The organism is Pseudoalteromonas sp. MM1, from assembly GCF_030296835.1.
In the GTDB taxonomy this organism is placed as follows: Bacteria; Pseudomonadota; Gammaproteobacteria; order Enterobacterales; family Alteromonadaceae; genus Pseudoalteromonas.
On sequence record NZ_AP027923.1, the window covers coordinates 230,685 to 288,355 of the forward strand.

Annotated in this window: 54 protein-coding genes (2 of these 54 cut by a window edge); 27 read left to right on the plus strand and 27 right to left on the minus strand. The window is 40.0% G+C overall.

All coding sequences use genetic code 11. From position 1 onward, the window contains the following. The 3 genes in view from QUE46_RS17690 to QUE46_RS17700 are tightly spaced (at most 21 nt apart) and all read right to left on the minus strand, a layout consistent with a single transcriptional unit that may run on beyond the window. Nucleotides 1–464, minus strand: partial view of a DUF547 domain-containing protein gene (locus tag QUE46_RS17690; RefSeq protein WP_286248984.1) — the 5' portion only. It extends 343 nt beyond the left edge of the window; only the first 464 of its 807 coding nucleotides appear in the window; the start codon lies at nt 462–464; the stop codon falls past the left edge of the window. Between the two features lies 1 nt (nt 465). Continuing rightward, nucleotides 466–2,619, minus strand: coding sequence for an FAD-dependent oxidoreductase (locus tag QUE46_RS17695; RefSeq protein WP_286248986.1), 2,154 nt, complete (start codon nt 2,617–2,619; stop codon nt 466–468). 21 nt (nt 2,620–2,640) lie between these two features. Beyond that, a complete protein-coding gene (locus QUE46_RS17700; RefSeq protein ID WP_286248988.1) occupies nt 2,641–4,995 on the minus strand; it encodes a TonB-dependent siderophore receptor in 2,355 nt (784 codons plus the stop codon). Nucleotides 4,996–5,270: 275 nt separating this feature from the next. On the opposite strand from QUE46_RS17700, the gene QUE46_RS17705 reads away from it, so the two are divergent. Then, a complete protein-coding gene (locus QUE46_RS17705; RefSeq protein WP_286248990.1) occupies nt 5,271–5,684 on the plus strand; it encodes a hypothetical protein in 414 nt (137 codons plus the stop codon). An 81-nt stretch (nt 5,685–5,765) separates the two neighbouring features. Here the strand turns inward: QUE46_RS17705 and QUE46_RS17710 are convergent, their stop codons facing one another. Then, nucleotides 5,766–6,191 carry a hemerythrin domain-containing protein gene (locus tag QUE46_RS17710; protein ID WP_286248993.1) on the minus strand — a complete coding sequence of 142 codons (426 nt, stop codon included), beginning with the start codon at nt 6,189–6,191 and terminating at the stop codon, nt 5,766–5,768. A gap of 622 nt (nt 6,192–6,813) precedes the next feature. Between QUE46_RS17710 and QUE46_RS17715 the strand changes: the two genes are divergently transcribed. The 4 genes from QUE46_RS17715 to QUE46_RS17730 all read left to right on the plus strand — a co-directional run bounded on the left by QUE46_RS17715 (nt 6,814) and on the right by QUE46_RS17730 (nt 9,163). Continuing rightward, nucleotides 6,814–7,071 carry a hypothetical protein gene (locus QUE46_RS17715; protein ID WP_286248995.1) on the plus strand — a complete coding sequence of 86 codons (258 nt, stop codon included), beginning with the start codon at nt 6,814–6,816 and terminating at the stop codon, nt 7,069–7,071. A gap of 10 nt (nt 7,072–7,081) precedes the next feature. Beyond that, complete coding sequence (locus QUE46_RS17720; protein WP_286248997.1) at nt 7,082–7,300, plus strand: DUF6500 family protein; 219 nt, start codon at nt 7,082–7,084, stop codon at nt 7,298–7,300. A gap of 286 nt (nt 7,301–7,586) precedes the next feature. Continuing rightward, entirely contained in the window at nt 7,587–8,093 is a 507-nt protein-coding gene (locus QUE46_RS17725; protein ID WP_286248999.1) for a TetR/AcrR family transcriptional regulator, read from the plus strand. Nucleotides 8,094–8,104: 11 nt separating this feature from the next. Further along, nucleotides 8,105–9,163, plus strand: a complete 1,059-nt coding sequence (locus QUE46_RS17730; protein WP_286249001.1) for an alcohol dehydrogenase family protein — start codon at nt 8,105–8,107, stop codon at nt 9,161–9,163. A 56-nt stretch (nt 9,164–9,219) separates the two neighbouring features. Here QUE46_RS17730 and QUE46_RS17735 read toward each other — a convergent pair whose 3' ends face one another. The 3 genes from QUE46_RS17735 to QUE46_RS17745 all read right to left on the minus strand — a co-directional run bounded on the left by QUE46_RS17735 (nt 9,220) and on the right by QUE46_RS17745 (nt 12,760). Beyond that, on the minus strand, nt 9,220–10,446 hold the full coding sequence (locus QUE46_RS17735) for a threonine/serine exporter ThrE family protein (RefSeq protein WP_248450447.1): 1,227 nt from the start codon (nt 10,444–10,446) through the stop codon (nt 9,220–9,222). Nucleotides 10,447–10,553: 107 nt separating this feature from the next. After that, nucleotides 10,554–11,783 carry a glycosyltransferase family 4 protein gene (locus QUE46_RS17740; RefSeq protein WP_286249007.1) on the minus strand — a complete coding sequence of 410 codons (1,230 nt, stop codon included), beginning with the start codon at nt 11,781–11,783 and terminating at the stop codon, nt 10,554–10,556. Continuing rightward, complete coding sequence (locus tag QUE46_RS17745) at nt 11,783–12,760, minus strand: LacI family DNA-binding transcriptional regulator (RefSeq protein WP_286249009.1); 978 nt, start codon at nt 12,758–12,760, stop codon at nt 11,783–11,785. Before QUE46_RS17745 ends, QUE46_RS17740 begins: the two co-directional genes overlap by 1 nt. 165 nt (nt 12,761–12,925) lie before the next feature. Here QUE46_RS17745 and QUE46_RS17750 point away from each other — a divergent pair, with 165 nt between their 5' ends. The 4 genes from QUE46_RS17750 to QUE46_RS17765 all read left to right on the plus strand — a co-directional run bounded on the left by QUE46_RS17750 (nt 12,926) and on the right by QUE46_RS17765 (nt 16,915). Continuing rightward, entirely contained in the window at nt 12,926–15,394 is a 2,469-nt protein-coding gene (locus tag QUE46_RS17750) for a prolyl oligopeptidase family serine peptidase (protein ID WP_286249011.1), read from the plus strand. A gap of 69 nt (nt 15,395–15,463) precedes the next feature. Further along, the gene (locus tag QUE46_RS17755) at nt 15,464–16,081 is read left to right on the plus strand and encodes a LysE family translocator (RefSeq protein WP_286249013.1); all 618 of its coding nucleotides are present in this window, start codon (nt 15,464–15,466) and stop codon (nt 16,079–16,081) included. A 79-nt stretch (nt 16,082–16,160) separates the two neighbouring features. Further along, the gene (locus QUE46_RS17760) at nt 16,161–16,433 is read left to right on the plus strand and encodes a DUF2798 domain-containing protein (RefSeq protein ID WP_286249014.1); all 273 of its coding nucleotides are present in this window, start codon (nt 16,161–16,163) and stop codon (nt 16,431–16,433) included. Nucleotides 16,434–16,738: 305 nt separating this feature from the next. Further along, a complete protein-coding gene (locus QUE46_RS17765; RefSeq protein WP_286249017.1) occupies nt 16,739–16,915 on the plus strand; it encodes a DUF2798 domain-containing protein in 177 nt (58 codons plus the stop codon). Here the strand turns inward: QUE46_RS17765 and QUE46_RS17770 are convergent. Next, on the minus strand, nt 16,912–17,061 hold the full coding sequence (locus QUE46_RS17770) for a hypothetical protein (protein ID WP_286249272.1): 150 nt from the start codon (nt 17,059–17,061) through the stop codon (nt 16,912–16,914). The two genes, QUE46_RS17765 and QUE46_RS17770, sit on opposite strands and share 4 nt — an antisense overlap. Nucleotides 17,062–17,137: 76 nt before the next feature. Here QUE46_RS17770 and QUE46_RS17775 point away from each other — a divergent pair, with 76 nt between their 5' ends. Beyond that, nucleotides 17,138–17,548, plus strand: coding sequence for a hypothetical protein (locus tag QUE46_RS17775; protein WP_286249019.1), 411 nt, complete (start codon nt 17,138–17,140; stop codon nt 17,546–17,548). Between the two features lie 16 nt (nt 17,549–17,564). On the opposite strand, the gene QUE46_RS17780 is transcribed toward QUE46_RS17775, so the two are convergent. Beyond that, nucleotides 17,565–17,687: a hypothetical protein gene (locus tag QUE46_RS17780; protein ID WP_283956919.1), complete on the minus strand. Its 123-nt coding sequence runs from the start codon at nt 17,685–17,687 to the stop codon at nt 17,565–17,567. A 278-nt stretch (nt 17,688–17,965) separates the two neighbouring features. Between QUE46_RS17780 and QUE46_RS17785 the strand changes: the two genes are divergently transcribed. From QUE46_RS17785 to QUE46_RS17795, 3 genes are all read left to right on the plus strand, one after another. After that, on the plus strand, nt 17,966–18,925 hold the full coding sequence (locus tag QUE46_RS17785) for a hypothetical protein (protein WP_286249029.1): 960 nt from the start codon (nt 17,966–17,968) through the stop codon (nt 18,923–18,925). Between the two features lie 122 nt (nt 18,926–19,047). Beyond that, the gene (locus QUE46_RS17790; protein ID WP_286249031.1) at nt 19,048–19,593 is read left to right on the plus strand and encodes a DUF7010 family protein; all 546 of its coding nucleotides are present in this window, start codon (nt 19,048–19,050) and stop codon (nt 19,591–19,593) included. A 314-nt stretch (nt 19,594–19,907) separates the two neighbouring features. Then, on the plus strand, nt 19,908–20,297 hold the full coding sequence (locus QUE46_RS17795) for a hypothetical protein (protein ID WP_286249032.1): 390 nt from the start codon (nt 19,908–19,910) through the stop codon (nt 20,295–20,297). A 175-nt stretch (nt 20,298–20,472) separates the two neighbouring features. Here the strand turns inward: QUE46_RS17795 and QUE46_RS17800 are convergent, their stop codons facing one another. Together QUE46_RS17800 and QUE46_RS17805 are read right to left on the minus strand one after the other, a co-directional pair. Further along, entirely contained in the window at nt 20,473–22,056 is a 1,584-nt protein-coding gene (locus QUE46_RS17800; protein WP_286249034.1) for a tetratricopeptide repeat-containing sulfotransferase family protein, read from the minus strand. A 92-nt stretch (nt 22,057–22,148) separates the two neighbouring features. Further along, on the minus strand, nt 22,149–24,566 hold the full coding sequence (locus tag QUE46_RS17805; protein WP_286249035.1) for a TonB-dependent receptor: 2,418 nt from the start codon (nt 24,564–24,566) through the stop codon (nt 22,149–22,151). A 406-nt stretch (nt 24,567–24,972) separates the two neighbouring features. On the opposite strand from QUE46_RS17805, the gene QUE46_RS17810 reads away from it, so the two are divergent. Continuing rightward, complete coding sequence (locus QUE46_RS17810; RefSeq protein ID WP_286249037.1) at nt 24,973–26,067, plus strand: NADH:flavin oxidoreductase/NADH oxidase; 1,095 nt, start codon at nt 24,973–24,975, stop codon at nt 26,065–26,067. A 78-nt stretch (nt 26,068–26,145) separates the two neighbouring features. Then, the gene (locus QUE46_RS17815; RefSeq protein WP_286249039.1) at nt 26,146–27,324 is read left to right on the plus strand and encodes an MFS transporter; all 1,179 of its coding nucleotides are present in this window, start codon (nt 26,146–26,148) and stop codon (nt 27,322–27,324) included. A gap of 74 nt (nt 27,325–27,398) precedes the next feature. Here QUE46_RS17815 and QUE46_RS17820 read toward each other — a convergent pair whose 3' ends face one another. The 4 genes from QUE46_RS17820 to QUE46_RS17835 all read right to left on the minus strand — a co-directional run bounded on the left by QUE46_RS17820 (nt 27,399) and on the right by QUE46_RS17835 (nt 31,879). Beyond that, nucleotides 27,399–28,256, minus strand: coding sequence for a DMT family transporter (locus tag QUE46_RS17820; protein ID WP_286249041.1), 858 nt, complete (start codon nt 28,254–28,256; stop codon nt 27,399–27,401). 219 nt (nt 28,257–28,475) lie between these two features. Next, nucleotides 28,476–29,225, minus strand: a complete 750-nt coding sequence (locus QUE46_RS17825; protein WP_004587131.1) for a FadR/GntR family transcriptional regulator — start codon at nt 29,223–29,225, stop codon at nt 28,476–28,478. A gap of 347 nt (nt 29,226–29,572) precedes the next feature. Then, complete coding sequence (locus QUE46_RS17830; protein ID WP_286249046.1) at nt 29,573–30,574, minus strand: Gfo/Idh/MocA family protein; 1,002 nt, start codon at nt 30,572–30,574, stop codon at nt 29,573–29,575. Between the two features lie 288 nt (nt 30,575–30,862). Beyond that, the gene (locus QUE46_RS17835; protein ID WP_286249048.1) at nt 30,863–31,879 is read right to left on the minus strand and encodes an AraC family transcriptional regulator; all 1,017 of its coding nucleotides are present in this window, start codon (nt 31,877–31,879) and stop codon (nt 30,863–30,865) included. A gap of 102 nt (nt 31,880–31,981) precedes the next feature. Here QUE46_RS17835 and QUE46_RS17840 point away from each other — a divergent pair, with 102 nt between their 5' ends. Continuing rightward, nucleotides 31,982–33,592, plus strand: a complete 1,611-nt coding sequence (locus QUE46_RS17840) for a GMC family oxidoreductase (protein WP_286249050.1) — start codon at nt 31,982–31,984, stop codon at nt 33,590–33,592. Here QUE46_RS17840 and QUE46_RS17845 read toward each other — a convergent pair. The 3 genes from QUE46_RS17845 to QUE46_RS17855 form a co-directional block, all read right to left on the minus strand. Continuing rightward, entirely contained in the window at nt 33,587–34,411 is an 825-nt protein-coding gene (locus QUE46_RS17845) for a class I SAM-dependent methyltransferase (protein ID WP_286249051.1), read from the minus strand. The genes QUE46_RS17840 and QUE46_RS17845 overlap by 6 nt on opposite strands. A gap of 3 nt (nt 34,412–34,414) precedes the next feature. Then, nucleotides 34,415–34,813, minus strand: a complete 399-nt coding sequence (locus tag QUE46_RS17850) for a hypothetical protein (RefSeq protein ID WP_286249052.1) — start codon at nt 34,811–34,813, stop codon at nt 34,415–34,417. A gap of 67 nt (nt 34,814–34,880) precedes the next feature. Continuing rightward, nucleotides 34,881–35,300, minus strand: coding sequence for a DUF3429 domain-containing protein (locus QUE46_RS17855; RefSeq protein ID WP_286249053.1), 420 nt, complete (start codon nt 35,298–35,300; stop codon nt 34,881–34,883). A gap of 257 nt (nt 35,301–35,557) precedes the next feature. Between QUE46_RS17855 and ahpC the strand changes: the two genes are divergently transcribed. Together ahpC and ahpF are read left to right on the plus strand one after the other, a co-directional pair. Beyond that, nucleotides 35,558–36,127, plus strand: coding sequence for an alkyl hydroperoxide reductase subunit C (ahpC, locus tag QUE46_RS17860; protein WP_286249054.1), 570 nt, complete (start codon nt 35,558–35,560; stop codon nt 36,125–36,127). 156 nt (nt 36,128–36,283) lie between these two features. Then, a complete protein-coding gene (gene ahpF, locus QUE46_RS17865; RefSeq protein WP_286249055.1) occupies nt 36,284–37,867 on the plus strand; it encodes an alkyl hydroperoxide reductase subunit F in 1,584 nt (527 codons plus the stop codon). Nucleotides 37,868–37,978: 111 nt separating this feature from the next. On the opposite strand, the gene QUE46_RS17870 is transcribed toward ahpF, so the two are convergent. From QUE46_RS17870 to QUE46_RS17880, 3 genes are all read right to left on the minus strand, one after another. Then, on the minus strand, nt 37,979–38,230 hold the full coding sequence (locus QUE46_RS17870) for a hypothetical protein (protein ID WP_286249056.1): 252 nt from the start codon (nt 38,228–38,230) through the stop codon (nt 37,979–37,981). A gap of 16 nt (nt 38,231–38,246) precedes the next feature. Further along, on the minus strand, nt 38,247–40,274 hold the full coding sequence (locus QUE46_RS17875; RefSeq protein WP_286249058.1) for an ATP-binding protein: 2,028 nt from the start codon (nt 40,272–40,274) through the stop codon (nt 38,247–38,249). A gap of 347 nt (nt 40,275–40,621) precedes the next feature. Continuing rightward, nucleotides 40,622–40,843 carry a penicillin-binding protein gene (locus QUE46_RS17880; RefSeq protein ID WP_286249060.1) on the minus strand — a complete coding sequence of 74 codons (222 nt, stop codon included), beginning with the start codon at nt 40,841–40,843 and terminating at the stop codon, nt 40,622–40,624. A 433-nt stretch (nt 40,844–41,276) separates the two neighbouring features. On the opposite strand from QUE46_RS17880, the gene QUE46_RS17885 reads away from it, so the two are divergent. Genes QUE46_RS17885 through QUE46_RS17895 form a run of 3 tightly spaced genes read left to right on the plus strand, consistent with a single transcriptional unit; the run spans nt 41,277 to nt 43,389 of the window. After that, entirely contained in the window at nt 41,277–41,564 is a 288-nt protein-coding gene (locus QUE46_RS17885) for a hypothetical protein (protein WP_286249063.1), read from the plus strand. After that, entirely contained in the window at nt 41,561–43,156 is a 1,596-nt protein-coding gene (locus QUE46_RS17890) for a PepSY domain-containing protein (protein WP_286249065.1), read from the plus strand. The genes QUE46_RS17885 and QUE46_RS17890 overlap by 4 nt, the downstream gene beginning before the upstream one ends. Continuing rightward, on the plus strand, nt 43,153–43,389 hold the full coding sequence (locus QUE46_RS17895) for a hypothetical protein (protein ID WP_286249066.1): 237 nt from the start codon (nt 43,153–43,155) through the stop codon (nt 43,387–43,389). The genes QUE46_RS17890 and QUE46_RS17895 overlap by 4 nt, the downstream gene beginning before the upstream one ends. Here the strand turns inward: QUE46_RS17895 and QUE46_RS17900 are convergent. Further along, nucleotides 43,386–44,222 carry a patatin family protein gene (locus QUE46_RS17900; protein ID WP_286249069.1) on the minus strand — a complete coding sequence of 279 codons (837 nt, stop codon included), beginning with the start codon at nt 44,220–44,222 and terminating at the stop codon, nt 43,386–43,388. The two genes, QUE46_RS17895 and QUE46_RS17900, sit on opposite strands and share 4 nt — an antisense overlap. Before the next feature lie 204 nt (nt 44,223–44,426). Between QUE46_RS17900 and QUE46_RS17905 the strand changes: the two genes are divergently transcribed. Further along, complete coding sequence (locus QUE46_RS17905) at nt 44,427–45,299, plus strand: SMP-30/gluconolactonase/LRE family protein (RefSeq protein ID WP_286249072.1); 873 nt, start codon at nt 44,427–44,429, stop codon at nt 45,297–45,299. Nucleotides 45,300–45,308: 9 nt separating this feature from the next. Here QUE46_RS17905 and QUE46_RS17910 read toward each other — a convergent pair whose 3' ends face one another. Then, entirely contained in the window at nt 45,309–46,751 is a 1,443-nt protein-coding gene (locus QUE46_RS17910) for a diguanylate cyclase domain-containing protein (protein ID WP_286249073.1), read from the minus strand. A 198-nt stretch (nt 46,752–46,949) separates the two neighbouring features. On the opposite strand from QUE46_RS17910, the gene QUE46_RS17915 reads away from it, so the two are divergent. Beyond that, nucleotides 46,950–47,846, plus strand: coding sequence for a cation diffusion facilitator family transporter (locus tag QUE46_RS17915; protein WP_286249075.1), 897 nt, complete (start codon nt 46,950–46,952; stop codon nt 47,844–47,846). On the opposite strand, the gene QUE46_RS17920 is transcribed toward QUE46_RS17915, so the two are convergent. Further along, on the minus strand, nt 47,843–52,339 hold the full coding sequence (locus QUE46_RS17920) for an EAL domain-containing protein (RefSeq protein WP_374761413.1): 4,497 nt from the start codon (nt 52,337–52,339) through the stop codon (nt 47,843–47,845). The genes QUE46_RS17915 and QUE46_RS17920 overlap by 4 nt on opposite strands. Before the next feature lie 171 nt (nt 52,340–52,510). On the opposite strand from QUE46_RS17920, the gene QUE46_RS17925 reads away from it, so the two are divergent. From QUE46_RS17925 to QUE46_RS17940, 4 genes are all read left to right on the plus strand, one after another. Then, on the plus strand, nt 52,511–53,065 hold the full coding sequence (locus QUE46_RS17925; protein ID WP_286249079.1) for an isochorismatase family protein: 555 nt from the start codon (nt 52,511–52,513) through the stop codon (nt 53,063–53,065). A 103-nt stretch (nt 53,066–53,168) separates the two neighbouring features. Continuing rightward, entirely contained in the window at nt 53,169–54,635 is a 1,467-nt protein-coding gene (locus QUE46_RS17930; RefSeq protein WP_286249080.1) for a methyl-accepting chemotaxis protein, read from the plus strand. Beyond that, on the plus strand, nt 54,619–55,137 hold the full coding sequence (locus QUE46_RS17935) for a DUF6436 domain-containing protein (protein WP_286249082.1): 519 nt from the start codon (nt 54,619–54,621) through the stop codon (nt 55,135–55,137). The genes QUE46_RS17930 and QUE46_RS17935 overlap by 17 nt, the downstream gene beginning before the upstream one ends. 650 nt (nt 55,138–55,787) lie before the next feature. Further along, nucleotides 55,788–55,982 (plus strand): (2Fe-2S)-binding protein, encoded by a 195-nt coding sequence (locus tag QUE46_RS17940; protein WP_286249084.1) that lies wholly within the window; start codon nt 55,788–55,790, stop codon nt 55,980–55,982. A 71-nt stretch (nt 55,983–56,053) separates the two neighbouring features. Here QUE46_RS17940 and bfr (QUE46_RS17945) read toward each other — a convergent pair whose 3' ends face one another. The 3 genes from bfr (QUE46_RS17945) to QUE46_RS17955 form a co-directional block, all read right to left on the minus strand. Then, nucleotides 56,054–56,518: a bacterioferritin gene (gene bfr, locus QUE46_RS17945; RefSeq protein ID WP_004588793.1), complete on the minus strand. Its 465-nt coding sequence runs from the start codon at nt 56,516–56,518 to the stop codon at nt 56,054–56,056. A 12-nt stretch (nt 56,519–56,530) separates the two neighbouring features. Further along, nucleotides 56,531–57,004, minus strand: coding sequence for a bacterioferritin (bfr, locus tag QUE46_RS17950; RefSeq protein ID WP_286249089.1), 474 nt, complete (start codon nt 57,002–57,004; stop codon nt 56,531–56,533). Between the two features lie 166 nt (nt 57,005–57,170). After that, a protein-coding gene (locus QUE46_RS17955) for a PepSY domain-containing protein (RefSeq protein WP_286249092.1) crosses the window boundary here: on the minus strand, nt 57,171–57,671 show its 3' portion. The gene runs 570 nt beyond the window's last position; 501 of the gene's 1,071 nt are visible here — the last part of the coding sequence; its start codon lies off the right edge, out of view; it ends in the stop codon at nt 57,171–57,173.

Genomic DNA, 57,671 nt, shown 5'->3' on the forward strand with positions numbered 1-57,671 from the left:
ATACGTGGGTCGTTGTATTTACCACTGCCACGTATTAAACCATGCTCTATATCATCAAGGCTGCGAGTTTTACCAAGTAATGGTACAAACTCTTTGCTCCATGGTGAGCTAAAAAAACTGCCTAAATCTTTAATTGATTTAAGGTTTGGGTATTTTGTTAATATAAGCTCAACAGTAAAGGCGTTATACGCGTTGATTAAAAACGCCAGCTGTTTAGGTTTTTCCCATGTATCAAACTCATTTTGCGTAACCGCCGATAACGAATCTAAATAGGTTTTAAGCTCGCTGTGCTTAGCTTTAATTGCAGCGTAATCAACTTCTGTGCTGTGGCCATGATTAATAGCTACAACATGGTTGTTTAATAATGTATTCCAGCTGTCGTGTATGTTTTGAGCGTTGCTTGCAAACGATGTTGCAAACAAAGCCGACCCTAACAATAGTGCTTTTAAAGGTGTTTTAAACATATTAGCCTCTGCGCCATGTGTGGTATTTTTCAAGCATGTTAAGTACTTTTTCAGGTGCATGAGCGCGTTTCCACTCGCCTGCTGCGTACTTATTACCTTCAGCCCAAGTTGGGTAGCTGTGAATTGTGCCTAGTATTTTGTTAAGGCCTAAACCGTGTTTCATTGCCAGTACAAACTCAGCAATTAAATCACCAGCATGCTCAGATACCACAGTAACACCGAGTATTTTGTCTTTGCCTTTTGGTGTAATTACTTTGATAAAGCCTTTGGTGGCGCTGTCGGTAATGGCGCGGTCTAGCTCTTCAAATTCAAAGCGAGTGATCTCGTAGTCTATGCCTTTATCAATAGCGTCTTGCTCGTTTAAGCCAACACGTGCTACTTCAGGGTCAATAAATGTGGTCCACGGAATAACACGGTAATCTACTTTAAACTTTTTAAGATTACCAAATAAGCCATTTACTGCTGCGTACCAACCCTGATGAGCGGCTACGTGCGTAAACTGATACGGACCTACAATATCGCCCGCGGCAAAAATGTTAGGGTAAAGCGTTTCAAGGTATTCGTTAGTTACTACAGTACGGTTTGTTTCTATGCCGAGTTCTTCAAGGCCGTAGCCTTTAAGGCGAGCGCTTCGGCCCACAGCACATAGGAGCTCATCGTATTCAATATCGATTTCGGTATCGTTATGTTTTACCACAATGAATTTTTTGCCATCGCGCGCTTCACAGCGAAGTGCCTGATGCGAGGTTAAAATGTTTACGCCGCTCTCAGTAAGCGCTTCGTGAGCAAAGGTAGACACTTCTAGGTCTTCTTTGATCATAATGCGTTCAGCCATTTCAATTTGCGTAACATTTGAGCCTAAGCGTGCAAAGCTTTGTGCAAGTTCACTACCAATTGGACCACCGCCAAGTACAACAAGCTTTTTAGGTGCTTCTTCAAGCTCAGCAAATTTAGTCCATAATGTATCGCTTGTTACATAGCCTGTTTCTTCAATACCAGGTAATGGCGGTACAAATGGGCGTGCGCCAGTGGCAATAACAATAGTACGGGCGGTTAATGTTTGTGTGCCACCATCGTTAAGTTTAATTTCTACAGTCCACGGGTCTAATAATTTACCGTAGCCTTTTACAACATCTACACCTAGGTTTGTGTAGCGCTCAACGCTGTCGTGTGGGGCTACGTCGGCAATTACTTGGTGTACACGTGCCATTACTTTTTTAAACGAAAACTGCGGCGTCGCGTTTTCAAGGCCGTAGTGTTCACCATGGCGAATTTGCTCGGCAATTTTAGCGCTTTTAATAACAGCTTTACTTGGCACACACCCGTAGTTTAAACAGTCGCCGCCCATTTCGCCGGCTTCAATAAGGGTTACTTTGGCTTTAACTGCTGCTGCAATGTAGCTTGTAACTAAGCCGCCAGCACCTGCGCCAATAACAATCATGTTACGGTCAAACTTTTTAGGTTTAGTGTAATTTTTGTATACGCGACGTTTTTTAAACACGTTTAGGATTCCTTTGGCAATGAATGGGAACACACCCAATAAAGCGAACGATAAAATAAGATCTAACGATAAAATGCCTGATAAGCTTTCAATTTGCGCAAGTTGCGTACCCGCGTTTACAAATACAAATGTACCTGCAAGCATGCCTACTTGGCTCACCCAGTAAAAGGTCCACGCTTTAATTGCAGTAACACCCATTAATAAGTTAATTAAAAAGAACGGAAATACTGGCACTAATCTAAGTGTAAATAGGTAAAAGCCACCTTCTTTTTCAACGCCTGCGTCAATAGCGTCTAATCGCTCAGGAAAACGTTGTTTAATTGTATCGCGCAGTAAGTAACGCGATACTAAAAAGGCAAGCGTAGCACCTACAGTTGAGGCAAAAGAGGCTACAAGTAAGCCTTCAACTAAGCCAAATAACGCACCTGCGGCTAATGTTAATATTGCCGCACCCGGTAAAGAGAGAGCCGTTACTACTACGTACAGTAAAAAGAAGCCACCAAAAACCAATAATGGTGATTGTTCTTTATATTGGTTAAATTGCTCCATAGAGCCTTTTAAGCCTTCAAGCGTAAGTAACTGGTGTAAATTAAAGTGAAAGAACATGCCTATTACGACTGCTGCAATCAATATCAAAAATAGTTTTTTTATCATGTTCTCTCTCTTAAAACGTTCTTAAAAATTATGTGAAAGTGTTAGTTTTGCGTTAATTGGTAACTCTGGAAAAGCCAGCGTTGCGCCAAAGTAACCACCTTCAAATACTGGGCGCCAGTTTTTTTGATTAGTGACGTTGTTTACATCTAATCGCAACTTAGTGCTAGGCGTAAATGCGTAGCTAGTATTAACGTTTAGTGTGTATTGATCACGAATTTTAACTGTTGCCAAAAAGTCTAATGGGTAACTCTTTGTATATAGACCTGAAAAACCCATTTGCCATTTCGAATTAATTGAATAATTTCCGTTAAAACTGAACGACTGCTCAGGAATGCCCTGAACTTGGCGGTTTGAAGGTGCAAACGCGGTAAAACTTGGCGCGCCAACACCGGTACCTGCAATAATATCTGGACGCGAATTGTCAAACGCATCGATTACTTGAGCAGAGTCTTGGCTGCTTGCAGAATTGTCGTAACGAGCATCTATGTAGCTATAACCCGCACTTAGCCAATAAGGGTAAGCATCGTAAAATATTTGGCTTTCAAAACCTGTAGTACGAATACCTGTATTGCTGCCGTCGCGATTACGTAAACTGCGGCGCTGGCTAAATACCGCGCCATCAGCGTACCAATCGCTGTCGGTTGGGGCGTACTTTAAGCCAAACTCGACTAATGTGTTTTCGGTAGCAAAATTTTGTGCGCTAATGGTGTTATCGCTGCCAAGCGATGTACCGCCAGCCATACTGTTTGATGTTGCTTCGTTATAACTTGCTGCACCGTAAGTGGTATAGTCGGCATTTATTTTGTAGTTAAAGCTAACTTGGCCAGAATGCAGGGTTTCGTTAATGCTATCGCTTGCAGCAACTTGGCCTTGTGGTGCAATAGGGTCGTTTGCTTCTACATCGTAAAAATCGATGCGGTAACCCACACTAGTATGAAGTTTATCGCCCCAATCTGAATCTTGTTGGATTGCAAGCCCGGTTTGCCATGAACGTGAGTCGGTGGTGTCTGATAAGTTAAAGTCGCCGCTGCCATCGTTATCTAAATCGTATTGGCCACCAGGTGATACAAATACACCTGGGCTTAGCTCTACTAAACGCGCTTTTTGTGCATCGGTTAAAGGAATGCGACGGTTTGAAAGTGGGCCAGTTAAATCAATTGGTAAGTCGGCCTCGGTTGTAAATTGGCTGTAGCCAAGTACTTTGTTATAGCGTACGTCAAAAGCAAAAATTGTTTGCTGGTCGCTATTCCATCTGTAGGTAAGTTCAGTGCGGTTTTGCGCTGTATCGGCGCCGTCTATAATTTCTACAAAGCTGTTTTGGGCTATTTCTTCACGCTGTAAATGCTGAAAATACGTAATGTTTTTAAGTGAGGCATTAGCGCTTAGCTCACGCTTATAAATGCTGTGAATTAAGTAGGTTGTTGCTTCGTTTTGGTTATCAGGGTCGGTAAGTACGGTGCTGCGATCTATTTTTACTTGCCCAGTAGGCGACACAATAGAACCCGCTGCGGGTACGGTACTGCCATTTGCTTGCACGCCTTGGCCGGTAATATAAAGGCCATCATCAATTAAGGCTTGGGTAGGGCGGTTAATACCGGCGTTATCGGTAAATTCAACTTGGTATAGCTCAAAGTTAATATCCCAACTGCTTTTGTCGTCTGGTAATACCCGTAGTGCTGCAAATAAGCTGTCGCTTTTAGTGCCTGAGTAATCGTAGTAACTGCCTTCATCGAGGTGCTCGTAACTTACTCTAAGGCCAACTTTGTCTTTTATAATCGGCGCTGTGTAATCTACTTGGGCGCTGTATTGATCCCATCGTCCTGCAGAGAGCTTAACCTTACCCTTACTTTCATCTGTAGAAGCAACTTTTGAATGTAAATTTACAAAACCACCGTTACGTTGGCTTGAACCAAATAAAACCGGCGGGGCACCCTTTACTACATCTATTTGTTCTATAGAGTTGAACGATAACGGCACGCCAAAGCCATTATTACCCGCTTGGCGACGTGTACCATCTTGAAAAAGCTCACCCAATTGGCCACGAATAGTAGGTAAACTTGGCGCACCAAAGCCACTTGCAGAATAAGTGTTTGGGCTTACTGCAAGTACGTCTTGTAGGGTAGTAATATTTAGCTGCTCTATTAACTCGCTTGAAATAGGCGTGACCGAGCGGGCTATATCTTGCAGTGCTAGGTTGTCGCCGAAGGGGCCGTTAATAGTAGCATCTTTTACAGAAAGCCCTTGAGATTTAATAGTTTGGCCTGCCACTTCAATACGTTCAATCGAATCGGTATTGCTTGCAGGTTCTGCCGCATGAGCATAAAAATTAGTTGTGAGTGAAGCGGCTATAAAAAGTGCCAAATATGAATGTTTCAAAAGGGTTCTCATTTTAGTTAGTGTGAATGTGGCAATAAAGACCTGTAGCTTTGTAAATAACTTTCAGTGAATATTAATTCTTTTTGTTTTTTAGAACGAAACGTTAAAAGCTTAGCATAGAGGCAAACTTTTAATTATAAAAATTACTATACGAAATTAATGCTGAAATTGGACAGGTAAATGACTGAAAATATTTTTGTTTTTTGTGAAATAAAATTGCTTAACAGCGGTCTTGCTAGTTTCAACATTAAATTATTTAGTTTTAAGGAAATTTTATGACTGGTACAACAGGTACTGATTTTCAAAATCGTCTGCAATGGTCGCTTTTTTCACTACGTTTAGGCGTATTTATTGTAATGATTATGTGGACGTTTGATAAGTTTGTTAATCCTGGGCATAGCGCACGTATTTTTGAGCATTTTTATGGAATTAGCGGCTCTACTGATGTTGTTGCTTATGTGCTGGGTGGATTACAACTTATTTTAGTGTTGGCCTTTGTGGCAGGTATTAAAAAACGCCTTACTTATGGCGTAATTTTTGTAATGCACGGTCTTTCTACACTTTCATCTTACAACCAGTATATTGATGGCTTTAATAACTTACTATTTTTTACAGCGTGGCCAATGTGGGCAGCGTGTTTTGCACTTTACCTATTACGTGACCAAGACGTAAAACTTACTGTTAAATAATTTTATTTAAAGCAAAAAAATGGTTATAAGCCATACGGCTTATAACCAATAAGTACACAGGGGAGTGTATGGATGTCGGTTCTAATGCATTGCATCGTTATACTGATCAGCTAGGCTCTCTTTTTGACCTTCGGTTAAAGCTTTACCCGCTAACTGAAATACCTCATGTTCTTCTTCACTTAAATGATGATGCACCAAATGATGCAGCTTTTTAGCCGCAACTAACCAGGCAGATGAGCTCATTTTGGTATCTTCAAGTTGTTCAATCAATTCGTCTATTTCGTGGTGCTCTGCAACGCTGTGGCGAGCTTTTTCATGCGTTAAATCATCAAACATAAGCGGGTTATAAAAATAGCGCTCTTCAAATTTAGCGTGATCTTCTAATTGGGTTTTAAGCTCGCCCATTAGCTTATGGCGCTCAGTTGTATCGCCGTGAGTTTGAATAAGTGCATCTACCAATTTACGTTGTTTATCGTGATCGTGACGTAGCGCTTCAAATATATTCATAACTAATCCTTTACTTGCTCTTTAATAGCTTACAAATGTTAAAGCAAGCTAAGTGCCATTTTTTAACTTGTTGTATTTAATTAACTTATATTTTTTATTTGTTCGTGGGAGTATGCGGCCTGTAAGTTTTACAAGCACGCTTATGCAATATTTTCAGGCTTTAGATCTACAGAACCTTACAATTATTTGCTGGCTGCATTTTTATTTGAAGTGATAAAGTAGTGATACTATATAGGTACAATTTAAATACATTACCCTATTGATGCTTTAGTGTAAGGGACAGTTTAAGGGATAGCTTAGAGGACAGTTTAAGGATGAGCATAAAAATCTCGATTACAACATTGTTACTTTGCGCATTATTAAGTGCATGTAGTACAGCGCCGCATTATGGAAGTAGTTTATGCAGGGAAGAAGCGGGAATGACTGGGTTAAATGGCAGCCAAACAAGCCCAGAGGTTTACAATGAATGTATGAGCGCTCAAATAAAAAAGGATGCTAAAGAGGATACTTTTTTGATGAAGTTGCAGTGTTTTTTATTGATTTACTTATTTTGATAGCCGACTAAGTGAGCAAACTTGCAGCTATAATTTAAAACTGAAGGGTGCGTAAAATAGGATTGATTATGAAATTGTTTTTAACTGTATTCTTACTGTGTATATTTCTAACTGGCTGTGCGGCAAAGCCTTATGCGGGCTCTGCAAAGTGTATGGAGCAAGCTGATATTGCATACGAAACGCAAACACATAAAAATGAGTCATTTAACAATGAATGCAAAGCTGCAAACGTAAATGTACCTAATAAAGCGCTTGAGAATCATGGCGTGTTAGATAGGAGTATTTTGCAAACGCTGGCTCATTTTTTAAATGGGCTTTTTAACTAAAGGTAAAGCAATGAATAAAGCGTTAAGAGCAAAAATTGTTGCTGTGTGCGATAAAAAAATAGCAGCCAAAGGCGAAAATGTAGGGCTTTCTTTTTATGCTTTTTTTGCAAATAAAAACGACAACCCAGAGCTGCTCATGCAAGCCGCAACTTGGTGGATACACACCCATAAATTAGATCACTTTGAAAAAGCCCACAAAATAAAACAATTGATTATTGATGGAAAATAACCTTGACGCCCATTTGAATAGTTGTATAAAGCGAAAACCTAGTTTGTTAATTTAAGATGGGTGTCACAGTTATTATTCTAGTAAATAACTATGAAAACCATTTATAGAATAATCATAACACCACCAAAAATAACACTGGCACCCACGCCAGATTCAAAGATAGTTATTACTAATAACTATCCTTGGCTTTTCGCAAATTTTATTGTCTATAAATTTGTATTGGTTGACATGTAGAATGAATGCTCTACCATGGAGTGTAGCATTCATTCTACATGGGTTAAACACTATGCTAAAACAAGAAATAGCTGCTGCGCTTGAGGTGGCTTTTAGTCAACATGGTTTTGCCGAGCCAAGCGTGGCAAAGCTGCAAAAACTCAGTGGCGTTAGTTTGCGCACCCTTTATAAATATTACCCGTCAAAGCAGGCAATGATCATTGCTGCGCTTGAGTATCGCCATAATCGCTATATTAATTTTTTACTTAAAGATGCGCCTGCACCGGGTGCTGAGGCGGTTTTGCATATGTTTGAACAGCTAAAAGCGTGGATGGTGGAATTTGCGCCTAACGGCTGTTTATCTATCAATGCGCTGTCGGCGTTTCCTGAGGATGAAGCTATTAGCTTTGCGGTGCAAACTCATAAAAATGACGTAAAAAAACTGTTAGGTGAGCAAGGCTTAAATCCATCATTGGCTAGTAGCTTGTTTTTGCTGCATGAAGGAGTGTCGAGCGCGTGGCCAGTTATGGGCGATGAGGCGGTTACATCAGCAAAAAACATTATTCTTAAATTAATATAATGGAGCAACCAATGGCAAATTTACCTAGTACAATGCATGGCGTACAGCTTACGGAGCATGGTGATTTTGATGTATTAAAGTATGCAACTAACTTACCGTTGCCAGCGCTTGCACAAACCGATGTACTTATAAAAGTTATGGCGGCAGGTGTTAATAACACCGATCTGAATACCCGCACGGCGTGGTACGCTAAAAAACAAAGCAGTAAAGACGATGCAAGTTGGTCTGGTGATGCGTTTGTTTTTCCGCGCATTCAAGGTGCAGATGTATGTGGTGTAATAGTAGCCGTAGGTGAAAGTGTTGATAAAAGCCGTATTGGCGAGCGTATTTTAGTTGAGCCATGTTTAGTAAAAGCTAACGGCGAAACACTAAAAGCACCGTGGTATTTTGGCTCAGAGTGCGATGGCGGATTTGCACAGTACACTGTAGTTGATTCAATCCATGCTTATACAATTAATAGTCGCTATAGCGATGTTGAGCTGGCGTCTTTTCCGTGCTCATATTCTACAGCCGAAAACATGTTGTACCGCTCAAACCCACAGCCAGGGGAAACTGTTTTAATAACGGGAGCCTCCGGCGGGGTTGGCTCTGCGGCTGTGCAATTAGCCAAAGCGCGTGGTGCGAGTGTTATTGCAATTACTAGTAAAAGTAAGGCACAGCAGTTAAAAGATTTAGGTGCCGATAAAGTGGTACTACGCGAAGATGATTTAATTCAAGCGTTAGGTAAAAACAGTGTTGATGTTGTTATTGATCTGGTAGCTGGCGAGCAATGGCCAAAGCTACTAGAAGTGTTAAAACCAAAAGGGCGTTATGCGGTGTCGGGCGCTATAGGCGGAGCGTTAGTAGAGCTTGATATACGTACTTTGTACTTAAAAGATTTAACGTTTTTTGGCTGTACAGTTATAGAGCCTGAGGTGTTTAAAAGTTTAGTCAACTTTATTGAACAAGAAAAAATTAAACCTATTGTGGCGCAAACATTTCCATTGAGCGAAATAGTTACAGCGCAAAAAGTGTTTGCACAAAAACAACACGTAGGAAAAATTGTACTAACTATCCCCCATAGCGAATAGCGCGTTAAACAACACAGCCCGTTACAAAATTAACGGGCTTTTTAGTGGCAACAAGCTTATAAGCTTTTTTTAGGCGGTAAAGCCACGTTTGCAAATATAAGCCCCGCTACAAGCGACATAAATATTAAAAATGTTTGCTGGCCTATATGCTCGGCATAAACAAAGTCTTGGCCTTCAATAAGCGAGTTTAAGCCAATATAAGTTTTACTGCCGGGTACCAATACAATTAAGCCTTGCATGGCAACAATGGAAGCTGGGGCATTTGCAACGCGATTAAATAAGTTACTAAACACACCAACTGAAAGCGCACCAACAAACGTGCCTAACGTGTAGTCAAGGTACATAGCCGAACCAATACTCGTGCCATAGGCTATAAAGCCAGAAGCGATTGACCATCCTGCATGTTTAAGCTTGGTTCTAAATATCACTATTAAGCTACTACAAAGTAAAAATATAGCCAGCCACGCCGTCCAACGCGGAAGTGGCTCGGGCTGTACAAAGTCGGTTTGGCCAAACAGGGCAAAGCCAATGCCTATGCCAATAAAGGCGCCAAAGTACAGTTTAAATAACAGCATGAACGAGTCCATAACCCGTGCCGTACCCGACACCAAATGCCTAGCGGCAAGCTCTGCTAAACCAAGGGCTAGTGCTAAACCGGGTATAAACACAATAATGGCTGAAAGCACCACTAACCGTATATTTATATCGGGCGAAATATACACACTTACCGCACAAGCCAACACAGCCGATACTATAGCAACAAGAGGCTCTAGCATGTGAGCAACTCGCTTAGAGCGGTTTGACCACAGCACAAACGCATACACCACTAAAGTGAGTAACGCTGACCAAATAACGTCTGTCCAGCTGGTGCCCATGAGCATGGCAAATGCACCACCCGATGTTGCAAAAGCTATACCGGTTACAAGTTTATTGTAAGGGTTTGGCATGTCGTAAATGGCATCAAGCTGCGCATCTACTTCTTGTAATGTGAGCTTGCCGTCAAGCATCTGATTTACTAAGTCGTCGGTATCGGCAAGTGAGCCTAAGTCGTGATCGCCTGGGTCTACACGTGCCACGTGGGTGTATTCGTCTTCGTGGCCATCAGTCCAAATTACAAACGTTACTGAAGTAGGCGACATAACAAAAGACGATTTAAGTCCTAAGTAAGTGGCCACTTCCATTAAGTGTGCTTCTAGGCGGTACGCAGGGGTGCCGTACTTATGAAGCATTTTACCTAATTTAACGATAAATTTGCGTTTTTCAGTAAAGGTTGCAGTTTTCAAATCTTGTATGGACCAGTGTGTAAATAAATTAGCTAAAAGTATAGGCTAAAACGCCCATTTGTAATGGGCGCGATTTTAAACACAAATCTGTAGGAGTCTAGTCATTTTTAATCTAATTTTTTATTTTTTTCAGCAATCCATTGCGCCATATACTGCGTACTGCGCATAGTATGGTGTTTTAACATTTGTCCGGTGAAGTTTTTTTCCCTATGCGCTTTTAAATCGTTGCTTATAGAGTCAATTTTATTAATTAACGCCGCGCTTAATTTTACTTTGTCGTAGAGTGTATTAAGTAGCGTATTGCCAGCTTGCTGCGCGTGTTTAAAACCGGCTTGATTGGTGTAAAGCTCAACGGCTGCATTTGCAAAATCGTCAATATTATTAGCCACTTTACCAGGCCATGGTAAATCGTTGTGCATTCCCTCTGCGCCAATATTAGTGGTAACGCTGGGCGTTTGCATTATCATGGCTTCAAGTAACTTGCCTTTTATACCCGCGCCAAAACGAAGGGGCGCTAAACACACGCGTGCGCTTTGCATTACCTCATAGGCGTCATCGGCCCAGCCTTTTATTAAAAAGCCTGTTTTAGGGTTATTAAGAGCGGTTGCTTTTGGGGGCGGGTAAGAGCCATAAATGTGTAGCTCGGCTTTTGGTAGTTGCTTACGAATTAATGGCCATATTTTTTGTAAGTAAAGAACCGCATCCCAGTTTGGGGCGTGTCTAAAGTTACCTATGGTCATAAAGTGTGCGCGTTCATCAAAGCGCTTAGTGGTTTTAGGTAATGCACTTAAATCGACCATAAACGGTAAATGGTGTAATAAGCTTGGTTCGACCTTAAATACACTATTGAGTAACTCCATTTCGAAGCTTGAAATAATTAAGCTGAGGTCGCAGCGCAAAATTGCGGCTATTTCGCGCTTGGCTATGTCTGAATGTAAATCGCTGGTGGTAAATTCACGCTCGCCTTTGTGCGCTTCGTGGCGCGCATTGCGTAAACATTGTAAATCTTCGGTATCGAGGATTTTAATGGCATTCGGGCAGTGTTTATCTACACGCCAGCCAAATTGCTCTTCCATCATAAAGCGGTCAAACATCACTATGTCTGGGTTGTACGCTTTAGCGTACTCATCAAAACTTTCGCAGTTAAGAGCAATGCTTTGGCTCGTTATACCAAAGTCGTTTAGGTTAACCATGTGCTCGGTGCGCTGTGCTGGGGTGGCAAATTCTACTTGCCAATTTTGCGCTTTAAACGCGGTTAATAACGACATCATGTGCGTACCTGCAGCAGATGAGTTTGGCTCTGGCCATACGTAACCAATTACCAGCACTTTTTTCATTACGGTGTTTCTCTAATTTGTAGGTTTACATTTACCAGTGTTTTTACTGGCGCAGTGTGTGTTTGTAGTTGCTCTTGCAGCACTAAAATAGTGCGCTTAGCAAGCTCTTGGGTGTTTATATTGGCGCAAGTAAAGCGCGGTTGCATTTCGGTAATATCAGGAATATGCAAGCAGCTTACTATATTGTTTTTTAAATGCGGGGCGGCGGCTAAAACGCCATGCGCAATTATGTTGTTAGCGCATACAACCGCATCAATACTCGGCTTATTAAGTAATGTGTTATTAAATACTTGCTTTGCATGTAATGGAGTGTTTTTTGTGCACGTAATAGCTGGCTCGGGGATTATATTGTGTTTTTTACACGCACTATTAAAGCCGCTTAATAAATCCTCTGTCGATAAGCTTTCATCACCCATAAACAGTATGTTTTTAGGCGACTCACTTATTAGCTGTAATGTAACTACATGGCTTGCTTTAGTGTAGTCGGGTAAAACACATGGAGCTGAGCTGTAAGGTACTTCGTGCATTAGGCTAATAACGGGGTGGGTGGCTGCAAGGTTGTCGAGCCACTGCGCACAGGTGTTAGCCACAGGGCACATTATAAATGCAGCTACTTTGTATTCTTTTAAATTATTTATTAGCTGCGTTTGGCGCTCTACGCTGTTGTTACTACTAACAATAATGGCTTGAAAAAAAACCTCGCTTAATACTTGCTCTATATTTTTAGCAAGTAATGCCATAAGCGGATTTGTTAAATCATCAATTACAACAGCCACTAAGTTTGAACGCCCAGAGCGCATTGCTGCAGCATCACGGTTATAAACATAACCGAGCTCATTAATTGCGTTTAACACTTTTTGTTTGCTTTTAGCGGCTACTTTATTGCTTTGTGTAAGCACTAACGACACGGTCGATTTAGACACACCCGCACGGTGAGCAACATCAAAAATAGTGACCGATTTAGCTTTGTCAGGCATGGTATTTTAAGCGCGCAGTGATGAGTAAATAGCTGCGTAGTGTAGCGTATATAATGCAATTAAGTCATCTTTTAGCGCTGTAATTTAAAGCTTAATACTTTATGAACAGGTCAAAACATGTTTATATACCTTTTATAATCTTAAAAATAACAAAAGGATAAAAACATGAACGCATTTAGGCTGTTAGTTGCCTTTATTTGTTGTGTTGTAATAATGCCAAACAGCTATGCTGAGCAAGGTTATCAAACACCTTCGCCAGAGCTTGCTGCCGTGGTAGATGCCAAATTAGCACCTACAAGTTTTTTATCGAGCGATGGCCAATGGCTGGCTCTGTTTGAACGTAAGCGTGTAGTAACACTAGATGAGCTTGCCAAAGATGAGCTTAAACTTGCAGGTATAAAGCTTAATCCTGCTAATTTTTCACGTTCACGTTCGCGTGTAAGTGCTAAATACAGCGCTGTTGAGCTAAAGCATGTGCAAAGCGGCACCGTTATTAATATTAACAATTTACCAAACGGTATTATTCGCTCGCCTAAATGGTCATCTAATAGTAAATATTTAGCGTTTGTTGTAGAGCAACAAAGCCAAGCAAATTTATGGCTTTACAGTGTAGAAACAAAACAAGCAAAAATGCTCTCAAACGCAGCGCTTAACTCGGTTATTACCGCTACGCCTTACCAATGGCTACCCGATAGCAGCGCACTTGTGGCAAATTTAGCAGTTAATATAGATAAACCCGCGTTAAAAAACAGCAGTCAAAATGTAGTGCCGGTTATTCAACAAAGCACCGGCGAAAAAGCCCCCGCGCGTACCTATCAAAACTTATTAACCAGCCCGTTTGACGAAGCACAGTTTAAATTTTACGGCCAAGGGCAATTAGCTTATGTAACGCTTGATGGCAATACACAAGCTATTGGTAGCCCAGCGTTATTTAAATCGTTTTCGGTATCGCCAGATTCAACCAATATATTAGTTGCTGCGATAAACGAGCCGTTTTCGTATCAAGTACCGTACAGCCGTTTTGCCAGTACGTGGCAAATATGGGGAATGCGCGGTTACGCATTAGCCGAGCTTGTGAAGCAACCCCTTGCCGATAACATTCCACAAGGCTATGACAGTGTTCGCACCGGCCGACGCAACTTTGAATGGCGCGCGGATCAAGGCGCAGAAGTTATTTGGGCCGAGGCGCAAGATGGCGGCGACATGAAAACCGATGTTAAGCACCATGATTATATTTACAGCTTACGTGCGCCATTTAAACGCGAGCCTAAATTATTTGCTAAAGTAGAGCGCCGCTTTGCAGGTATTGAGTGGGGTAACCAAAATGTTGCCATGCTTGTTGATTGGCGCTTTAGCGACCGCCAAGTACGCACATTTGTTATTCAACCGCGTAATGCCGATAAAAACCGCGTGCTGTTTTCAGAGCGAAGCTATAACGATGCGTATAAAGACCCAGGTAGCTTTATTTACGAGCGCAACGATTTAGGCGCTAACGTTATTAAAATTGTTGGCGGACGCTATATGTACCTGCGTGGTAATGGCGCATCAGAGCAAGGTAATATTCCGTTTTTAGACCAGTACGATGTAAAAACAAATAGCAGCAAGCGTTTATGGCAATCACAAGCGCCATACTACGAGCGTGTTCGTGCATTGCTTGACGATGAAGGCGAGCGCTTTATAACTGTGCGAGAGTCTAAAACTGAGCAGCCTAACTTTTTTATTCGTGATTTAGATAGCGATACGCTTACCCAATTAACTAATTTTGCTCACCCATACCCTGCATTTAAAGGGGTGACAAAAGAGCAGTTACGTTACAAACGCGATGATGGTGTTGAGCTTTCGGGCACACTTTATTTACCACCAGGCTACGACGTAACCCAAGGCCCGTTACCAGTACTTATGTGGGCGTATCCGCTTGAATACAAAGATAAAGCCGTAGCATCGCAAGTTCGCGAGTCGCCTTATGAATTTACTTACATTGGCTATTGGGGCCCAATGCCTTACCTTGCTAAAGGTATTGCCGTGTTTGACGACCCTAAAATGCCGATTGTAGGTATTGATGGCAGTGAACCAAACGATAACTTTAGAACACAACTTGTAGCAAGCGCGCAAGCTGCGGTAGATGTGTTAGTTGATAAGGGTATTGCTGATAAAAACAAAATAGCCATAGCAGGGCACTCATACGGTGCATTTATGGTGGCAAATTTATTGGCGCATAGCGATTTATTTAAAACCGGTATTGCTCGCAGTGGCGCGTATAATCGCACATTAACGCCGTTTGGTTTTCAGGGCGAAGAACGTGATTTTTGGCAAGCACAAAGTGTGTACGCTAATATGTCGCCGTTTTTTCACGCAGAAAAAATCAATGAGCCAATGCTGATGATCCACGGTCAAGAAGATCCTAATTCAGGCACCTTCCCAATGCAAAGTGAGCGCATGTACGCAGCGCTTAAAGGCTTAGGTAAAGACGCTCGCTTAGTTATGCTTCCATACGAAGCCCACGGTTACCGCGCACGTAAAAGTTTATTACACGTTCTGTGGGAACAAGAGCAGTGGTTAGATAAGTATTTGTTAAATGATTCAGCAGAGCCTGTAGAGGTAATTACTGAACCAGTGGCAAGTACAGGGCAATAGCAATAAACATAAGTAAGCAAAACGCGGCTACTTATAGCCGCGTTTTTGTTTTAATACGAGAGTAAATTAATGATTGATGTAGCAGCGCTTGCGGTTTTTATTCCTACCTTCTTTTTTGTATCTATCACCCCAGGTATGTGTATGACCCTTGCCATGACACTCGGCATGAGCATAGGTGTGCGCCGAACCTTATGGATGATGATAGGTGAGCTATTAGGGGTGGCGAGTGTTGCCGTTGCTGCAGTACTCGGTGTTGCAGGTGTAATGCTCAATTACCCAGAGGCCTTTGCTATTTTAAAATGGGTAGGCGGCGGGTATTTAATTTATATAGGCATAAATATGTGGCGCGCCAAAGGTAAAATGTCAATTAATACACAAAGCCCCAGCGATGTAAGCCGCCAGTCGCTTTTTACGCAAGGCTTTGTAACTGCTATTGCAAACCCTAAAGGCTGGGCGTTTATGATCTCACTATTACCGCCATTTATTAGTGTTGAACACGCAGTAGCTCCACAGCTATTAGTGCTTGTTTTAGTCATTATGATAAGCGAATTTATATGTATGCTTGCCTATGCCACAGGCGGTAAAAGCCTACGCTTGTTTTTAGCACGTGGTGACAACATTAAATGGATGAACCGAATTGCGGGCAGCCTCATGGTGCTAGTAGGCATATGGCTTATTTTTGGTTAGCTTAAAAAGTAGTTGATATCATCAATTAATTTGTTATAGTTGATTTTGTCATCTATTTAACACTTAAGGCATGCCCAAAATGAGTACACCCCAATCAGTAAATCCAGATATGGTTGAGCCTAAAAAAACACCTGTAATTTATAAAATACTGGTTATGGTAAGTATTATTACAATTGTTGGCGGCTCTCTTACTGGCATTATGACTTATGTAAATGTAGGGGTTACAAAGCAGTTTTATGCCGATTGGTTTACCTCGTTTATAAGTGCAGTGCTGGTAATGGCGCCGGTAGGCTTGGTAATAATGACCTTAATGCACAAGCTAGTTAATAAGTTATTACTTAGGGCGTATTGACCTTTGGTGGTTGAATTTGCAGCAGTGTGTTTGGTTTTTAGGCAAGGCAGAGCCTATGTAGTGTGGTTATTCCCCATAAATAGGCGATAACGCAGCATAAATACCAAACATGCGCTGCCCTTTGGGTTCTTTCTAGGGACTATTAATTCTTTGTTGCTCGGTTTTTACTTAGCCCACTAGGTTACAAACCTCGCGCCGTGATTTAATCGCCCCTAGATTGAACAAATTTCAATCCACAAAGATAAACACGCCCTAGTAGCGAGCTAAAACGTAATTTAGTGATTAGTGTTTTTATGGCGCTGATCATGGAATCGCTAATGGCGTTTGTAACCGCTACCAACAATATTGGCTATGCAGATATGCGTTTATTTTTAAATGGTTGGGCTGAAGGGCTACTTGCTGCACTGCCTATAGGCCTTACTATAATGTTAATAATGTCGGTTACGGTAAAGCCCAAATTAGAGCGCTTTTTAAAAAGCTAAATTGCGCTATTCAAAAACGGTGCAGTACGGCTTTTTGTAGATTGCGCAACCTCTTCAGGTTCACCTTGAGCAACAATTACCCCGCCTTTGTCGCCGGCTCCTGGGCCAATATCAATAACCCAATCACTGTTACTGGCAACTTGCATAGAGTGTTTACATAATAGGTAAAAACTGCGAGTATAAATTTTAATCAAGCATCTAAATTTAAAAGGACGTTTAATTGTGGTAAAAATTGTAGTCAGCTTTGTATTTTTATTAATACTTAGCGCCAATGTGTTTGCAGCGCAAAATAATGTATTAAATGTTGACCGAGCCATACCAAATAGTATGCAGTTGTCCTTCCCTAACGATAACAATATAACGCCTAAAAAGTCTGACTTTTCAATTTTAAACTATGTACTTATGAGTAACGAAATAGGAGAGCGTTGGGCGGTTATTACCCTTACTAATTTAGCCTCTGGCAAGCGAGAGCTTAATCAAGAACACGTATTAGCGCTGTTTGCAGATGGCAGCAGGCAAACACCAAATGAATTTAAACTCGGCTTCAATGGCAACCAAACACAGTCGGTAACGGTATCGTTTGCTGAGCATAAGTTTCCTATTCTAAGTGTATATTCGAGCAATGATCAGTAACACATTTTTAGATAAGCTAAATGTGTAGTAATTGCTTTAGTTTATCGGCACCGGCTCTGCTGGTGCTTAGCTCAGATTTAATATCATCATTTACAATCACCATCAATTTGCCATTAACTGTTTTTGTAATAATGTTCATGGCTATATTCCTTATCAAAATAGGTATTAGGCGTTTTGTTGATAAGGAATTTAGCGAGTTTTTAACCAGCTTAATTAATGTTTATCTGAATCGACATTATTTGCAGTTGAACCGACATAAAAGTAAATTAGCGTTGTGGTGGGGGAGGCTAACTTTATAGCATTACTTTGTTTATATGCTTAATGTGTAACTAAAAGTGAAACTGGTTTAATCAAGTCTTTACACTTACAATGGTCAAACGCTAGTATCATGAATTATATAAAAGTCATGGATGATCAATGAATAGCATAATTTTAATATTTTTTTCAATTGCCTTAGTTTTGGCTCCTTCACAGGTTTTAGCTGAGCAACAGCTCCCAACTCAATTTGATAATAATCGTATAATTTTAATCCCGGAACTTATCAGTGGCAAAAAACTCAGATTTTTTACAGATACCGGCGGTGGGTGGAATGCCATTTCAAAAGAACTTCATCAGCAATACAATTGGCCAACAATCATAAAAGTAGCTGATGGCGAAGAGTATACCTTGTCAGAAATGCCTAAGTTTAAAGCAGAGGCAGAAATACCTGCTGGTGGCATTGAAAATTTCATGGCCGGATATTTGTTTATAGCCCCCGAGGCAGAACTATCAAAAGAGCAACAGTTTGATGGGTTTTTAGGTGGTCGATGGCACGCAGAAAAAATTATTAAAATTGATTATGTAAATGAATCAATGTTTATCCTTGATTCTCTTGATGAGGTTAACTTAAACAAATTTAAAAAAGTAGAATTAGGTTTTCAAAAAGACTCTCAGCAAAAATACACCACAGCATTTCCTAGAATGAGTATAAAAGTTCAAGGAATAGAGTATCAAATGTTGTTAGATACTGGTGCAACATCAACTTTAACTAATACCGCAAAAAAACAAATACAGAGTAAATCGAATGTGGTTGGTACTTCTTTTATCGCAGCTAGTGTTTTTGATAATTGGAAAGCCAGAAACCCAGATTGGGACGTTATCGAAAAAGCCGAACATGGCACCGAGGAAGCTATTATTAAGGTACCTTTCGTTATTATAGCCGAACAAAGTATTGGGCCTGTTTGGTTTACAAGAAGAGAGGATAATAACTTTCATGAGTTTATGTCTTCAATGATGGACAAAAAAATTGATGGCGCATTCGGTGGCTCAGGTCTGAAGTATTTTGACTTAGTGATAGATTACATAGACGAGCATGCTTATTTTAAGGCTAAGCTTTAAAATTTAGCCATTGTTTTATTGGCTTCAAAGGGCAGGAATAAGCGAATAACGGATGGTCAATAATTGTAAAGTATGAAGTCAAGATTTGGCCACTCTTTGGTTTTTAAAGTTAAGGAATTACTATGAAATTTGAAGGTGCACAACAAAATATGAACCTCGCATATTTTGGTGGTGGAACGGGCGTATTAGTGTCTGGCTTGGTTTGGTGTATAGCTGGCTTTGTCGCACTACTGCATTCAAATCAATCAAGTATGCTTACTTTATTTTTTGGTGGCATGTTTATACACCCTTTAGCTATGTTACTTTCAAAAGTGCTTAAACGCTCTGGCAATCACGACCCTAAAAACCCATTAGGTAAATTGGCCTTAGAAAGCACTATTATTTTATTTGTTGGTTTGTTTTTAGCGTTTTACGTAGCAAAACTTCAAGCTGAATGGTTTTATCCAATCATGCTGATGATAATTGGTGTTCGCTATTTAATTTTTAACACCATATATGGCATGAAAGTCTATTGGGTTTTGGGTGCTTTGCTTATGTTTTTTGGCATGTTGTGTATTGTATTAAATGCCAATTTTGTAATTGGCGCCTTTATTGGCGGGATAACCGAAATGCTATTTGCGCTAGTGATATTTGCCCAATCGAAAGGACTGGTTTTAAAAACTGAATAACAAGCGGTAATAATGGAAAAAGCTGTGCGTTATAGTAAAGATTTTTAAAGTATTGAGCTGAAAATTGCATGTATTTATTAGTCAGCTTTGAGATGAATAGCGGTCACTCAGGTCAGTCGCCATTAACTTAGTAAGATATAAGAGGACACTTCTCTCTTTTTTACATGTTTATATAAATAACAGAAAGCATAATATTTATAGCTGGCAATGACTTAAACTGTTTGCTATTAATGTAAATTCAAAAATAAGGGCGTTTTCGCGCTAAAAAGGGAAAGTGTCCTCTGATAAAGTTGTTAACTTTTTAAGGATGAAATATGAAACCTGCCAAGCTAGTTTTGCCAATACTCCTCACACTAGTGGGATGCCAATCAACACCTTATGCTGTGATAGATGGTGGAAGAAAGGTGATTTCTGACGATAACAATTATGAGGTAAGAATTAAGGCTATTGATGGGAAGTTGTTATTCTCTAATAATATTAGAAAGAATATTAAGCCAGGGCCTCATTTGATAGTTTTAGAAACAACAAAAAAACATCGAGGTCGTTCGGAAACTACAGAAGCTTACTTTCCAATTGAAGCAAAACCTTGTACTAAATACAGAGTGAGTGCTCAGTATAAAAATAGCTTAAGTGAAGAGTGGGAAATTAAACTTATTGATACAAGCAAAATACCATCCTGTGAAGTTGGTGAAAACAAAAGTTAACAAACTGTTGGGTAAGGGCGTTGGTAATGTAGTTGCCACTCTTTAGCCTCTCTACAACATAAAATGTGATAATAATTGGCAAGGTATTTTACTGTATCGGATGGCGCTTCGCTTATCCAACCTACACTTACAAAAAGTCGCCTATTTAGATTGTCCCACCGATAAAATAATACGCTTATTCAACACGAATACCTTGGCTTAATAGGTACTCCACAGCTGCATTAGTATGGGGCTTAAACGCTTTCCAACGGCCAATGGCTTTGCTATTTAATGGTTGGCGTACTTGTACTTTACTGGCCGTAGATACCGGTGCGGTGTTTAAGTGAAAGTCTATACACTGCTCCTGCCATTCTAAATTACAAAAGCTAAGTAGCTCTTTTATTTGCTGCTCGGGCTGGGCGACTAGTTCTTCGTATTTTACTAATTTTATATTGCTGTGCAGGGCGCTGAAGTGCTGCATAAGTTTGTAAAAACGGCTATAAAATTTGGCTGTGTCGAGCAAATCGAGCGAGTATGCGTAGTAGGGGTTATTTATTGTAAATAACTGGCGGTAGTTACCGATGCAGGTGTCCATTGGGTCGCGCAGCATACAAATAATTTTAGCGTTTGGTAGGGCTTTAGTTATTAAGTCGATATAAAAAAAGTTAAATGGGAGCTTATCTATAAAGTGTTTATGGCTGCCAGTAGTTACGCGAGTGGCATTTAAATAGGTTGTCCCAAGCTGATTAAAATCAAGCTCGTAGGCTTTACTGAGTGTTTGAGTGTCGAGTACATGGGGTGTTTGAGTTTGGCTTAACTTTTTAACGCTTAGGCCAAAGTCTTGTAATTCACCAGCTGATTGTACGTCGCTGTGGCTAGATAAAATGCGCTCAACCAATGTGGTGCCAGAGCGGGGCATACCTAATACAAAAATAGGCTCTGGCGTTGGGTTACCTTGTGTTAGCGCGTGTTTATGCTGCTCACTTAAATGTTTAATGTGTTCAAATAATGCGGCTGAGCTTTTATGATCAAACGGCTGCATAGCCCGTTTAGCCGCCTTACCTTGCTCTAGGCTTTTAAACGCATCATCAAACTTGCCTATGTCTTGATACTCTTTTGCAAGTGCGTGGCCAATGTGTAATTTTGCATCGGGATGAGTGATTTGCTCAGCTACGGTTTTTAAGCGCGATATATGATTAGATTGCGCAGTGGCTTTGGTTAAGTCACTTAATGCAAAATGGCTTTGGTGATGCAGCGGGTTTAGCGTAATGGCGCTTTCAAAGGCATTTTGGGCTTGTTTAAATTGGCCTACAAATTTAGCGCTCACACCTAAATTATAATAAAACTGCGGTTGCGGTTTATTTGCATGTTTGGCCAGTTCAATAGCGCAGTTAAAGTAATTTAGTGCGTGTTCATGAAAGCCTGCTTGCGTAAGCGCAACACCTAAGGTATCGGCATCAAGACTCTTTTTTATTTGCTTAATGGGTATGGCTAAAGCGGTATTTTTTGCTTTAGCAAGTTCACCTGTTAATGCGTAACACTTTGCAAGTTGGGCGCTGTATTCAATGCTTTTACCAAAGCTAAGGGCTTTTTCAATTAACTTTATGGCTTTGTGTATTTGCCCAACACGTAAATTAACCATGGCCAGTAAAAAATACCCATCGGCAAAGTCGTTTTTTTGAGTAACCAATTCAACTAAGGCTTTATGAGCAAGCTCAATATTGCCTTGGTTTAAATGTGTAATTGCACTTTGGTGGAGTTGTTTTAAATTTGGCTGCATTGTTTAATTTTTATTATTTAGTTACGCGTTAATAAAGAAAAAAGGCTCAAATAAATTTGAGCCTTAACACATTGTTTAAAAGTGACTATAAATTATATTTCAAATTTGTAGTTAAATTTAACACCTACTGTGAGTGGCTGATTTACAAAGTGACCGTAGTTACGTTGTATGTCGGCACCGTTTGCAGTTGTTATGTCAGCATCTGAGCGACGAACCGATGTAAATGCATATTTGTTGAATAGGTTATCAACATATAAAGTAGTCGACCACTCATCGGCTGTTAGCTTAGCAGATATATTGCTTAAGCTGTAACCTGGCAGGGTTTCGCCATTGTCATGCAAACCTACTTTTGAAAGTACATCGCTTTGTGCGGTTAAACCGTAGTTAATATCAAGGGTTTTATCGCTAAATACATCTGTTTGGTAGTTTACACCCATTGAGAACTGATGCTCTGGCGAGCCTGGTAAACGGTCGCCGTCTTCTGCGCCGTCTGTGCCATCAGCATTAAACAAAAATGGTGCGTCTGACGTTAGCTCTGCTTTTGTATAAGCATAGGTTGCGTACACGGTAAACGAGTCAGATAAAATGGCACGGGTAGATAGCTCAATCCCTTTTGCGTTTGCACTACCTGCGTTAGATAAGTACGGGAGTTGGCCTACATCTGTTGCGCCTGCAATTTGCGCATCATCCCAATCTACATTAAATAAAGCAGCGTTAAAGTGTAATTGGCTTCTAAACCAGGTGCTTTTAAAGCCTAGCTCGTAGTTTGTAGTAGTATCTGCAACAAAAAGCCTTTCGTCAGCGTTACCACACCCTGTTTGCTGGTTTTCAGGGATAGGATCAGGGCAAACAGCTAGAAGGTTGGAACCGCCAATTCTAAAGCCTTCACTTACTGTTACATAACCCATTACTGAGTCAGTAAACTGGTATTTAGCATTAAATTTGAATAAGTTACCGTTATCGCCTGCTTCGTCTTTTTCATAAGCAACTGTGATTGCATCAGGGTCTGCATCGCCATAAAGTGTATTTGCAAGCGGGAAGTCAAATGCTGCTTGCGCCTCTACATCGTATTCGTAAAAACGTGCGCCAATGGTAACATCTAATTTTTCGGTAACTTGGTAGCCAACTTCGCCGAATAGCGCAGACTCAGTGACTTTACTTTTTGTAAGCTCTAAGTATTCTAATGAGTCAGGCCTTAGCTGCGCGCCACCAAAGTTATCAACAGCGAATTGGTCAAACCCAGGCGTAAACTCTCTGCTTGATGCTTCGGTTTCTGTTTTGTTGTAAAAGCCACCCACAATCCAGTTAAAGTCGCTATCGCTTTGCGATACTAAACGCAGCTCTTGCGTGAAGGTGTCTTCTTCGTCAATTTCACGTGTGTATGATGAAAACGCAGGGAATTCTTCGTAGCCGTAATCAAGACGAATAAGTAAATCGGTTTGGTCACGTTGGCCGTCGGCATCAAAGCTTGAAATACCTGTAGCCGATACTAGCTCTGCAAAACCTAGGTCTGCTTTTAGTTCAAGGCTTAGTAATTGATCTTCTTTTTCGCGCGGCTCTTCATAACGATAAGCCGACTCGTATTTACCTACAATATCGCTTAAACCGTTATCATCGTTTAGGCTGTTGTAATGAACAATTGAACGGCCTTCGCTGTCTTGGTTTTGATAAAAGTAGTTAAGTGTTCCTTCAAATGTTTCGCTTGGTTTGAAGCGAACTGAAATACGCCCTGTAGTGGTGGTTTCGCCGTTTGCGTCTTTTACATTTTTTATATTGTTGTTTACTTCCTCGGCGTTGCTCCAATCAGGGTCTGGGAGCGATACACCTGGCTCACGTACTGTGTAAGCATAATCAATAAAACCTGGGTCTTCGTATACGTTTAAGCTTGCACGTACTGCTAATTTATCTTCAATAATTGGCAGGTTAACAATAAAGCCACCTTCGCCGCCTAAAGAGTCACTTTCTTGAGTTTGAAATAGGTCACCAAATACTTCTACCGAGGTAAAATCAAGCTCTGGCTCTTTAAGCATGTAACGAATTGCGCCGCCTAAAGTACCAGCACCATATAATGTACCTTGTGGCCCAATAAGTACTTCTACGCGTTCTATGTCTACCAAGCGCATATCAACTGACACTGGAATTTCGTTAACGTAAGTAGCTACTGTGCCACCATCTGATGATGGGCCTGACGAATTAGTGTTTAAACCACGTACAATAATAGGCGAGCCTGAGCGACCACCTTGATCGGTAATTGTTAAACCAGGCACCCAACGCGCTACATCGGCAAGTTCGCCAATGTTTTGATCTTTCATTACATCGGCATCAAGTGCGGTAATGTTTAGCGGTGCATTTTGCACCGAGCCGCTGCGCCTTGTTGCTGTTACTTCGATTACTTCGAGCGATTTTTTTTGAGCTATGACTTCTTCTTGCGCCACTGCTGAATTAGAAAATATAAATGCGCCAGAAACTGCGCTCGAAATAGCCAAGGTTAACAAGCTTGGTTTAAACATAAAAAGTGATCCCCAGTTCAAATGTTTTACATTAGTAAATTAAGTGAATAGTTTAGCAGGGAGTTAGGTGGCTGGGAATGATAAAATTGAATTTTAATTCACTTTTTTGGAATAAATATAGATAAAGTGACGGTAAAAAATTATATAAATAGCTATTACATCCAATGTGTTGGCTAAATAAGGTACAAATAATGTGCTTTTTCCTCATTGAGCAAATGTAAATAGCCATTCATGTTTATTATTTTGTAGTAATTGTGTTGTTTGTTAATACAAAATTTGTAGGTCTATTTTTCAGTGGTTTATTTAATTTTTAGCCCTATAAATTTTTAGTTTGATCCCCATTGTTCTTAGTTATCGTAAGCTACTTCAATTCGCACATGTGTGCGCGCATTTACAGGATTAAATTATGAGTCAGTTATTCTCAAAGTTAAACATAGGGCAACTCACCTTGAACAACCGCATTATTATTGCGCCTATGTGCCAGTACTCAGCCAATAATGGTGCAGCCAGTGATTGGCACACTATTCATTTAGGACAGTTAAGCTTAAGCGGGGCAGGGTTACTTATTTTAGAAGCTACAGCGGTTAACCCTGAGGGGCGTATTAGTTACGGTGATTTAGGGCTTTGGAATAGCGAAACCCAGCAAGCACTAGGTAAAAGCTTAAAAGCTATTAGGCAATACAGCCCCATGCCAATTGGCATTCAGCTAGCGCACGCTGGGCGTAAAGCATCTACAGAAAAACCATGGGATGGGGGTGGCGCATTAAACCCAACGGATGAAAACGGCTGGCAAACACTTGCGCCTTCAGCTGTTGCGTATGACGATAATAGTCCAGTGCCTAAAGCCATGAGCCAATCCGATATAAACACATTAATTAAAGACTTTGTTAGTGCCGCTAAACGCGCTGACGAGCTTGGCCTTGATTTAATTGAAATACATGGCGCGCATGGTTATTTGTTACACCAGTTTTTATCACCACTTTCAAACAAGCGTGATGATGAATACGGCGGCAGTTTACAAAACCGTATGCGCCTTGTGATTGAGGTGTTTAAAGCAGTAAGAGCTGAATTTGCAAGCCATAAACCGGTAGGTATTCGTATCTCTGCGACTGATTGGGTAGAAGGTGGTTGGGATTTAGAGCAATCTATTGAGCTTGCTAAAGCGCTTAATGAACTTGGCTGCGATTTTATTCACGTAAGTACAGCGGGTTTAAGCCCAGAACAGCAAATACCTGTTAAACCAAATTTTCAGGTGCCATTTGCAACCGCTATTAAAGAGGCTGTGAATATGCCGGTTATAGCCGTAGGTTTAATTACCGAGCCACAACAAGCCGAAGATATTATTAGCGAACAGCAAGCCGATGGCGTAGCACTAGCACGAGGTATATTGTATAACCCGCATTGGCCTTGGCATGCAGCAGCTGAGCTTGGCGCAACTGTTAAGGCACCAAAACAGTATTTGCGATCTAGCCCGCATGGGCAGCCTTCACCTATTAAGTAACTTACATTTTTACATTTACCATGGCTACCCACTGCATTATATGCAGTGGGTTTTATTCGTTAAAAATTAGAGTGTTTCATGAACCAAGCAGCTACACAGCCAGTGCAAATAAGTAATATATTAGTGAGTATTATTGCACTGTGCTGCGGCCTTATTGTGGCAAATATTTATTATGCTCAGCCTATCATTGAGTTATTAGCGCCCGATGTTGGCTTAAATGCGCACAGCGCAAGTTTTATTGTGTCGCTTACACAAATTGGCTACGCATTGGGACTGTTTTTTTTAGTGCCATTGGCTGATTTAGTTGAAAATAAACGCTTAATGCTCATTACCTTAGCTATAACATTTTTAAGTTTAATAGGCGTAGGCTTGGCGCAAAGCCCAAGTGTAATGCTGCTATTATGTTTATTAGTTGGGGCAAGCTCTGTATCGGTGCAGGTATTAATACCGCTTGCTGCGCATTTATCGTCAGATGAAAAACGTGGGCAAGTACTGGGTAATATAATGGCGGGGTTGTTACTGGGTATTTTATTAGCCAGGCCAGTTTCGAGTTTAATAGCCGATCATTTTGGTTGGCGAGCTGTGTTTTACTTTGCCGCAGCCTGTATGGCATTTATAGCCAGTGTTATTTATTTTGCGATACCAAGCAGGCAACCGACACAAAATACAACCTACTTTAAGTTATTAAAATCGCTTAAGCAGCTAATAATACAGCAGCCTGTGCTGCGCCAGCGAGCGCTGTATCAGGCGCTTATGTTTGCCTCTTTTAGCTTATTTTGGACAAGCGTACCCATTGTACTTGCGCGAGAATATGCCCTATCGCAATCACAAATAGCTTTATTTGCTTTAGTTGGCGCAGCAGGTGCTATAGCAGCCCCTATTGTAGGGCGTTTAGCCGATAAAGGTTATACACACCAGTTATCGTTATTGGCGAAGGTGATTGCCACAGTGTGTTTTTTACCTAGCTTATTTGAGTTACCCAATGGGATAATAATTTTAGCTTTAACAGGTGTGTTTATTGATTTTGCTGTGCAAGCAAATATGGTGCTGGGTCAGCGAGTGGTATATTCATTAGAGCCACAAAGCCGAGCTCGCTTAAACGCCATTTACATGACCAGTATTTTTGTAGGCGGGGCGCTTGGCTCGTTAATGGCAAGCCCACTATACGAAGCTGGTGGCTGGGAAAGCGTAGCGTTAGTGGCAGTAGGTATGCCTGTTATATCACTAGTAGGCTATTTAATGACAAGTAGAAAGTAGCGCGATACAGGTTATATAGAATTTGTTATTTAAAAGGCCAGCGCAGTTATGTGCTGGCCTTTATATTGAGGCGATTACTGTTTTTTAGCACTCGAAAATGAGCTACCCACCGAGGCTATAATCACCAATAAAATAGCTAACCATTGCCATAAGGTTAATAACTCGCCAAGTATTATAAAGCCTGCCAAGGCAGCAAATGCAGGCTCTAAACTTAGCATAATACTAAACCCTTGAGCGGGCATATTGCGCAGGGCAACCATTTCAAGTGTATAGGGCAATGCACTTGATAAAATAGCAATGCCAATGCCCAGCGGTATAACACTCCATGTAAACGCACTGCTTTGTAATATGCCGCCATAAGGTACAAGTACAATGGCTGCAACGGTCATACCCAAAGCGACCGTTGCGCCGCCCGAGCTTTGCGTGCCGGTTTTTTTGCCAAATAAAATATAGGCTGCCCAACAGGCACCGGCACCTAGCGCAAGTACTACGCCTATTGGGTCTAGGCTTTCTTGACTGCTCATATCGGGCAGTAACAGTAAAATACCCGCAATGGCACACGCCACCCAAAATAAGTCGCGCTTAGCGCGTGAGCTAAATAACGCCACAGCAAGTGGGCCGGTAAATTCAAGCGCAACACCAATCCCTAAAGGGATACGGTCAATGGCGTAATAAAATAAAATGTTCATTCCGCCTAGGCTTAAACCGTACACCACAATTGATAACCGATTACCTTTAGCTGGCAGGTGTTTCCACGGTTTAAATATTAAACATAATATAAGTGCAGAAAAGCCAAGCCTAAGTGCAGTGGTGCCTTCGGGGCCAACAACAGGAAATAACTGCTTAGCAAATGAGGCTCCAGATTGAATGGTGATCATTGCTAAAATTACGCACACAAGCGCGAGCAAAAAGTCTTTAGTGGATGATTGCATTGTTTTCCTTGGTAACAATCGCCGAGTTTTGCGCAGTGTATCTGTTTTTTATTGGCTAAGTAATAGCTTGTAAGGCATACAAATTAAATTTCGGAGGGAGTGACTAATATGTGCGATGAATTTGCGTAACTGCTTATGCATAACCAAATGCAAAAGCTGAGCGCCTTAAAATAAAAAAGCCAGCGAATAGCTCGCTGGCTTATCAACGTTTAGGTTGTTTTAATGTGTTTTGCTAGCACTTTTAACTAAGCCATCTAAAGAATATAGGCCACGTTTTTCATCATTTTTACGTTTTATCTCTTCAAGCGCACGCGCTTCTACTGCGTCAAATAATGCATTAATTAAACGGTTAAAGTGTTTATGCATTGCGGTACGTGCGGCGCTTGCGTCGTGTGTTTGCAGCGCATTATAAATAGCGGTGTGCTCATCCATTACGCAATCGTTATTGTTTTTACACACGCTGCCGTAATCAGCCACAATTTGGGAGTTGTTAAGGCGTAAATCCCACAAATTTGCCACCGCATACTCAAGGGCTTTGTTACGTGTAGCACGCGCTATTATTTCGTGAAACTCGCGGTCTGCTTGTTCTACATATAAGCCTTTTTCCATGGCTATTAGCGTTTGCTTTAATTGAGCTAGTTCTTCATCGGTGATTGATTGAGCGGCAAGTGCAGCTATTTCACCTTCAATGAGTGCGCGAGCTTGGGTTAGCTCAAAAGCGCTGATCTCTTTTGTTTTTACAGATGTTTCTTGTTGTTCTATTACATAAACGCCTGAGCCGGTTTTAACCTCTACGCGGCCTCGTACTTCTAATGCAATAATAGCTTCACGAATTGTTGGGCGGCTTACGTCAAACATGTCGGCAAGTTCTCGCTCTGGTGGTAAACGACTCCCAGCAGAAAACTCTCCTTGGTTTATCAAAGCTTCAACTTTATCAACAATGCGCCAAAATAAGCGACGGTTTCCCATATTCTACCTTTATTACCTTAAGGAATAGCGGCTAATAGGCTCAAATAGCCTAAACCTACTGTTATTAGCAGAGGTTACCCCAAAATTCACTATTATGTCAAAATTCTAAAGTGATGTAACGGTCATATAATATTATAAATGAGTGTTAACCTTTTTATGTTACCAATTTAGTATAAATTTTAATAATTGGCTAGCTTGATTGGTCATGTTTTTGTGTGCTAAGTTAACTTTGCTCTTTTATATAAAGGGTAGTTAGGGCACTTTGTTTGGCTTTACCAATAAAAATAAGTAAGCCGACAATTTTAAATCTGGCCCTAACCTTGATTGCCCACGGATGGGGGTCAACTTTAGTCCGCTGTAGCGCTATTATCATTAGGGTAAACTACCCCGAGCTGTTTTCTTGCGGTATCAAGTACGTTCATTACGTCGCGGGCAAGTTGATGTGTATTAACATCTGACTCTAGCTTTTGCGCGTTTATGGTTTGCATAAAGTGCGCAACTTCGTATTTCATAAAGTGCTCATCAAATTTATCAGAAATAACCTCAACCTCCCCGTTATTAGCAACAAACTCTATGTGTTTTAACTGCGACACGGCATGTATTCGTAAGCGTCCGCGCTCACCTTGTATTTCGGTTATGTTGTCGCCTTGAGAAATTTTAGAGTAGCTAATAACGGCTTGTTTATCATCGTAATTTAATAATACGTCGCCTGCGCCATCTACGCCTGTATCTAATAACACACCACTGGCACTCACGCGCTGTGGAGCCCCCCAAAGTGCTATAAGTATATAAAGCGGATAAACGCCTAAGTCGAGTAGAGCGCCATTGGCAAAGTCGGGTAAAAAGGTATTTGGGCGTTCGCCGTTTTTATATTTATCGTAACGTGATGAGTACTGACTGTATTGACCAATAAACTTACGGGGTTTGCCAATTTTACTAAGCGCATTTTTAAGCCGTGTAAAATTTGGCAAATGCGTGGTCATCATTGCTTCCATATAGAGGCGTTTATTAGCTTTAGCTGCAGTTAAAATAGCGTCTAGCTCTTGGCTGTTAGCGGCTGAAGGTTTTTCGCCTAATACATGCTTGCCTGCTTCAAGGCACATTACTGCATATTGTTTGTGTAGGCTATTTGGCGCTGCAATATACACCGCATCAACATGGGGGTTTTGGCATACCTGCTCAATTGAGGTGAAAATCTCTACATTAGTATTTGGGTGATTAGATAAAAAGGCTTCACCGCTCGATTGCTTGCGTGAGCACACACCATATAAATTAAATGCAGGTAGCGTATTTGCTGCGCTTAATAGGGTGTCACTTATAAAATTTGTACCGACAATAACAAAGTTCATGCCTGCTCCTTAGCTTAAATAATAAGAGCCGCTACTTTAACATTTTTTTTGCTCTGTATGCTTTAGGGCGTGTTGACCTTTGGTGGTTGAATTTACAGCAGTATGTTTTGTTTTTAGGCAAGGCAGAGCCTATGTAGTGTGGTTATTCCCCATAAAAAAGCGATAAAGCAGCATAAAGACCAAACATGCGCTGCCCTATGGGTTCTTTCTAGGGACGATTGACTCTTTGTTGCTCCATTTTTACTTAGCCCACTAGGTTACAAACCTCGCGCCGCGATTAAATCGCCCCTAGATTGAATAAATTTCAATCCACAAAGTTCGACACGCCCTAGGAGAACAGCCAAACCAGCGTTTAACACTTGCGCATAAGGTTGCTTGCTCCTGGTAACCTAAAAGCATTGAAATAGCGCTGATAGAGTATTGTTTTTGAAGCAAGTAATGGGCTGCTAGCGCGCGTCGAGTGGTGTCTTTGAGTTTTACAAAGCTGGTGTTATGTTTAGCCAACTCACGGTGCAAAGTACGCGGGTGCATATTAAGCGCCTCGGCAATAGTTTGGTTTGAACATTGGTAAATAGGCAGCATAGGCCTTATTAGTGCACTTACTTGGGCAGGTAATGACTGGCTATGTTCGTTGCGTTTGGCTAAAAAGTTAAAGGCTGCGTCGGTTTTATTAAGGTTGCTGTGGTTAAGCTTTATTGATAAGTCTGCTTTGTTTATTACAATGCCCGCACTGTTGCGGTGCTCTATTACTTTACAGCCAAAATAGGTTTGGTATGCGTGTGTATTAGCTGCCAGCTTTTGCGGTAAAAACACAGTGCTTGGCTTGCACTGATTATTACTTAATTTTTTAATTATGCTCATGGCTAAACCTAGCGTGAGCTCTATGGCTTGATTTATTTGTGGCAGGGGCCTTAGGTTAAATTCAAACGATAAAAATAAGCTCTCGTCATTATCTAATGAGTGCGTTGTTAAGCACAGTGCGGGGCTGTGTAAGTGTAAATATTTAACCACCCAGCTAAGCGCCTCTTCTAAATTAGTGCCACTTTTAGCGGCTATGGCTATGTGCCCTAAAATATCAAAGTTTTGTTTATTTGCTAGTTTAAGCCCAAAGCTTGGGCAATTAAGTGTGTGGCTGCAGTACTCTAATAAATTTGCATAGCTCAAATAGGGTAAATATTGGTTTTCAAGGTTATTAAAGTCGACATTGACCTTACAGGTTTCCATTACGCTTGCTGGGTCTGCGCCAAGCTCTTTAATTAACGAATCTATTGAATATAAAGAGGTGGCACGTATTGGGCTGCTCATACACTGGTGCTGTAAATTAAAGAGGATGTCTAAAAATATCAAGTTTTGTGACGTTAATCTATGCACTATAGTGCTTTAATTAGTGACGATTTAAAGGCACCTATGAGTAACCATACGTTTGATTATATTATTATTGGCGCTGGTAGTGCGGGGTGTGTGCTGGCAGCACGCTTATCAGAAGATGAGCAGATCAGTGTATGTTTAATAGAGTCTGGCGGTAGCGATAAGAGCGCTTTTATACAGATGCCGGCGGGTATCGCAGCAAGTGTGCCATATGGCATAAATAGTTGGCATTACAACACAGTACCGCAAAAGGCCCTTAATAACCGATGTGGCTTTGTGCCGCGTGGCAAAGTACTTGGCGGGTCTAGCTCTACTAATGCCATGGTTTATATACGCGGCAATAAATTCGATTACGATAACTGGGCAAAAAATGGTAACCCAGGCTGGGACTACAACAGTTTATTACCGTACTTTATAAAAGCCGAAAACAATAAAACGTTTAATAACGCGCTACATGGCACAAAAGGGCCTTTGCATGTGCAAGAGCTGACTAAGCCAAGTACGGTAAACACTTGCTTTTTAAAAGCGTGTATTGAGCAAGGAATACAGTTAAATGACGATATAAATGGCGCTGAGCAACATGGAGCGCGGCTTTCGCAGGTTACGCAACATAATGGTGAGCGCTGTAGTGCTGCAAAAGCGTATTTAACACCACACTTAAATAGGCCTAACCTTAGTGTGTTTACCCACAGCCACGTTAATAAAATTATAATCAAAAATAAGGTTGCCTACGGAGTAGAGCTTGAGCGCGACGGTAAAACCACCACTTTAATGGCCAAAAAGGAGGTGCTTTTAAGCGCCGGTGCAATTAACTCGCCGCAAGTGTTAATGCTGTCAGGAATTGGCCCTAAAGCGCATTTAGCAGCGCATAACATACCACAGGAACATGCACTGGAAGGAGTAGGGGCTAATTTACAAGATCACTTAACCGTGGTGCCTTTGTGTAAAGCAAATACAGCAAAAGGCACCTTTGGGATAAGTGTAAAAGGGGCTGCAAGTATTATTAAAGGGTGTGCGCAGTGGTTTAGTAAACGCTGTGGGGTATTAACCAGTAATTTTGCTGAGTCACATGCGTTTATTAATGTGTTGGATAATTCGCCCGCGCCAGATATTCAACTTGAGTTTGTAATCGGGCTGGTGGACGATCATAGCCGCAAGGTTCACCTTGGCCATGGCTATAGTATTCACAGTAGTATTATGCGCCCAAAAAGCCGAGGGACAATACGGCTTGCCAATAGCAACCCACGCAGTGCGCCGCTTATTGACCCTAATTATTTAAGCCACCCAGATGATCTATCGCTTATGCTTGCAGGGCTTAAAAAAGCGCTGCGTATTATGCAAAGCCCCGCCTTTGATAAAATTCGTGGCAACTTTGTTTACCCGCTCGATGTAAATAACGACGCCCAGCTTATTGAGTTTATTCGCCAAACAGCCGATACCGAATATCACCCTGTTGGCACCTGCAAAATGGGCACCGACAACATGGCGGTGGTTAATAACAAGCTACAAGTACACGGGGTAGGAAAGCTAAGGGTTATTGATGCCTCAATTATGCCAACCATAGTAACAGGTAATACAAATGCGCCTGTTATTGCTATTGCTGAAAAGGCCGCTGATTTAATTAAATTAAGCTATAAAACGGGGTTATAAAGTGTGGCTGTAAAAGTCAGTAAGCCACGCCTGCCAGTCATCTTCTAGTTTAAGCATTTGTTGGTGCTTTTTAGCGTTAAGGTGTTTGTTTTCATCTTCGGTGGCAATAAAAGGGCCTACCCGACAAAGCGAGCAGTGATCTTCACCTAAATACGCAGGCTTTGTAAGGTGAGCGCTTAGTTCGTTTGTGTGTAACGAGATTACTTTAGGACTAAACACATAAGTGATGCCGCTGGTGTCTTTTACATGTTTATCACGGTCTACATTTCTTATTTTGTAGCCATCAAATTGGTTTATATCAAAAGGCATTTGGCCCGTGTATTTAGCCTCAAGGCCAACACTTAAGCTGCCTTCAATATTCCACTCGCGGTAGGGCTTTACATCTTTTGAGGTGATGTAGCAAAGCATAGGCCCGCTTTTGTCGAGCGCATAATTGTTAGCATATTTAATAAATTGATGAAGTAACGCACGATTAAGTACGTTCATGCTGGTTTTTTGGGTGTTGCTTTCAAATGCTTCGCGCCCTACAAAGGCAGGTATAAGCGGAAACTGAAAAATAACTACATCAAAGCTGTGTTGGTGGGCGGCTAATTTTTGCCAACACGAAGGATTAGTTACATCAAAGCTATTAATAACCTCAACATTACATTTTTTTAAGCTATTGAGCGCATTATGTTGGTATTTTTGCTCTATGATTTTGGCGCTATCATAGGTAGATGCGACTAACTTTGCCGGTTTTATATGGTTAACCACCGCATGTGAGAACGATAGATCGCCATCGCCTACGGTGAGAATTCGCCAATTAGGATTTAAATACATAGCTTAATTAGGTGTGTGAGAGTTTTGATCTGAACTTTGCGTGTTTTGTGCTGTATTAGCACCATGCAAACGATGAAACGCAAGGCGTGTTTTGAGCCCTTCAATGGCTATTTGTTTTAAAATTAGATTAAAGGTAATTAAAATAGCAAACACAATATGAACAGGGCCATGTGTAAAACCTGCTTCGGGGTTATAAAGCGTAAGCCCAAACAGCATAAATAACACAACTAACAGTATTTCTATTAATTGATTTGAGTAAAAGCTGAGCCGGCCTTCATTTTTGTGATCTTTTTTAATGCTAATAGCGCAAAAAAACGGAATAACTTTAATTTTAAAAGCGGCGTTTTTTTCTACGTAGTTTTCGCCAAGCTCGTTGAGCTGCTGGCGTAGTGTATCAATCATGGTGCGTCCTTAAATAGCAGTGCGCGGATGTTACACTATTACGCCTAGTAGGTTAAGCAGCGCAAGGTTATTTTGGGTAAAGGCTCATACCAATGGTGAGTATGTGACACACAAATACCACCGAGGTAAGAATAAAGCGCATTTTTTGATAATCACGATGGTAGGTTTGCCATTGTGGTGTGGCTTTTTCAAATATAAGAACTAACCAAAAACTTGCCCCTAACCAGGCAAGCGCCCACTCCAGCGGAATAAACGATAAAAATGGTACGGGTATAACAGGCACAACCGCTTTAATTGCATCGCTGTAACTTTGCGTGCCAGCGCGCCATAAATTGCCCGCCATAAATGCCAATATGGCAATGCTGTAAAAAGTAAAAAACTCCAAATTAACGCTATTACTACCAAACATAAGCGGCCACGCTACACAGCCCAAAAAGGGCAGTAACCCCAAATAGCCTAGTTGAATATGATTAACAAATTTTTCCATTACAGCATGCCTTATATTTGTGTTTTTTTAAGCTCCGCTATTGTAGCAGTATTCTTAGCACTTACAGATAATAAATCGTGTACGAATAGAAGGGCGGGATAGTTCAATCCTAAAAATCGATTGTTTTAATCTAAACAATCAATTTTATTTAATTAATCAATGGGCTTATTGTATTAATCAAGCCAGCAGAGTTAGCTAACAAACCTAACTTTGCTTGGTAACTTAAATTATTACATTAAATATAAATGAGGAATACTATGAGCACTTCATTGATCAACACAAAAATTCAACCTTTTAACGCAACTGCATACCACAACGGTGACTTTGTAGAAGTGTCTGAAAAAGACGTACTAGGTAAGTGGTCTATCTTCTTCTTTTACCCTGCAGATTTCACATTTGTATGTCCTACAGAGCTTGGCGATGTTGCTGATTACTACGAGCAACTACAAGAAATGGGCGTAGAAGTTTACTCAGTATCAACTGATACTCATTTCACGCACAAAGCATGGCATGACACGTCAGACACTATTGGTAAAATTAAATTCCCAATGATTGGCGACCCAACTGGTCGTATTACTCGTAGCTTTGGCGTTATGATTGAAGAAGAAGGCCTTGCACTTCGTGGTACATTTGTAATGAACCCTGAGGGCGAAATTAAAGTAATCGAAACTCACGATTTAGGTATTGGCCGTAGCGCTAAAGAGTTAGTACGTAAAGTACAAGCTGCACAATACATTGCAACTCACGACGGTGAAGTTTGCCCTGCATCTTGGCAGCCAGGTGAAGACACACTTGCTCCTTCACTAGACCTAGTTGGTAAAATCTAAATACAGGTTTATCCACTGTTATAAGGGCAGGTAACTGCCCTTAAACCAACATCATTTCGTTTGTTGGTGCCTCCTATCTCAACTCGGACTCATTAGCACATGCATTAGTTGGCATGGGAGGCTTGCTGTTTAAATTTTCCTAAAAAGGGTTAAGCCATGTTAGATAACAACATCAAAAATCAATTAAAAAGCCATTTTGAATCGCTTACTCAACCTGTTGAGCTGCTTATTGCCTTGGATGACAGCAAAAAATCAGCAGAAGTAGAAAGCTTAGCAAACGATTTAGCCTCGCTAAGTGACAAGTTTACAGTAGTGAACAACCCAGATTCGAGCGCACGTCGTCCATCTATGGTTGTGCATTCACCTGAAAAAAATACCCACATTACGTTTGCTGGCGTACCTATGGGTCACGAATTTACAAGTTTAGTGTTAGCGCTTTTACATACTGGCGGGCACGCAAGTAAAGCTAAAAGTGAAGACATTGAGCAAATACAATCACTCAATCAAGAACTTAATTTTGAAGTATACATAAGCCTAAGTTGCCAAACATGCCCGCAAGTAGTGCAGGCACTAAATACAATGGCAGCAACAAACAGCAAAATTAAAGCAACCATGATTGACGGCGCACTCTTTCAAGACGAAGTAGAAGAGCGCAACATTTTAGCAGTACCGGCAGTTTACTTAAATGGAGAACCATTTAGCCAAGGTGCATTAAGCCTAACTGACATATTAAACAAAGTAGATAGTAAAGGTGCAGCACGCCAAGCTGCAGCACTTAGCGAAAAAGACGAGTTTGATGTATTAGTAGTAGGTGGCGGACCTGCGGGTGCCTCAGCCGCTATTTATTCTGCTCGTAAAGGGTTAAACACGGGTATAGTTGCCGATAGATTTGGTGGCCAAGTTGCCGATACGTTGGCTATCGAAAACTTTATTTCGATTAAAGCCACTGAAGGGCCAAAGCTTGTTGCTCAGCTTGAAGAACATGTTAAAGAATACAATGTAGATGTAATGCATAACCAACGCGCAGCAGGGCTTGGTCGCGGTAGTAATGGTTATGAAATTACCCTTGAGAACGGGGCTACTTTAAAAGCTAAATCGCTTGTTTTAGCAACCGGTGCACGCTGGCGTGAAATGAACGTACCCGGTGAGCAAGAGTACCGCGGTCATGGCGTAGCTTACTGCCCACACTGTGATGGCCCGCTATTTAAAGGTAAGCCTGTTGCCGTTATTGGTGGTGGTAACTCGGGTATAGAAGCGGCTATCGACTTAGCTAACATTGTAGAGCATGTAACGGTACTTGAGTTTGCTGACACGCTGCGCGCTGACGAAGTACTTATTCGTAAAGCGAATAGCTTAAGCAACATCACTATTATTAAAAATGCGCAAACCACTGAAGTAGTAGGCGATGGTAAAAAAGTAACCGGACTTAATTACACTGACCGTGTAACAGGTGAGGAAAAATCATTAGCACTTGCAGGTATTTTTGTACAAATAGGTTTGATCCCTAATACCGAATGGTTAAAAGAGAGCGACCTTACACTAAGCAAGTTTGGCGAGATAGAAATTGACGCTAAAGGCGCAACCTCATTACCGGGCGTTTACGGTGCGGGAGACGCGACAAATACGCCATTTAAGCAAATCATTATTGCAATGGGTAGTGGTGCAACAGCAAGCTTAGGGGCGTTTGATTACTTAATTCGCCATAGCGAGCAAAGCAACCAAGACCAAAATGCAGCTTAATAGGCAAACCTTCTCTTGATGTAACAGCAATAGGTACACCCAAAAGCTGTTTGTTAACCCAAGCCGCCCTCTCCAAAGGCGGCTTTTTTAATGCTTATAGCAATATACTTATTAATCGCAGCCGCCGGAATCCCCACCGCAATCATTATCAGAATGTGATTTATTACTAGCAAAAACTGAAGAGTCGCTGTATGTATAAGTTGAAGAGCCACGTGATGCTTTACCACTGATAAACGTAACTAATAACAATACGCCTGATACAATAACGATCGTTATTGATGAACCCCATTGCCCTGTAGAAATGCCTTTAAATATGGCAAAACACAGTACAATAAATAGTAATGTTCTTATTATATTTTTCATTTTATATCCTTACTAGTTAAAGCGAGTTTACTTTAGTTGTATGTTCTAAGGCGTTAGAAAGCGCTTTTTCTATGTGCGGAAGCTTAAATGGTTTAGAGACAAACATATCCATGCCTGCTTGCTGGCAAGCTAGTTTATCTTGCGAGGAAGTGTTGGCTGTAAGGGCTACAATGTAGGTGCTTTCTTTAGGGCAAATATGTTGCGATCTTAGTGTTTTAGTGGCTTCAAAACCATCTAAGATTGGCATAATGCAATCCATAAAAATAAGGTCGTAATGCTTTTGCTTGCACTTAAAAATAGCGTCTTGGCCATCGATGGCGCAGTCAGCTTTTACGTTTAACTTATCAAGAGAGGCATCAAGCACACGGCGGTTTATATCGTTGTCATCAACAATAAGCACACTAAGTGAGTGACTGTTTAGCTCAATTTTTGACTGGGTGTCGTCTATTATTTGCTCTTTACCAAGCTCTAGCGGAATATTAATATTGAACGTTGAGCCTTTTTGTAACTCACTCGTCACCGTTATTGTGCCACCCATGTATTCTATCAGCTCTTTTATAATTGCTAGGCCAAGCCCTGTGCCCCCTTTATTGTTTTTAGCGTCAACCTCTTGTGTAAACGGCGAAAATAAAGACTCTAAAAAGGCGGGGGTCATGCCTCGGCCAGTATCAGAAACTGTGATACCAAGAGATAACGCGTCGTTATTATTAATAAGCTGTGTTTTAAGTTTTACATGGCCTTGCTCGGTAAATTTTAATGCGTTACTTAATAAGTTAGAGGTAATTTGGCTCAGGCGTGTACTGTCGCAAAAGGCCCAGCAGCTATCATCAATCGTATTTTCTATGATTAGCTCAACATGGCTGTCTTTAAATAACGGGGTATATAAAGAGGCTAAATCACTAAATATAGTTTTAAGCAGTACATCGGTTGGTTCTAGTTTTAGCTCACCATGATTAATTTTAGAAAAATCGAGTACTTCGTTGATAATATTAAGTAAAATATCAGCGCTGCGTAGCGCTATTTTTATTTTCTCGTCTCGTTTCTCAGTATCTTTTTCATCTATAAGGGTGGTGAGCATGCCGGTTATACCATTTAGCGGTGTGCGTAACTCGTGGCTAATTTTAGCAAATAGCATACTTCTATCTTCTAACATATGCTCTGCTTCGGCTTTTTTCTTTTTAAGTTCTTCTCTAAGTAATATGGATTCGGTAATGTCTTGAAATGTACCAAATAATCTTATGCAATTACCTTCATGAAACTCAGCTTCTCCAAAGGTCGAAATCCAAATTTCTTGGTTTTGTGCAGTGACAACCTCAAGCTCTAAATCCCATTTTTCACCTTTGGTTTTGGCGTTTTCTACTGCTTGATTTATGGCGTCTCTGCTGGCGCCTTCTTTGTAAAACTCAATTGCATTATCAATGACGGGCAGGTAGTTGTCGGCGACTTGGTGGATACGTTTAGTTTGGGTGCTCCAATAAACTTTGTTTTCGATTAAATCGACCTCCCAAGTGCCGATATTAGCGATGTTTTCGAGCTTAGAAAGGGTATAGCTATTTTTTAAAAGTTGCTCTTTGGTGTCTATTTTTGCAAATTCAGAGCCTAGCCATTGAGCAAATAACTCAATGTAATCATAGGCTTCGTCACTAAATGCAGTTGACTCGTTAGGTGATGAAAAGTTAACAGTACCAAAGGTTTTGTCAGCTACTTTTATAGGCGCACCAATGTATGACTCAAGTTGAAAATTGATGTAGCAAGGGTGAGTTGCAATCGAGCTTTGTGAAGCTTTATGAAACGAAAGCGCCGAGCCTGCAGATAACGTATGGACACAATAGGTGCCATCTAGCTCAAATTGTGTACCGGGCAATAAGGCGTTATCGGGTGTTAGAGCATGCAATACTGTGTACGTATTGGCGTCTATTTTACTAATTATTGCTATATCAAGGCTGAACACTTCTAAGCCAAACGCGAGTAGGCTTTTAATTTTAGAATTAAAATCCAGTGTTTGGTCTGAAACTATATCGTGAAAACGCCTTAAAAAGTTCACCGCAATTACCTTAATTTTATTTTTATTTCTTTATATGTATCGACTGATTGGCACATTTATTTATACGTTTTTAACAGTTTATACTAACAGGTGTAAACTATTGAGTAATTTATAATTATTTCCCATAAATTGGCGTTAATGTAGCATTAATGCCATACAGGTGCAGGCCTTAGGGTTTTGCCCAGGGGAATTTACTAATTGTTATTCGGTTTTTACTTTGCTCACTAAGTTACAAACCTCACGCCGCGGCTAAATAGCCTAAGTAGAACGAATTTTATCCTGAATGGCCAGCAGACCCTAGTTTAATTGTCTAGCATAATTAGTATAAATAGCAAGATTTACCCCATTTAGTACGTTGAATTAGGCGTGTACTCTGGGTTTATATCGCCGCCTACTTCTTCTGGGTCTACATCGTTTATAAGCAACACTTCGCGCACAGCTTCAATATGATCAAGTACGGTTTGATAACGCTCGCCATACTCATATTTTGTTACCTCAATGGCCTGTGGCATATACGTAAATGCAATTTTTAATGCGTGTAATGCATCTGGGTTGATTTTTTCGCTCATAAATATCTCTCATTTATCAATGTATAGTGATGTGTTTTACAGCAGCTAAAAGAGCCTGCCTAGAAGCTATTCGCTTTTCTCGCATACGCCCTAACAAAATAACAATAATTATAGCTTTTGTTGACTGTTAAAGTTAAAAATTTACTTGTTTAGCCCTAATTTTAAAGCCGCTAAGGACTGATCTACATGATAGCAGCAGCTGTTTTTGCGATTATTTAAAGCAGTTTTAGCTCGTCATATTTGCTTACCTAAATACAAATTATGTCAAAAAAACGTAATTTATAAATAAACAGGCATTGATTATACGAATAAAAAGGAGCTTATTAAGTATCGATAATATGTTGCATAAGTTTACAAATACGCAATATAATGCAAATGGTTGTTATTTGCATATGCGAATGCGTATGCCCGCTATTTATTTAATGAGCTAAAAATGAATAATAAAAAAACCTTTAGCGCTTCAAAGCGCCGCCATTTAATGGCGTGCGTATTGGCATTGGTAACCGCTACGGTGATGATCACCGGCATGACTACCTACTTACCTTTGCAAATGAGTGAACAAATTTTATTGCCTATTTTGCTGTTTCCAATTATTTGGGTTGGGCTTTTTATATACGCCTACATTAGCGAAAAAGCATGGCAGCCATTTTTACTTATGATCACTTTGTGTTTAGTGCATGGGATTTTAAGTTATTTTGCATTAATGCAGGGGCAAGGATGAAATCAATTACTTTAAAAAAGCTATTTTTATTACATAGTTGGGTGGGCGTAGTTACTGCTGTTTTATTATTTGTTGTGGCTTTTACTGGCGCGTTAGCAGTGCTTGCAAGGCCCGAACTTAAAATTTGGGCTAACCAATCGCTGCAACAAACCCAGCAAATCCCCAATAGTGAAATAACCAAATTAGTTAATACATACCACGCGCAAGTACCTGAAGAATTTGGTGAAAATATTCACGTGTTTATGCCAACAGGACATAATTTTCATTTACTGACTTTAGTATTTGAATCGCACCATGGTGATGAGAATTACCAGCAAGAAGTACTTCGGGCATTCGAATTTGACCCAGCAAGCTTAGCGTTGGTAAATACCTACTATGGCCCTAGTAAGCAATATTATGCCAATAGAAAAACAGATGCAGCCAGCTACATTGGTGAGTTCCACGCCGACTTACACTTAGGGCGACCTATAGGGCTTATTTTAACTGGGTTTTTAGGTTTAACATTATTAGTAAGTACGGTAACTGGCTTATTTATACATCGTAAATTAATTAAAGAGCTATTTACCTTTAGATGGCTTAAAGGCTTTGATATAACCATAAGTGACGGCCACAAAGTAATGGGCATTTGGGGCAGTATTTTTAATATTGTTATTGGTTTTAGTGGCGCATTTTTAGGGCTTGCAACCGTAATTTTGCTACCTGCAGCTGCTTTTGTAAGCTTTGGTGGCGACCAAGATAAGTTGATAGAAACTTTTACAGCTATTCCTGAGCCAATAATTAGTCATGTAAATCAACCTACTAGCATAACCGCTATTTTAAGTGATGCGCAGCAACGCTACCCACATGCTGTTATTTTAGATGCCACGGTAATGGCACATAACGATGCAAACGCACAAGTGTATTTACGCCTTTTAGGAGGCGAAGCTGTGGCTTCTCAGTTAGTGCATTACAATGGTCAAGGGGAGTACATCACCTCAATGAGTAGCTTTGGCGATATAGCAGGGGTATCAATTAAAATTATTGAAATACTCTTCCCGCTCCACTTTGGTAATTTTGCCGGTCTATTTGTGAAGTTACTTTGGGTAATGCTTGGCTTAGCATGTGCCTTAATGCCACTCTCTGGCATGATGATGTGGTTAGCAAAGCGTACCAGAGGCAGTACACCAACGCTTAGCGCTGATGCGTATGCAAGGTGGAACCGTTTTATTATAGGCAGTTGTGGTGGTTTAGTGTTGGCTTGTTGTGTGTTATTCCCTGTGCAAGTACTTTTAAACTATGCCGTGGCGGGTACTGAGCACAACGCTTACTTTGGGCCGGTATTTTTTTACTCTTGGTTAGTATGGATGGTGATTGCAGCACTTTGGAAAAATTATAAAAACTACTTTAGAGCAACCTTGTTGCTTTGCGCCTTGTTTTTAATGAGTGTTTTACCACTTAATAGTGTGTTGGGCGTAAATAACGTTTTTAATGCGAACAGCACTCTGGTGGTCTTTACAGATGTTAGCTTTTTAATTGTTGGGCTGGCGTTTTTATGGGGATACTTAAAAACAAGCTCTGAAGCTATGCCACTTACAGAGGTAAAAGCAGCATGAACATAGTTTTGATAGTTATTGCGCTAGCGAGTTTACTGGCCGCTTTATTATTAATCAGAAGTAAGCACGGCAAAGCAGCCTATAAGTGGCTGTATTGTTGGGCTTTAATAGCTATTGCCTTAGCGTGCTTTATACATGTTTACGCTGTGATAGCGGGCATTGTATGCACCATTGCAGCGCTTACTATAATGGGCATACTGGTTGCGTTATCTGTCGGTAAACAACACACTTAGCTTAAAAAGGCTTTGGCTGTATCGATTCCCATTTTATATCCATCGTTAAGCCGTTTAACGTTTTTGGTTGTACGACCCACTCTAAATTGAGACGGTGGAGCGATTATATTGACTTTGCAATCTTGTGGCGGGTTATTAATAAAATCTATGCTGGTGTTGTAAACATGCGCTCTGTTAATCGCACTTTTTATTAAAGCGGGGTAGTCTCTATATAGTTTTTTAGTTAACCACTGCGATTTACTTGGCTTTTTTCTATAGCCTAGAGGCTGAGAAAGAACAACGGTTATTTCTTGAGCGCCCATTTCGTAAGCTTTAATTACGGGAATAGAGTCTGCTACGCCGCCATCGGTCATCGCAATTTCATTAATTATAGGGTAGTTACGATATGCAATTGGAATCGCACACGATGCTTTAAGTTGCTCTACCATCGCATCACTACTTGCTTTAAGGTAGTGGGGCTGCCCTGAGCTGATAGCGGTAGAAACGATATAAAATTCGTGATCTGCCTTCGCAAAGGCTTCTGTATTGAGGGGGATCTCTTTAATGGTTGCTTGCCACAGCCAATCTAAATCAAACAAGTGACCGCCTTTAATAAAGCGCGCTAAATTAATAAATTCAGGCCGACACGAAAAATCGGTAATAACATGGTAATTTCGTTTAGGTTGTTGGCATAAATAAGCGGCTATATTGGTAGCGCCAGCAGAAACCCCAAAGTAATTAGTAAAAGGTTGATAACGCTGCGCTAAAAACTCATCCAATACGCCGGCGGCAAAAATACCGCGCATTGCGCCTCCCTCAACCACTAAAGAATGTTTATTGTTATTATTAATCATACTATTACCTCCCTTTTGATGATATTACCAACTAACCAAGTAAAGCGCGATAAAATGATTAAATAATTGGCTGTATAAATTTTTATAAGTAGGCTGTAAAAAGTGTTTAGCTTTTAATGTGTTTTGTTTCATCGCCTGAATTAGGGATTTCTGATAAAGTATTTATTAATACAAGGCTTTGTTAATATTAAAGAATCGTTATTTATGACTGACTCAAGTGTGACCGTATTTAGTAACCTGCAAAATAAGTTAGGCGAAAGCCCGCTTTGGCACCCTTTGCTTGAAACGCTATTTTGGGTAGATATAGAAAAAAACCTACTGCTGAGTAAGTGTGTAACAAAGCCTGACTCACTAACACAAGTTGAAATGCATGATACGGTTTCAGCTTTAGCGTGGCTTGATAAAGCCCACCTTATTATTGGCACAAGTACGGGGATTTATAAATACCATATAGCTTCTGGGGTGCGCCAAACGCTTACATTGTTAGAAAACACCCAGCCCACACGACGCGCTAACGATGGCCGAGCCGATCCTTGGGGTGGGTTTTGGCTAAGCACTATGGATAAAAACGCCCGCACAGGCGAGGGGAAAATTTACCGTTTTTATCAAAATTCGCTTAATTGCGTGGTGCAAGGTTTAACCATTCCCAACGGGTTATGTTTTGATAAAGCACGCTCACGTGCTTATTACTGCGACTCTAAAGCCAGCTGTATTTTTACTTTAAATATAAACCCACAAAGTGGCGAGCCTATATTGCCCGCCCAAGTTTTTTATCAATTTAACAATACCCAAGTTGACCCTGATGGTTGTGTGATTGATGCTCTTGGCAACTTATGGCTTGCGGTATGGGATATGGGCTGCGTTATGTGTTTATCGCCAGACGGGGAGGTTTTAAATACACTGCCGCTTGCTGCAACAAAACCTACAAGTGTTGCCTTTGGTGGCAATAAAGCACAGTGGCTATTTGTAACCTCTGCCAATGACATTAATGCAAAAAATAACCCGTCATTGCAAGGTAATGTGTTTAAAATAACAGGCATAAAAAACGGGCAGCTAGAGCCGCCCGTTACTTTATAAAGTATTTAGTTACTTAAATTGGCACACCTTATTTCGGCCTGTTTCTTTTGCGGTATAGAGTGCTTGATCGGCTTTACTTATAAAGCACTGCGGTGTGCTATTTTTATACGGCATGGCAGAATAAAAACCGATACTTAACGTTAAGTACTCACTTACGGTAGAATTGTTGTGTTTTATGCCAGCCGCTTTAATTGCTTGTTGAATTAAGTGGGTAAATTGCAGGCAGTCTTGCTCATTAGTTGCCGGTAAAATTACGGCAAATTCTTCACCGCCATAGCGCGCGGTTAAATCGCCCTCGCGTCGGCATTGCGACTTAAGCGCAGCTGCCACTTTAACCAAGGCTTCGTCGCCTTTCTGATGGCCGTAACTGTCGTTGTAATTTTTAAAAAAATCTATATCGCACATAATTAAGCTAACGGGTTGCTTAGCTCGTGCGCAGCGTTTAATTTCGCTCTCTAGGGCTTTGTCAAAACAACGCCTGTTTGCAATTGTGGTGAGGCTGTCGGTATTTACAAGTTGGTTGAGTTTGTGATTCGCGGTAATTAGTTGCTGTTGAATATGCTGAAGCTCTTGTTTGTAGTTCAAGTTTTTAAACGCATTCGTGATTATTTCACCAACTAGCTTTAACCTAATTAAGTCTAAGTCTGTCCACTCACGTTTTTGTTTTACACAGTCACAACCTATAAAGCCTACTAGATCTTTATCGTAGCGAAGGCCAATACATAACACCGATTGAATACCTTCACGCTTTAGTTCTTGTTTTTCTTTAGTCGCCTTTGCTGGAAGGCCGGCAACATCATTTACTCTAAATAAGTGTGTGGTATCCATTAAGTTAGTAAAGTAGGGGAGTGAAGTTTTTGGGACATGCTGTAGCTGATCTTTAAATGGTTGAATGCCTTGATTAACCCATTCATGAGTATTTCGCATTAACTGACCATCATCAGAAAATTTAAATAAGTAGCTTCTATCGGCATGGCATACGGTGCCAATGGCTTTAAGCGCAAACTCTATATGTGTGTCAATATCGTTAATTTGAATATCTATTAAGTCGGTAGAAATTTTTGAAATAATTTTATCAAAGTTATATTGCGCATCTTCGTTGTGTTCAATTACCTCAAACGTAGCAATGTATAAATGGCTGTTTAATTGAGCGAGTTTGGCGTTTAGTAATAGGCCCTTAGTTTGTTTTTGTACACATACGTGGCAGTTAGTATTTATAACTAAGTATTTTTCAAACAATTGCTCAATAGTAAATTGCTTTTTACTTTCTGGACTACTTAGCGTGAGGTGCTTAAAATCTGAATTTTTTAAGGTTGTCTGTGAGGGTAAATCAAACATACTTTGCGCGTGAGAGTTTGCTTGAAAGGTCTGTTTTTTTGTATCACAAAGTAACACGGCAAACGGAATAAGTTTTACAGTACTCCATACATCTTCGGTTGGTTTTGAGCCCACTCACTACTCCAGTTTGTTTTACATACAATTTTATTATTCCTATTGTAATATTTAGTCTAACTTTAGCTATTTTGCGAAGTTTTTAGTGCGTTTAAGCGGGCTTCGTATTACAATTGCTACTGTATATCATTACTCTTTTCTACTCTAAGCCATCTGCTGGCTTATTTGCAATTTAAGTATAGGTTTTTCAAGCATTTCATGACAGAAATCACTACACACCAGGCGTCTCGTCGTCGGTTACTTATCGCATTAGCGATAACATGTTCATTTATGGTCATTCAGGTAGTAGGCGCTTATTATGCTAACTCGCTGGCTGTACTTGCTGATGCAGGGCATTTATTTGTGCATAATAGCTCGCTATTTATTGCACTTATTGCTTCAAGCTTAGCCATTCATTTTGCTAAAACTTATAACGATGGTTACCAACGGGCTGAGCTAATTGGTGGTTTAGTGAATGGTTTGCTGTATTTGGCGATAAGCTCCGTTATTTTGTATGAAGGTGTAGAGAGGATTTCCCATCATAACGAGGGGCATGATTTAGCTATAAACAGCTTTTTAATGTCGAGCATTGCCTCTGTGGGGTTTTTATTTCATGGTGCTGCAGCGTGGGTGCTTTATAAAGGACGTAAAGCAAGCATTAATGTGTATGCTGTATTTTTGCATTCGTTTTTTGACATTATATCGACTATTTCTACGTTTATAGCCGGTGTACTTATTTATTATACGGGCTGGAGCATTATCGATATTTTATCGAGCATGCTGATTGCCTCGTTTGTGTTATTTACCGGCGGAAAAGTGATCACTAGCTGTATTAAAGGTCTGTTTTTTAATAACGCGAAGTTACCTAAAGTGAAAGACATTGAGCAGTCGATTACCGATTTAGAGCATGTGCATAACGTACATAATGTAACCGTGTCGCGCAAAGACAACGATATTATTGTCGGTGCTCACGTGGTGTTAAAGCAGCATTGTACAATTGAAAAGCACGATGAAGCCTGCCGTTTAAAAATAGAAAAGCTCCTCGCTGCGCGTTTTAATGTTAAAACCAGCGTACTACAAATAGAAAGCCACGAATGCCAGCATATTCATAGCTAACTTTTTATTAAACTATGAATATGCTCATGTGTTTTGGGGTTTTGTAATTGCGCCGCCCGCATCGGTTTTGCAAAATAATAACCTTGTAAAACATGGCAGCCTAATCCCTCTAAAAAGGTTTTTTGTTGCTTAGTTTCTACGCCTTCGGCGATGCAATAAAGCTCAAGGTTTTGGGCTAACGTGTAAATGGTTTTGATTATCGACTCATCACTTTTATCAACCCCAATGCTGTTAACAAAACTTTGATCTATTTTAATTACATCAATAGGAAATTGGCTCAAATAAGTGAGTGATGAGTAGCCAGTGCCAAAGTCATCTAATAACAGTTTAAAACCAGCAGCCTTTAGCTTTTGTAGTTGTTTTGCGGCTTTATGCTTATCTTCTAGTAATATGTTTTCTGTTATTTCTAGGCGCAGTTGCACAGGGCTCATTTGATGCTGTGTTAAAATATTGGTCAGCCTAGTTGCTATATTTGTCCTTAAAATGTGCTTAGGCGACAAGTTAAGTGAAATATAAAATAACGGGTTGCTAGCTAATGTAGGTGCAAGCTCTGTTAGCGCACGCTCTAAAGCCTGCTCAGTTAACGCTTCTATAAGGCCTGTTTCTTCAGCAATAGGGATAAATAATGCCGGCGAGACAAATTGGCCGTTATTTTCCCAGCGCATAAGTAACTCAACCCCGTTTATTGTTTGTGCGTGCGTGTCGATTATGGGTTGGTAGTGATTAAATAATAAATTATCTTTTGCGGCATCTTTTAAATCGTTTTCGAGGATTAGTTTTTGTTTTATTTGCTCGTTCATCGAATCGTTAAAAAACTTAAACCCGTTTCGGCCTGCTTGCTTTGCATGCATCATGGCTACATCAGCATTTCTGATCAGTAAATCGGTCGAGCTGGCATCAAATGGGTATAAAGCCACGCCAATACTGGCTGATATATTAATAGAAAAATCTTCGATAATGACCTTATTGGCAAGTTCTGAGCTGATACTTTTAACTATGTTATTAAGTGCACCAATGTCTTCTAGGTTATCAATAAGCACTAAAAATTCGTCACCGCTTTGGCGGCCAAGGGTGGCATTGCTTGGCAACATAGCGCTTACTCTTTGGGTAATATTACACAGTAGTTGATCTCCCACTGCGTGACCAAATGTGTCGTTTACCGGTTTAAATTTGTCTAAATCAATAAATAGTAAAGCACTTTGAGTTAGCTCATTGTGCGCTTTTTTAATCGATTTACTAATTTTTTGATGCATTAAACTACGGTTAGGCAATTGTGTAAGGGGATCGAAATTAGCTAAATAGCGCAGCTCGTCTTCCGCTTTTTTTTGCTCTGTTAAATCAGAAATAACAATCACATAATAACTTATGCTATGTGTGTCTTTGGCAATTGCTGTGGCGCTTATGTGAATGGGATGGTGCTGGTTAATCGATGTTTTGATAACCGCATCAGTGCGCCAATTTTGCTTTGCTGCTAAGCTTTTTAATGTGCTAGCGTAGCGTTTACATTGCGCTTTACCTATCGCATTAACAAACACTTTTAAGCTAAGCGGGTGCGTGTGATTTTGCGAAAAGGTTTTTATAAAACTGTTATTGGCAGAAACAGGCACTAAGTTATTATCCAAAATAAGTAGCCAGTCGTTTATTTGCCCAAACGCTTCACCTAAAATATTGGCTTGTTGCTCGTTTGCCCGCTGTTCAGTTATGTTGGTATATATACCAGATACAGACACCGGTTTATTTGTTTGTTCGTCATAAATAATTTGCCCTAAATCTTGATACCACAACCAATGGCCCAGCTTATGCTTTAACCTGTAAGTTGCTTGCCAGTGCTCATGCTTTTTTTGTTTGGTAAAATTTAACCAATGCGAAATAACCCGCGGTTTGTCTTCAGGGTGAATTAAAGTTAAATAATGTTTTAACGGAATACGGCTTGGCAAATTAGTATACCCTAGTTCACTCCCCCGGTTTGTATTTACCGAATCGTCGCTGTAATGGTAATCCCAGATGCCACTTTTATTGTTACTGAGCGCAAGCTCGGTTTGTTTTTGCGAGTGTATTGTCGCTTTTTGCGCGTTAGCTATTGCTAGCTGTCTGCTTCTGTACTGCCAAAACAGTAAACACAGCACTGCTATGGTAATTATAATATAAGCCGCATACGCATAAGGAGATTTCCAAGGCGCAAAGGCTACTTTAAAGTTTAAAATTGCCGGCTTTGAATCAGTTGCACTATTAAAATTAACCGCACTGGCTTTTAATTGATAATTACCAGGCGGGAGCTTTGTAAAAAATATTTTGTTTGTTTTTAAATCATCATATTCTAGTGAGGTAGGCCCTTGCAGCGTTATTTTATAACGCGTTTCTGCGTTATTTTGAAAATCAAAATTCGTAAAACTGACCTCTAACCCCATATCTTCATGCGATAGATGCAGTACGTTGGTGGCAAACTGGTTTGGCTGATAGTTTAAATCGCGCGACATTAAAGTAATATCGGTTATTGATGTTGTGGTTTGTGTAGTTTGCTCCAAAAACTCAGCCGGGTTAAACGAAACAGCGCCATAACTACTGCCAAACATAATATTGTTATTTTTAAGTGTAATAGCCCCTAAAGGGCTAAATAAATTAACCGATAAACCATCTTTAACCGTAAAAACCTTCAACTTTAATGTATTCGTATTTAAGCGGTACAAACCATTTTTACTGCTAAACCATAAATAGCCATAGTCATCGCTAATAAGTGAATAAATAGACTGTGTTTTTAAGGTATTACTTACGTTAAAATGGTACTTTTTTTCAAAGCTTTGCGCATCTATACCCACTAGGCCTTCACTGGTTGTGGCGAGCCATAAAATGTTGTTTTTATCCGTTAACCAGTTTTCTACTGTGTGGTAATTTTGGCTGTCTTTTTTACTGGTTTTGTAAATAGTGGTAAGGGTGTTTGTTTGCTCATTAAAACGGTAAAAGTGGGTAGTTGTACTTAATACAAACTCATTTGGGTAATCATCAAAGGGGCGATGGAAAGTATAGGCTTCTAGTGGGTCAACGTGTTGTTTTAATCCGTTTATTTCGCGCGTTAAGCCTGTTTTACCATTGTATACATAAAAACTATGATCATTATAAAAAGCGAATGTGTCGGGGGCTACTTCTGATAAACCATAAATAGCAGTTTCTTTAGGCATTGCGTTATTTAAATCTTTTTTTGCAACAGCGGTGCCTGTTTCTTTGTCAAATAAAATTAAACTGTAGTACCCCGTTAGCCATAAATACCGCGACGTTGGGCCTAAATACGCTTTATTAATTGCAAAAATAGCGTATTCACCATAAACCGCTTTTGGGTCTTGCGAAGTTAAGTAGTAGGTTGTTTTATTTTTAGCATTTACATGGGCAAGACCATTATCGGTGCCGTACCATATAGTTGAGTCATCGTCTTGGTAAATACTATTTATAAAATTGTTTTCGGGTAGGGTGGTTTTGTTAAAGCGCCGCGTATTTATAGACCATGTGAGCACACCTTGAGTGCGTGACGCTAGCCAGAACACGCCAGTCGGATCAACCATTAAATCGTTAATAGTGTTTTCGGTAATATTGAATTTACTTTGATCAAAGCTAAGAATTAACTCTGTAGCGCCTTCTTCTCGGTTAAACTCGAACAAACCATGCTCCGTGGCGATAAATTCACCATACGGTGTATTACTGTAATCCCAAATATTGTAATCAGCAATTATGCTTGTAGTGTTTTGAGCTACATTGACCTTTGCTGAGTCATTTAAATTTAACGCGTACATGCCCTCAACGGTGCCTATTAATAACCCTAGTGTGGGATCTACAGATAAAAACTTAACATTATTGTTATCAGCTGTTTGTTTATCGGGGGTATGTAAACGAAGGGGCGTTAATGATTCTGTTTTTAGGTTGTAACTAAATAACCCCGTCTGTGTGCCTATAAAAAGCGTATTTTTGTGATATTTTAACGCGCGAACCATGTTCTCTTCACTCTGCATAGTAAACTCTAAAGTAAGTGAGTTTGTTTTTGAGTTAAGTGAGTACACGTTGTTTAAAATAGCAAGATAAAAGGTATCTTGGTGTTGCTCAACTGCTTCTATTGAGCCGTGGCTGGTTGTTTTTCCAGCAAGGTTGCCTGAAAATATATTGCGTGTAGTTAACGTTTTAGGGTTAATTAAATAAGCACCGGCAAGCTCAGTAGAGACAATAATATTGCCTTCATTTGTTTTAAATAGCGTAGTAATGAAGTTTTCGTTTAGGGTAAACCCGCCATCAAATGGGGTCACAGTGTAACCATCAAATCGATTTAGCCCTTGCGCTGTGGCTATCCAAATGTAACCTAAATCATCTTGCAAAATTTTAGTTACATAGTTTTGAGATAAACCTTCATCGGTAGATATTCGTTGTAGTTGTTGAGCATAATTTGTGGTGGCCGATACGCTAGTAATACAAAGAAAACATACAGTGGTGAAGAGAAAAAACAAAATACTCAATCGCACTAATAAACTCGCTCTAGGGCAGGGGTATACATCTAAAAGTTAAATATAGCACATTTTTTATGTTGTGGATTACAACTTATAAACAACTAAATTAAAGGGCTAACTTAGTTGTTTATAACTATTTAAGCTACGCTTGCTAATTATAATTGCGTAAAGTGGTGTGTTATGGTTACTCACAATAATTTAACTGTAAATAACAGCGTATTATTAGTGATCGATATTCAAGATAAGCTTTCTCCCGCTATAAGCGAATTTTCTGAATTACTAGAGTGGGCAATAAAAATTGCCAAAGTAAGTGGTATTTTTAAAATTCCTAATATAGTTACTGAACAATACCCTCAAGGGCTTGGCAGTACAAACAGCCTATTAAAAAATGCACTTTTAAATGCACAGACTATTGAAAAAACACATTTTAGTGCATGCAATGAGGCGATGTTTAATGCTGTCACTAAGCAGCTTGCACGTATACAAATTGTAGTAATAGGCACAGAAGCACATGTATGTGTTTTACAAACATGTTTAGACTTAATAACGCAAGGGTTTGAGGTACACGTAGCAGCAGATGCGGTGGGCTCACGAAATGCGATGCATAAATCGCTAGCTTTAAAGCAGTTACAACAGGCAGGGGCAATAATTACAAGCGTAGAAAGTATTATTTTTCAGTGGACAAAAAATGCAGCATTGCCAGAATTTAAAGCCGTTTTATCAATAATTAAATAAAGTTGGCTAGCTAGTCTATAGTAATAACAAAATGTGGTCTTAATTATCGGCCAATACGTACATAGTCAGAATATGTTTAAAATTTTAATAGCTTAGGGTATTTATGAATAGTGTAAGTCGTTTATTCACCATAATATTTATTTTTTTGTTTGTGGAATCTATAGCCTTAGGCTTGTATTACGAGACACTTACACAGGCATTTATTGTTGGCTTACCTTTATGTTTAATGCCTGTGTGGTTACTCAAAACTCAGCCAAATAGCCCAATTACAGGCCATGTTGTTGCTGCGGCTATCATGATGTTTTCTTTTTTGCATATACAACAAGCCTATGGATTAATAGAAATACACTTCGAAATATTTATTCTAATGGCCATGTTGATCATGTTTGTGCAGTGGCAGGTATTTATTACAGCCATTATTTTTGTGGCCGTTCATCATTTAAGTTTTTACTTTTTACAAACACAAAACACCGGTTTTTATGTATTTGACCCAGACAGACTAGCGTTTACAACCGTGCTTATACATGCAGGTTATGCAATCGTAGAAGTGTTTGTAGCAGGCTACATTGCAAAAACACTGCAACAAGAGCGCCGAGCAGGGTTATCTTTAACTAAAGCTACAGAAGCGATTATGCACGACCCTGAGCATATACAGCTTTCACTTAGAGCGGACGATAAAAACAGTAATGCAGTAGCGGGCTTTAATACTTTATTGGGCTACTTATCGGATGTAATTAGGCAAGTACAAACGCAGTCTCTTTCACTGCAGCAAAATTCACAGCAGCTAATAAATGTGCATGATGAGCTAGCAAGCGGAGCAGAGCAAAGAAAGCAACAAACTAATGACATAGCTGGCTCAGGTGCTCAAGTTGCACAGGGTTTTAGCTTAGTTGAGCATGAAAGCGAAGTGTTAAAGCAAGAGGTAGACAATATTAGTCAAGCTGCTCATAGTGCGTTAAATGATGTTATGCAAACCGACACTAAAAGCACAGAGTTACTTAATTTACTTAATCATACAGAAGAGCAAATAAATCATTTAGTGGCCGCTGGCGATGTAATATCAGGGTTATTAAATGAAATATCAGGTATTGCAGAGCAAACTAACTTGCTTGCGCTTAATGCAGCCATTGAAGCCGCAAGAGCGGGCGAACATGGCAGAGGGTTTGCTGTTGTAGCCGATGAAGTCAGAACGCTTGCTACAAGCAGTAAAGCCACGACAGATAAAATTGCATTAACATTAAAAGATTTGGTTACAAATAGTAAAACCTCAACTCAATCAATGAGCCAGTGTGTTGATTTTGTGGTTGATCTAACGCACATCAGCACCACCATGAAAGAAAACATAAGTGCCATGAGCGAACAAATTAAAGCCGTTAATCACAGTGCTCATTCTGTTGCGCAAGTGGTTGCTGAACAAGCTGTAAACACTAAACAAATCGCCTCAAGCACAGAGCAAATGCAGCAAAGCCAGTACCAAGACAACAAAGTGGTAGAAAAACTAACGGAAAAAGTACAAATGATCGACGTAAGTATTGCGGTATTAGAGCAAAGCATTGCTAAATTTAAGTAATTCATCTGCTAAAATGAGTGCAGTGATTGTTTTGTGGCTGGTACTTACGGTCTCTGGTTTAGTTTATTATCAATACAATCAGTTACGTGTATTTGATAGTGCTGGTGTACTTGAGCAAACTGGGTGGTTTACAAAATTTAAACACCATATAGGGTTTACAGCCGCAAAGCATAATTCGTTGATTATCGTCACGGATCCTAATTGCGGCTGTACCAAACAAGCTCAGCCTCATTTAAAACAATTAGCGGCATTTTCTAAAGCGCAAAACTTTGCGCTTATCAATATTGAGCAAACAGCCTCCTTACAAAAGCTGCTCCCAGCTACACCGGCTGCTGTGGTTATTAACGATAAAGGTGACTTTGTTTATGCTGGGCCACTCTCTCAAGGCCTTGGTTGCGCACAGGGCAGTGGTTTTGTTGAAACGGTTATAAATAATCTGGTAGCGGGATTTAACAGCGAACTGTTACTTAATAAAACCAGTGGTTGTTATTGCACTGCTTAATATTTGTGAAAAATGAATCGTTTCCGAGATTTTCAATTTAAAAAAGTATCTCATTATTGACCCAAGGTAATGCTTAATGCCATATAAATTTAATAAAATATACAGTGTCAGTATTGAGCTAGGTGAGTTTTTCTTACTTAATGAAAAAGGGTTCGAACAAACTATTAAATTGACCGAGGGCCAGTTTAATAGTTTGATGATATGGTAATCCACGGCTATAACTGACCAAGAATAGAAGTTCTTTATGTAATGAAAAATAAAAGATGCGATGTCGCTACTCTGCAAAGCATCGGCCTAAATAAACTCTACCTTTAAGTAAGCCCAATCAGTTTTCGTAGATTTAATAGTCTAATAATCACTATAAAGCAGTTACTTTAATAGACGTTTGTAAACAATTTCTCGTTGTTTAAGTAATTTACCTAATAAAAAACATAATTATTTTTAGAGTGTAATTTAGCTAATAAATCTCAATTTAAGTGTCATATTTAATTATAAATCAATAAGTTCTCAACATGCCGTGGATTCTCGATTTAAGTGGCACTGATCTTAAAATTTTCGAAAAATAAGATTTTTACTGCGAAACAATTGATAACCATTATTGTTTAGATTAATATGCAGCTACTAAATGAAATTGAGAGTAGTTTTTATTCATGTATGTTTGTCTTTGTCACGGTGTGACCGATAAAAAAATTGAGCAAACAATTGACGATGGTGCAACCACCATGCGTGAATTAACTAAAGAGCTTAAAGTAGGCAGCCAATGCGGTAAGTGTTGTTGTTGTACTAAAAAGATCCTAAATCGCAAACTTATTGAGATTGCAGATATTACCGATCAAGTCGCTTAATTCGTTATTAAAAAATTCAAATACAAAAAAAGCAGCTTTATAAAGCTGCTTTTTTATGACCTAAATTTAGCTTACAGCTGAGACTGTAAGTAATTTTCAAGCCCCGTGTTTTGAATAAGTAATTGCTGGGTTTCTAGCCAGTCAATTTGTTCTTCCTGCTCGTTCAAAATATTATCAAGTGCTTCACGGCTAATATAATCTTTTTTGTTTTCAGCTAATTTAATGGCACTGCGCAAATCATCAATTGTATCGAGCTCAAAGCTCATATTTGCGGCAATCATTTCTTCGCTGTTTTCGCCAATGCGTAAACGGCCTAAGTCTTGTAAGTTAGGTAAGCCTTCTAAAAATAAAATACGCTCGATTAAACGGTCGGCATTTTTCATTTTTTGAATTGAAACTTTGTAGTCTGCTTTATCAAGCTGGCTAAAACCAAAATCTTTAAACATACGAGCATGCAAAAAGTATTGATTAATACCTACAAGCTCATTAGCGAGTACTTTGTTTAAAGCTGCTATAACGTCTTTATCGCCTTTCATACTTTATGCTCCTTACTCGCCCATTTGTGCTTGATGGTAGTTTTGTGTGCCAATTTTATCAATTAGACCAAGTTGTTGCTCTAACCAATAAACGTGATCTTCTTCGGTATCAAATAATAGCTTTTCTAATACTTCGCGCGACTGATAATCTTGTTGTTCTTCACAAATAGCAATTACCTCTTTAACACATGCCACTACTTCAAGCTCTAGTGTTAAGTCGTTCTGCATCATGCTTTTTACATCGTTACCAATTAAAAGGTCACGGCGTTTAGTCATGTTAGGCACGCCTTCTAAAAACAAGATGCGTTTGATTAACCAATCTGCGTGATCTTTTTCTTCTTCCATTTCATGGTTAAGGCGCGCATATAATTTATCTAAACCCCAGTCATCATACATTCGTGAATGAATAAAATACTGGTCAATTGCTGCTAACTCATTGGCTAGCAAAGTATTAAATGCATCGATTACTTTTTGATTACCTTTCATGATAAATCACCTTAACTATTTTAATTGTGCACAGTGTAGTTAAATCTACGTATTTTGCAAGTTTTTCTATAAAAATCATTGATTTACAATTGGTTTTGATTCTTATTTAAGTTTGCGTTATTGCTTGGTTTGTGTACAGTTTTGTATTTTTATTTAAAGGGTAATGCTATACCCACTTGTGCCGTTTGCACCATAAATAAACACCACTGAGTATAAAAAAAGCTAACGACAGTGATATTAAAAGCCATAAAAATTTTACAATTGGCCCTGCAAATGCGCCAGTATGAAACACATATTTAAAGTTCCATACATGGGTAACTGCATTTGCTTTACTGGCATCATACGCGCTAAGCACGTTAGCGTTATATGGGTTTACCCACACCCAGCTATAAGCGTGGCTTTCTCCTGGGTTTTGTAGGCGTAAAGCGATTGGGTCATCGTGTTTTTTAGGTAAGTAAATACGATACAAAATACCCTCAGGAAATACATCAAGGGCGTTATTTATTGCTTGGTCGTAGTTAGTAATTACTGCTGGTTTTGCTATCACTGTGGGCGCTTTAGGCCTATTTTGTACGTGAGAAAATGCCGCGGTTTCTACTAATGTTTTGGTCGCACTTTTCCAATTAAAGGTGATACCGGTAAAGGCAATAAGCATTAGCGGTAATAA

Excerpts from the sequence above, each read along its gene's own strand:
- QUE46_RS17730 (WP_286249001.1), top strand. The coding sequence starts at position 8,105 with ATGGCAAATTTACCTAGTACAATGCATGGCGTACAGCTTACGGAGCAT.
- bfr (WP_286249089.1), bottom strand. The coding sequence starts at position 57,004 with ATGAAAGGTAATCAAAAAGTAATCGATGCATTTAATACTTTGCTAGCC.
- QUE46_RS17745 (WP_286249009.1), bottom strand. The coding sequence starts at position 12,760 with ATGCCTGACAAAGCTAAATCGGTCACTATTTTTGATGTTGCTCACCGT.
- QUE46_RS17790 (WP_286249031.1), top strand. The coding sequence starts at position 19,048 with ATGAAATTTGAAGGTGCACAACAAAATATGAACCTCGCATATTTTGGT.
- QUE46_RS17750 (WP_286249011.1), top strand. The coding sequence starts at position 12,926 with ATGAACGCATTTAGGCTGTTAGTTGCCTTTATTTGTTGTGTTGTAATA.
- QUE46_RS17805 (WP_286249035.1), bottom strand. The coding sequence starts at position 24,566 with ATGTTTAAACCAAGCTTGTTAACCTTGGCTATTTCGAGCGCAGTTTCT.
- QUE46_RS17800 (WP_286249034.1), bottom strand. The coding sequence starts at position 22,056 with ATGCAGCCAAATTTAAAACAACTCCACCAAAGTGCAATTACACATTTA.
- QUE46_RS17900 (WP_286249069.1), bottom strand. The coding sequence starts at position 44,222 with ATGATTAATAATAACAATAAACATTCTTTAGTGGTTGAGGGAGGCGCA.
- QUE46_RS17855 (WP_286249053.1), bottom strand. The coding sequence starts at position 35,300 with ATGGAAAAATTTGTTAATCATATTCAACTAGGCTATTTGGGGTTACTG.
- QUE46_RS17835 (WP_286249048.1), bottom strand. The coding sequence starts at position 31,879 with ATGAGCAGCCCAATACGTGCCACCTCTTTATATTCAATAGATTCGTTA.
- QUE46_RS17925 (WP_286249079.1), top strand. The coding sequence starts at position 52,511 with ATGGTTACTCACAATAATTTAACTGTAAATAACAGCGTATTATTAGTG.
- QUE46_RS17780 (WP_283956919.1), bottom strand. The coding sequence starts at position 17,687 with ATGAACATTATTACAAAAACAGTTAATGGCAAATTGATGGTGATTGTA.
- ahpF (WP_286249055.1), top strand. The coding sequence starts at position 36,284 with ATGTTAGATAACAACATCAAAAATCAATTAAAAAGCCATTTTGAATCG.
- QUE46_RS17830 (WP_286249046.1), bottom strand. The coding sequence starts at position 30,574 with ATGAACTTTGTTATTGTCGGTACAAATTTTATAAGTGACACCCTATTA.
- QUE46_RS17820 (WP_286249041.1), bottom strand. The coding sequence starts at position 28,256 with ATGCAATCATCCACTAAAGACTTTTTGCTCGCGCTTGTGTGCGTAATT.
- QUE46_RS17710 (WP_286248993.1), bottom strand. The coding sequence starts at position 6,191 with ATGAATATATTTGAAGCGCTACGTCACGATCACGATAAACAACGTAAA.
- QUE46_RS17765 (WP_286249017.1), top strand. The coding sequence starts at position 16,739 with ATGGAATCGCTAATGGCGTTTGTAACCGCTACCAACAATATTGGCTAT.
- QUE46_RS17850 (WP_286249052.1), bottom strand. The coding sequence starts at position 34,813 with ATGATTGATACACTACGCCAGCAGCTCAACGAGCTTGGCGAAAACTAC.
- QUE46_RS17890 (WP_286249065.1), top strand. The coding sequence starts at position 41,561 with ATGAAATCAATTACTTTAAAAAAGCTATTTTTATTACATAGTTGGGTG.
- QUE46_RS17705 (WP_286248990.1), top strand. The coding sequence starts at position 5,271 with ATGACTGGTACAACAGGTACTGATTTTCAAAATCGTCTGCAATGGTCG.
- QUE46_RS17895 (WP_286249066.1), top strand. The coding sequence starts at position 43,153 with ATGAACATAGTTTTGATAGTTATTGCGCTAGCGAGTTTACTGGCCGCT.
- QUE46_RS17905 (WP_286249072.1), top strand. The coding sequence starts at position 44,427 with ATGACTGACTCAAGTGTGACCGTATTTAGTAACCTGCAAAATAAGTTA.
- QUE46_RS17815 (WP_286249039.1), top strand. The coding sequence starts at position 26,146 with ATGAACCAAGCAGCTACACAGCCAGTGCAAATAAGTAATATATTAGTG.
- QUE46_RS17870 (WP_286249056.1), bottom strand. The coding sequence starts at position 38,230 with ATGAAAAATATAATAAGAACATTACTATTTATTGTACTGTGTTTTGCC.
- QUE46_RS17720 (WP_286248997.1), top strand. The coding sequence starts at position 7,082 with ATGAATAAAGCGTTAAGAGCAAAAATTGTTGCTGTGTGCGATAAAAAA.
- QUE46_RS17885 (WP_286249063.1), top strand. The coding sequence starts at position 41,277 with ATGAATAATAAAAAAACCTTTAGCGCTTCAAAGCGCCGCCATTTAATG.
- QUE46_RS17725 (WP_286248999.1), top strand. The coding sequence starts at position 7,587 with ATGCTAAAACAAGAAATAGCTGCTGCGCTTGAGGTGGCTTTTAGTCAA.
- QUE46_RS17880 (WP_286249060.1), bottom strand. The coding sequence starts at position 40,843 with ATGAGCGAAAAAATCAACCCAGATGCATTACACGCATTAAAAATTGCA.
- QUE46_RS17845 (WP_286249051.1), bottom strand. The coding sequence starts at position 34,411 with ATGTATTTAAATCCTAATTGGCGAATTCTCACCGTAGGCGATGGCGAT.
- QUE46_RS17825 (WP_004587131.1), bottom strand. The coding sequence starts at position 29,225 with ATGGGAAACCGTCGCTTATTTTGGCGCATTGTTGATAAAGTTGAAGCT.
- QUE46_RS17760 (WP_286249014.1), top strand. The coding sequence starts at position 16,161 with ATGAGTACACCCCAATCAGTAAATCCAGATATGGTTGAGCCTAAAAAA.
- bfr (WP_004588793.1), bottom strand. The coding sequence starts at position 56,518 with ATGAAAGGCGATAAAGACGTTATAGCAGCTTTAAACAAAGTACTCGCT.
- QUE46_RS17810 (WP_286249037.1), top strand. The coding sequence starts at position 24,973 with ATGAGTCAGTTATTCTCAAAGTTAAACATAGGGCAACTCACCTTGAAC.
- QUE46_RS17795 (WP_286249032.1), top strand. The coding sequence starts at position 19,908 with ATGAAACCTGCCAAGCTAGTTTTGCCAATACTCCTCACACTAGTGGGA.
- QUE46_RS17770 (WP_286249272.1), bottom strand. The coding sequence starts at position 17,061 with ATGCAAGTTGCCAGTAACAGTGATTGGGTTATTGATATTGGCCCAGGA.
- QUE46_RS17785 (WP_286249029.1), top strand. The coding sequence starts at position 17,966 with ATGAATAGCATAATTTTAATATTTTTTTCAATTGCCTTAGTTTTGGCT.
- QUE46_RS17930 (WP_286249080.1), top strand. The coding sequence starts at position 53,169 with ATGAATAGTGTAAGTCGTTTATTCACCATAATATTTATTTTTTTGTTT.
- QUE46_RS17840 (WP_286249050.1), top strand. The coding sequence starts at position 31,982 with ATGAGTAACCATACGTTTGATTATATTATTATTGGCGCTGGTAGTGCG.
- QUE46_RS17740 (WP_286249007.1), bottom strand. The coding sequence starts at position 11,783 with ATGAAAAAAGTGCTGGTAATTGGTTACGTATGGCCAGAGCCAAACTCA.
- ahpC (WP_286249054.1), top strand. The coding sequence starts at position 35,558 with ATGAGCACTTCATTGATCAACACAAAAATTCAACCTTTTAACGCAACT.
- QUE46_RS17915 (WP_286249075.1), top strand. The coding sequence starts at position 46,950 with ATGACAGAAATCACTACACACCAGGCGTCTCGTCGTCGGTTACTTATC.
- QUE46_RS17715 (WP_286248995.1), top strand. The coding sequence starts at position 6,814 with ATGAAATTGTTTTTAACTGTATTCTTACTGTGTATATTTCTAACTGGC.
- QUE46_RS17940 (WP_286249084.1), top strand. The coding sequence starts at position 55,788 with ATGTATGTTTGTCTTTGTCACGGTGTGACCGATAAAAAAATTGAGCAA.
- QUE46_RS17755 (WP_286249013.1), top strand. The coding sequence starts at position 15,464 with ATGATTGATGTAGCAGCGCTTGCGGTTTTTATTCCTACCTTCTTTTTT.
- QUE46_RS17695 (WP_286248986.1), bottom strand. The coding sequence starts at position 2,619 with ATGATAAAAAAACTATTTTTGATATTGATTGCAGCAGTCGTAATAGGC.